72 protein-coding genes and 4 tRNA genes (2 of these 76 running past the window's edge) are annotated in these 57,671 nt (G+C 22.3%); 39 read left to right on the top strand and 37 right to left on the bottom strand.

The features are described from left to right. Together AAHM89_RS07490 and AAHM89_RS07495 are read left to right on the top strand one after the other, a co-directional pair. On the top strand, positions 1 to 472 hold the 3' portion of the coding sequence (locus tag AAHM89_RS07490; RefSeq protein WP_342265927.1) for a DDE-type integrase/transposase/recombinase. 152 nt of this gene lie to the left of the window's left edge; the window shows 472 of its 624 coding nt (coding positions 153-624); its start codon lies beyond the left edge, outside the window; its stop codon occupies positions 470 to 472. 193 nt (positions 473 to 665) lie between these two features. Continuing rightward, positions 666 to 1,898 carry a hypothetical protein gene (locus tag AAHM89_RS07495; RefSeq protein WP_342265928.1) on the top strand — a complete coding sequence of 411 codons (1,233 nt, stop codon included), beginning with the start codon at positions 666 to 668 and terminating at the stop codon, positions 1,896 to 1,898. A gap of 90 nt (positions 1,899 to 1,988) precedes the next feature. Here the strand turns inward: AAHM89_RS07495 and AAHM89_RS07500 are convergent, their stop codons facing one another. Genes AAHM89_RS07500 through AAHM89_RS07515 form a run of 4 tightly spaced genes read right to left on the bottom strand, consistent with a single transcriptional unit; the run spans position 1,989 to position 4,371 of the window. Next, on the bottom strand, positions 1,989 to 3,149 hold the full coding sequence (locus AAHM89_RS07500; protein ID WP_342265929.1) for a hypothetical protein: 1,161 nt from the start codon (positions 3,147 to 3,149) through the stop codon (positions 1,989 to 1,991). Positions 3,150 to 3,207: 58 nt separating this feature from the next. Next, positions 3,208 to 3,396, bottom strand: a complete 189-nt coding sequence (locus AAHM89_RS07505; RefSeq protein WP_342265930.1) for a hypothetical protein — start codon at positions 3,394 to 3,396, stop codon at positions 3,208 to 3,210. After that, the gene (locus AAHM89_RS07510) at positions 3,374 to 3,976 is read right to left on the bottom strand and encodes a hypothetical protein (RefSeq protein ID WP_342265931.1); all 603 of its coding nucleotides are present in this window, start codon (positions 3,974 to 3,976) and stop codon (positions 3,374 to 3,376) included. The genes AAHM89_RS07505 and AAHM89_RS07510 overlap by 23 nt, the downstream gene beginning before the upstream one ends. Positions 3,977 to 4,011: 35 nt before the next feature. Continuing rightward, positions 4,012 to 4,371 carry a hypothetical protein gene (locus AAHM89_RS07515; protein ID WP_342265932.1) on the bottom strand — a complete coding sequence of 120 codons (360 nt, stop codon included), beginning with the start codon at positions 4,369 to 4,371 and terminating at the stop codon, positions 4,012 to 4,014. 245 nt (positions 4,372 to 4,616) lie between these two features. Between AAHM89_RS07515 and AAHM89_RS07520 the strand changes: the two genes are divergently transcribed. From AAHM89_RS07520 to AAHM89_RS07540, 5 genes are all read left to right on the top strand, one after another. After that, positions 4,617 to 4,691 (top strand) — tRNA-Asn (locus AAHM89_RS07520). Positions 4,692 to 4,715: 24 nt separating this feature from the next. Next, positions 4,716 to 4,790 (top strand) — tRNA-Glu (locus AAHM89_RS07525). Positions 4,791 to 4,846: 56 nt separating this feature from the next. Then, positions 4,847 to 4,922: transfer RNA gene (locus tag AAHM89_RS07530), tRNA-Lys, on the top strand. A gap of 4 nt (positions 4,923 to 4,926) precedes the next feature. Next, positions 4,927 to 5,011 (top strand) — tRNA-Leu (locus tag AAHM89_RS07535). A 213-nt stretch (positions 5,012 to 5,224) separates the two neighbouring features. Then, the gene (locus AAHM89_RS07540; protein ID WP_342265933.1) at positions 5,225 to 6,043 is read left to right on the top strand and encodes a Cof-type HAD-IIB family hydrolase; all 819 of its coding nucleotides are present in this window, start codon (positions 5,225 to 5,227) and stop codon (positions 6,041 to 6,043) included. A 463-nt stretch (positions 6,044 to 6,506) separates the two neighbouring features. Here the strand turns inward: AAHM89_RS07540 and AAHM89_RS07545 are convergent, their stop codons facing one another. Both AAHM89_RS07545 and AAHM89_RS07550 read right to left on the bottom strand, forming a co-directional pair. Next, positions 6,507 to 6,740 carry a hypothetical protein gene (locus AAHM89_RS07545; RefSeq protein WP_342265934.1) on the bottom strand — a complete coding sequence of 78 codons (234 nt, stop codon included), beginning with the start codon at positions 6,738 to 6,740 and terminating at the stop codon, positions 6,507 to 6,509. 61 nt (positions 6,741 to 6,801) lie between these two features. Further along, entirely contained in the window at positions 6,802 to 9,099 is a 2,298-nt protein-coding gene (locus tag AAHM89_RS07550; protein WP_342265935.1) for a cation-translocating P-type ATPase, read from the bottom strand. Positions 9,100 to 9,521: 422 nt separating this feature from the next. On the opposite strand from AAHM89_RS07550, the gene AAHM89_RS07555 reads away from it, so the two are divergent. Beyond that, on the top strand, positions 9,522 to 9,944 hold the full coding sequence (locus tag AAHM89_RS07555) for a transposase family protein (protein ID WP_339045912.1): 423 nt from the start codon (positions 9,522 to 9,524) through the stop codon (positions 9,942 to 9,944). Positions 9,945 to 9,967: 23 nt separating this feature from the next. Next, positions 9,968 to 10,375: a transposase family protein gene (locus AAHM89_RS07560; RefSeq protein WP_339045908.1), complete on the top strand. Its 408-nt coding sequence runs from the start codon at positions 9,968 to 9,970 to the stop codon at positions 10,373 to 10,375. Positions 10,376 to 10,548: 173 nt separating this feature from the next. Here AAHM89_RS07560 and AAHM89_RS07565 read toward each other — a convergent pair whose 3' ends face one another. From AAHM89_RS07565 to AAHM89_RS07575, 3 genes are all read right to left on the bottom strand, one after another. Continuing rightward, positions 10,549 to 10,836, bottom strand: a complete 288-nt coding sequence (locus tag AAHM89_RS07565) for a hypothetical protein (protein ID WP_342265936.1) — start codon at positions 10,834 to 10,836, stop codon at positions 10,549 to 10,551. 296 nt (positions 10,837 to 11,132) lie between these two features. Then, the gene (gene yihA, locus AAHM89_RS07570; protein ID WP_338959507.1) at positions 11,133 to 11,747 is read right to left on the bottom strand and encodes a ribosome biogenesis GTP-binding protein YihA/YsxC; all 615 of its coding nucleotides are present in this window, start codon (positions 11,745 to 11,747) and stop codon (positions 11,133 to 11,135) included. Positions 11,748 to 11,816: 69 nt separating this feature from the next. Beyond that, the gene (locus AAHM89_RS07575; protein WP_342265937.1) at positions 11,817 to 12,017 is read right to left on the bottom strand and encodes a hypothetical protein; all 201 of its coding nucleotides are present in this window, start codon (positions 12,015 to 12,017) and stop codon (positions 11,817 to 11,819) included. 382 nt (positions 12,018 to 12,399) lie between these two features. Between AAHM89_RS07575 and mgtA the strand changes: the two genes are divergently transcribed. From mgtA to AAHM89_RS07605, 6 genes are all read left to right on the top strand, one after another. Then, entirely contained in the window at positions 12,400 to 15,111 is a 2,712-nt protein-coding gene (gene mgtA, locus AAHM89_RS07580) for a magnesium-translocating P-type ATPase (protein ID WP_342265938.1), read from the top strand. A gap of 161 nt (positions 15,112 to 15,272) precedes the next feature. Further along, entirely contained in the window at positions 15,273 to 16,805 is a 1,533-nt protein-coding gene (locus AAHM89_RS07585; protein ID WP_342265939.1) for an ankyrin repeat domain-containing protein, read from the top strand. A gap of 40 nt (positions 16,806 to 16,845) precedes the next feature. After that, the gene (locus tag AAHM89_RS07590; RefSeq protein ID WP_342265940.1) at positions 16,846 to 16,971 is read left to right on the top strand and encodes a hypothetical protein; all 126 of its coding nucleotides are present in this window, start codon (positions 16,846 to 16,848) and stop codon (positions 16,969 to 16,971) included. Between the two features lie 37 nt (positions 16,972 to 17,008). After that, positions 17,009 to 17,269, top strand: a complete 261-nt coding sequence (locus AAHM89_RS07595) for a hypothetical protein (RefSeq protein WP_339047158.1) — start codon at positions 17,009 to 17,011, stop codon at positions 17,267 to 17,269. A 23-nt stretch (positions 17,270 to 17,292) separates the two neighbouring features. After that, positions 17,293 to 17,700 (top strand): transposase family protein, encoded by a 408-nt coding sequence (locus AAHM89_RS07600; protein WP_342265941.1) that lies wholly within the window; start codon positions 17,293 to 17,295, stop codon positions 17,698 to 17,700. Between the two features lie 196 nt (positions 17,701 to 17,896). Next, positions 17,897 to 18,259, top strand: a complete 363-nt coding sequence (locus AAHM89_RS07605; RefSeq protein WP_342265942.1) for a hypothetical protein — start codon at positions 17,897 to 17,899, stop codon at positions 18,257 to 18,259. Positions 18,260 to 18,460: 201 nt separating this feature from the next. Here the strand turns inward: AAHM89_RS07605 and AAHM89_RS07610 are convergent, their stop codons facing one another. Next, the gene (locus tag AAHM89_RS07610) at positions 18,461 to 18,868 is read right to left on the bottom strand and encodes a transposase family protein (protein WP_342265941.1); all 408 of its coding nucleotides are present in this window, start codon (positions 18,866 to 18,868) and stop codon (positions 18,461 to 18,463) included. Positions 18,869 to 18,891: 23 nt separating this feature from the next. Next, positions 18,892 to 19,296 (bottom strand): transposase family protein, encoded by a 405-nt coding sequence (locus AAHM89_RS07615; RefSeq protein ID WP_342265943.1) that lies wholly within the window; start codon positions 19,294 to 19,296, stop codon positions 18,892 to 18,894. A gap of 67 nt (positions 19,297 to 19,363) precedes the next feature. Here AAHM89_RS07615 and AAHM89_RS07620 point away from each other — a divergent pair, with 67 nt between their 5' ends. Further along, positions 19,364 to 19,921, top strand: coding sequence for a hypothetical protein (locus AAHM89_RS07620; protein WP_342265944.1), 558 nt, complete (start codon positions 19,364 to 19,366; stop codon positions 19,919 to 19,921). A gap of 339 nt (positions 19,922 to 20,260) precedes the next feature. On the opposite strand, the gene AAHM89_RS07625 is transcribed toward AAHM89_RS07620, so the two are convergent. From AAHM89_RS07625 to AAHM89_RS07635, 3 genes are all read right to left on the bottom strand, one after another. After that, entirely contained in the window at positions 20,261 to 20,503 is a 243-nt protein-coding gene (locus tag AAHM89_RS07625; RefSeq protein ID WP_342265945.1) for a hypothetical protein, read from the bottom strand. 119 nt (positions 20,504 to 20,622) lie between these two features. Next, positions 20,623 to 20,904 (bottom strand): hypothetical protein, encoded by a 282-nt coding sequence (locus AAHM89_RS07630; protein ID WP_342265946.1) that lies wholly within the window; start codon positions 20,902 to 20,904, stop codon positions 20,623 to 20,625. A gap of 151 nt (positions 20,905 to 21,055) precedes the next feature. Next, positions 21,056 to 22,762 (bottom strand): hypothetical protein, encoded by a 1,707-nt coding sequence (locus AAHM89_RS07635; protein WP_342265947.1) that lies wholly within the window; start codon positions 22,760 to 22,762, stop codon positions 21,056 to 21,058. A 64-nt stretch (positions 22,763 to 22,826) separates the two neighbouring features. Between AAHM89_RS07635 and AAHM89_RS07640 the strand changes: the two genes are divergently transcribed. From AAHM89_RS07640 to AAHM89_RS07735, 20 genes are all read left to right on the top strand, one after another. Continuing rightward, on the top strand, positions 22,827 to 23,987 hold the full coding sequence (locus AAHM89_RS07640) for an Mbov_0401 family ICE element transposase-like protein (RefSeq protein ID WP_342265948.1): 1,161 nt from the start codon (positions 22,827 to 22,829) through the stop codon (positions 23,985 to 23,987). Between the two features lie 431 nt (positions 23,988 to 24,418). Continuing rightward, positions 24,419 to 24,952, top strand: a complete 534-nt coding sequence (locus AAHM89_RS07645; RefSeq protein WP_174481534.1) for a helix-turn-helix domain-containing protein — start codon at positions 24,419 to 24,421, stop codon at positions 24,950 to 24,952. Positions 24,953 to 24,972: 20 nt separating this feature from the next. Further along, positions 24,973 to 26,025 carry a spermidine/putrescine ABC transporter ATP-binding protein gene (gene potA, locus AAHM89_RS07650; RefSeq protein WP_286640486.1) on the top strand — a complete coding sequence of 351 codons (1,053 nt, stop codon included), beginning with the start codon at positions 24,973 to 24,975 and terminating at the stop codon, positions 26,023 to 26,025. Position 26,026: 1 nt separating this feature from the next. Beyond that, complete coding sequence (locus AAHM89_RS07655; protein WP_342265949.1) at positions 26,027 to 26,197, top strand: hypothetical protein; 171 nt, start codon at positions 26,027 to 26,029, stop codon at positions 26,195 to 26,197. Positions 26,198 to 26,214: 17 nt separating this feature from the next. Continuing rightward, on the top strand, positions 26,215 to 27,132 hold the full coding sequence (potB, locus tag AAHM89_RS07660) for a spermidine/putrescine ABC transporter permease (protein WP_342265950.1): 918 nt from the start codon (positions 26,215 to 26,217) through the stop codon (positions 27,130 to 27,132). After that, positions 27,132 to 29,534 carry an extracellular solute-binding protein gene (locus tag AAHM89_RS07665; RefSeq protein WP_342265951.1) on the top strand — a complete coding sequence of 801 codons (2,403 nt, stop codon included), beginning with the start codon at positions 27,132 to 27,134 and terminating at the stop codon, positions 29,532 to 29,534. Before potB ends, AAHM89_RS07665 begins: the two co-directional genes overlap by 1 nt. A gap of 566 nt (positions 29,535 to 30,100) precedes the next feature. Next, on the top strand, positions 30,101 to 30,592 hold the full coding sequence (locus AAHM89_RS07670; protein ID WP_342265952.1) for a hypothetical protein: 492 nt from the start codon (positions 30,101 to 30,103) through the stop codon (positions 30,590 to 30,592). 134 nt (positions 30,593 to 30,726) lie between these two features. After that, the gene (locus tag AAHM89_RS07675; protein ID WP_342265953.1) at positions 30,727 to 30,885 is read left to right on the top strand and encodes a hypothetical protein; all 159 of its coding nucleotides are present in this window, start codon (positions 30,727 to 30,729) and stop codon (positions 30,883 to 30,885) included. Continuing rightward, the gene (locus tag AAHM89_RS07680) at positions 30,875 to 31,057 is read left to right on the top strand and encodes a hypothetical protein (RefSeq protein WP_342265954.1); all 183 of its coding nucleotides are present in this window, start codon (positions 30,875 to 30,877) and stop codon (positions 31,055 to 31,057) included. The genes AAHM89_RS07675 and AAHM89_RS07680 overlap by 11 nt, the downstream gene beginning before the upstream one ends. 2 nt (positions 31,058 to 31,059) lie before the next feature. Further along, the gene (locus tag AAHM89_RS07685) at positions 31,060 to 31,269 is read left to right on the top strand and encodes a hypothetical protein (protein ID WP_342265955.1); all 210 of its coding nucleotides are present in this window, start codon (positions 31,060 to 31,062) and stop codon (positions 31,267 to 31,269) included. Between the two features lie 15 nt (positions 31,270 to 31,284). After that, positions 31,285 to 31,464 carry a hypothetical protein gene (locus AAHM89_RS07690; protein WP_342265956.1) on the top strand — a complete coding sequence of 60 codons (180 nt, stop codon included), beginning with the start codon at positions 31,285 to 31,287 and terminating at the stop codon, positions 31,462 to 31,464. Continuing rightward, positions 31,464 to 32,234, top strand: a complete 771-nt coding sequence (locus AAHM89_RS07695) for an ERF family protein (protein WP_342265957.1) — start codon at positions 31,464 to 31,466, stop codon at positions 32,232 to 32,234. The genes AAHM89_RS07690 and AAHM89_RS07695 overlap by 1 nt, the downstream gene beginning before the upstream one ends. A 104-nt stretch (positions 32,235 to 32,338) precedes the next feature. Continuing rightward, the gene (locus tag AAHM89_RS07700; protein ID WP_342265958.1) at positions 32,339 to 32,506 is read left to right on the top strand and encodes a hypothetical protein; all 168 of its coding nucleotides are present in this window, start codon (positions 32,339 to 32,341) and stop codon (positions 32,504 to 32,506) included. Further along, a complete protein-coding gene (locus AAHM89_RS07705) occupies positions 32,499 to 32,777 on the top strand; it encodes a hypothetical protein (protein WP_342265959.1) in 279 nt (92 codons plus the stop codon). Before AAHM89_RS07700 ends, AAHM89_RS07705 begins: the two co-directional genes overlap by 8 nt. Before the next feature lie 2 nt (positions 32,778 to 32,779). Further along, entirely contained in the window at positions 32,780 to 33,382 is a 603-nt protein-coding gene (locus AAHM89_RS07710; protein ID WP_342265960.1) for a hypothetical protein, read from the top strand. Next, the gene (locus AAHM89_RS07715) at positions 33,382 to 33,552 is read left to right on the top strand and encodes a hypothetical protein (protein WP_342265961.1); all 171 of its coding nucleotides are present in this window, start codon (positions 33,382 to 33,384) and stop codon (positions 33,550 to 33,552) included. Before AAHM89_RS07710 ends, AAHM89_RS07715 begins: the two co-directional genes overlap by 1 nt. After that, entirely contained in the window at positions 33,552 to 33,734 is a 183-nt protein-coding gene (locus AAHM89_RS07720) for a hypothetical protein (protein WP_339047164.1), read from the top strand. Before AAHM89_RS07715 ends, AAHM89_RS07720 begins: the two co-directional genes overlap by 1 nt. A gap of 3 nt (positions 33,735 to 33,737) precedes the next feature. Then, positions 33,738 to 34,022 carry a hypothetical protein gene (locus AAHM89_RS07725; protein WP_342265962.1) on the top strand — a complete coding sequence of 95 codons (285 nt, stop codon included), beginning with the start codon at positions 33,738 to 33,740 and terminating at the stop codon, positions 34,020 to 34,022. Between the two features lie 3 nt (positions 34,023 to 34,025). Next, entirely contained in the window at positions 34,026 to 34,292 is a 267-nt protein-coding gene (locus tag AAHM89_RS07730; RefSeq protein ID WP_342265963.1) for a hypothetical protein, read from the top strand. A gap of 145 nt (positions 34,293 to 34,437) precedes the next feature. Continuing rightward, the gene (locus tag AAHM89_RS07735; protein ID WP_342265964.1) at positions 34,438 to 35,292 is read left to right on the top strand and encodes a DUF3800 domain-containing protein; all 855 of its coding nucleotides are present in this window, start codon (positions 34,438 to 34,440) and stop codon (positions 35,290 to 35,292) included. Positions 35,293 to 35,798: 506 nt separating this feature from the next. On the opposite strand, the gene AAHM89_RS07740 is transcribed toward AAHM89_RS07735, so the two are convergent. From AAHM89_RS07740 to AAHM89_RS07785, 10 genes are read right to left on the bottom strand one after another with little or no spacing between them, the layout of a single operon-like run. Further along, a complete protein-coding gene (locus AAHM89_RS07740) occupies positions 35,799 to 38,741 on the bottom strand; it encodes a hypothetical protein (protein WP_342265965.1) in 2,943 nt (980 codons plus the stop codon). Then, positions 38,671 to 40,032, bottom strand: coding sequence for a hypothetical protein (locus AAHM89_RS07745; protein ID WP_342265966.1), 1,362 nt, complete (start codon positions 40,030 to 40,032; stop codon positions 38,671 to 38,673). Before AAHM89_RS07745 ends, AAHM89_RS07740 begins: the two co-directional genes overlap by 71 nt. An 11-nt stretch (positions 40,033 to 40,043) precedes the next feature. Beyond that, positions 40,044 to 41,504: a phage terminase large subunit gene (locus AAHM89_RS07750; protein WP_342265967.1), complete on the bottom strand. Its 1,461-nt coding sequence runs from the start codon at positions 41,502 to 41,504 to the stop codon at positions 40,044 to 40,046. 4 nt (positions 41,505 to 41,508) lie between these two features. Beyond that, positions 41,509 to 43,176, bottom strand: a complete 1,668-nt coding sequence (locus tag AAHM89_RS07755) for a hypothetical protein (RefSeq protein ID WP_342265968.1) — start codon at positions 43,174 to 43,176, stop codon at positions 41,509 to 41,511. 43 nt (positions 43,177 to 43,219) lie between these two features. Then, complete coding sequence (locus tag AAHM89_RS07760) at positions 43,220 to 43,570, bottom strand: hypothetical protein (protein WP_342265969.1); 351 nt, start codon at positions 43,568 to 43,570, stop codon at positions 43,220 to 43,222. Positions 43,571 to 43,573: 3 nt separating this feature from the next. Then, a complete protein-coding gene (locus AAHM89_RS07765; RefSeq protein ID WP_342265970.1) occupies positions 43,574 to 44,053 on the bottom strand; it encodes a hypothetical protein in 480 nt (159 codons plus the stop codon). Positions 44,054 to 44,061: 8 nt separating this feature from the next. Then, entirely contained in the window at positions 44,062 to 44,973 is a 912-nt protein-coding gene (locus AAHM89_RS07770) for a hypothetical protein (RefSeq protein ID WP_342265971.1), read from the bottom strand. Continuing rightward, the gene (locus tag AAHM89_RS07775) at positions 44,973 to 45,809 is read right to left on the bottom strand and encodes a hypothetical protein (RefSeq protein WP_342265972.1); all 837 of its coding nucleotides are present in this window, start codon (positions 45,807 to 45,809) and stop codon (positions 44,973 to 44,975) included. The genes AAHM89_RS07770 and AAHM89_RS07775 overlap by 1 nt, the downstream gene beginning before the upstream one ends. Further along, complete coding sequence (locus AAHM89_RS07780) at positions 45,772 to 46,065, bottom strand: hypothetical protein (RefSeq protein ID WP_342265973.1); 294 nt, start codon at positions 46,063 to 46,065, stop codon at positions 45,772 to 45,774. Before AAHM89_RS07780 ends, AAHM89_RS07775 begins: the two co-directional genes overlap by 38 nt. 2 nt (positions 46,066 to 46,067) lie before the next feature. After that, positions 46,068 to 46,529 (bottom strand): hypothetical protein, encoded by a 462-nt coding sequence (locus AAHM89_RS07785; protein WP_342265974.1) that lies wholly within the window; start codon positions 46,527 to 46,529, stop codon positions 46,068 to 46,070. Positions 46,530 to 46,640: 111 nt separating this feature from the next. Between AAHM89_RS07785 and AAHM89_RS07790 the strand changes: the two genes are divergently transcribed. Next, positions 46,641 to 47,618, top strand: a complete 978-nt coding sequence (locus tag AAHM89_RS07790; protein WP_342265776.1) for an IS3 family transposase — start codon at positions 46,641 to 46,643, stop codon at positions 47,616 to 47,618. Here the strand turns inward: AAHM89_RS07790 and AAHM89_RS07795 are convergent. The 4 genes from AAHM89_RS07795 to AAHM89_RS07810 form a co-directional block, all read right to left on the bottom strand. Next, on the bottom strand, positions 47,615 to 48,517 hold the full coding sequence (locus AAHM89_RS07795) for a hypothetical protein (protein WP_342265975.1): 903 nt from the start codon (positions 48,515 to 48,517) through the stop codon (positions 47,615 to 47,617). The genes AAHM89_RS07790 and AAHM89_RS07795 overlap by 4 nt on opposite strands. A gap of 14 nt (positions 48,518 to 48,531) precedes the next feature. Next, positions 48,532 to 49,065 (bottom strand): hypothetical protein, encoded by a 534-nt coding sequence (locus tag AAHM89_RS07800; RefSeq protein ID WP_342265976.1) that lies wholly within the window; start codon positions 49,063 to 49,065, stop codon positions 48,532 to 48,534. Positions 49,066 to 49,212: 147 nt separating this feature from the next. Then, the gene (locus tag AAHM89_RS07805) at positions 49,213 to 49,368 is read right to left on the bottom strand and encodes a hypothetical protein (RefSeq protein WP_342265977.1); all 156 of its coding nucleotides are present in this window, start codon (positions 49,366 to 49,368) and stop codon (positions 49,213 to 49,215) included. 11 nt (positions 49,369 to 49,379) lie between these two features. Then, positions 49,380 to 49,592 carry a hypothetical protein gene (locus tag AAHM89_RS07810; protein WP_342265978.1) on the bottom strand — a complete coding sequence of 71 codons (213 nt, stop codon included), beginning with the start codon at positions 49,590 to 49,592 and terminating at the stop codon, positions 49,380 to 49,382. A gap of 97 nt (positions 49,593 to 49,689) precedes the next feature. Between AAHM89_RS07810 and AAHM89_RS07815 the strand changes: the two genes are divergently transcribed. Further along, a complete protein-coding gene (locus tag AAHM89_RS07815) occupies positions 49,690 to 50,877 on the top strand; it encodes an Mbov_0401 family ICE element transposase-like protein (RefSeq protein ID WP_342265979.1) in 1,188 nt (395 codons plus the stop codon). A 418-nt stretch (positions 50,878 to 51,295) separates the two neighbouring features. On the opposite strand, the gene AAHM89_RS07820 is transcribed toward AAHM89_RS07815, so the two are convergent. The 6 genes from AAHM89_RS07820 to AAHM89_RS07845 all read right to left on the bottom strand — a co-directional run bounded on the left by AAHM89_RS07820 (position 51,296) and on the right by AAHM89_RS07845 (position 54,233). Then, positions 51,296 to 51,553, bottom strand: coding sequence for a transposase (locus AAHM89_RS07820; RefSeq protein ID WP_339047950.1), 258 nt, complete (start codon positions 51,551 to 51,553; stop codon positions 51,296 to 51,298). Positions 51,554 to 51,576: 23 nt separating this feature from the next. Then, on the bottom strand, positions 51,577 to 51,999 hold the full coding sequence (locus AAHM89_RS07825) for a transposase family protein (RefSeq protein ID WP_339045912.1): 423 nt from the start codon (positions 51,997 to 51,999) through the stop codon (positions 51,577 to 51,579). A 126-nt stretch (positions 52,000 to 52,125) separates the two neighbouring features. Continuing rightward, on the bottom strand, positions 52,126 to 52,629 hold the full coding sequence (locus AAHM89_RS07830) for a hypothetical protein (protein WP_342265980.1): 504 nt from the start codon (positions 52,627 to 52,629) through the stop codon (positions 52,126 to 52,128). Beyond that, on the bottom strand, positions 52,622 to 53,086 hold the full coding sequence (locus AAHM89_RS07835) for a rolling circle replication-associated protein (RefSeq protein ID WP_342265981.1): 465 nt from the start codon (positions 53,084 to 53,086) through the stop codon (positions 52,622 to 52,624). Before AAHM89_RS07835 ends, AAHM89_RS07830 begins: the two co-directional genes overlap by 8 nt. A gap of 293 nt (positions 53,087 to 53,379) precedes the next feature. Further along, a complete protein-coding gene (locus AAHM89_RS07840) occupies positions 53,380 to 53,787 on the bottom strand; it encodes a transposase family protein (protein ID WP_339045908.1) in 408 nt (135 codons plus the stop codon). 23 nt (positions 53,788 to 53,810) lie between these two features. Further along, the gene (locus AAHM89_RS07845) at positions 53,811 to 54,233 is read right to left on the bottom strand and encodes a transposase family protein (protein ID WP_339045912.1); all 423 of its coding nucleotides are present in this window, start codon (positions 54,231 to 54,233) and stop codon (positions 53,811 to 53,813) included. 452 nt (positions 54,234 to 54,685) lie between these two features. Here AAHM89_RS07845 and AAHM89_RS07850 point away from each other — a divergent pair, with 452 nt between their 5' ends. Further along, a complete protein-coding gene (locus AAHM89_RS07850) occupies positions 54,686 to 55,609 on the top strand; it encodes a sulfite exporter TauE/SafE family protein (protein WP_342265982.1) in 924 nt (307 codons plus the stop codon). A gap of 44 nt (positions 55,610 to 55,653) precedes the next feature. On the opposite strand, the gene AAHM89_RS07855 is transcribed toward AAHM89_RS07850, so the two are convergent. The 3 genes in view from AAHM89_RS07855 to thyA are tightly spaced (at most 2 nt apart) and all read right to left on the bottom strand, a layout consistent with a single transcriptional unit that may run on beyond the window. Next, entirely contained in the window at positions 55,654 to 56,391 is a 738-nt protein-coding gene (locus AAHM89_RS07855) for a lysophospholipid acyltransferase family protein (RefSeq protein ID WP_342265983.1), read from the bottom strand. A gap of 2 nt (positions 56,392 to 56,393) precedes the next feature. Next, on the bottom strand, positions 56,394 to 56,885 hold the full coding sequence (locus AAHM89_RS07860; RefSeq protein WP_252320865.1) for a dihydrofolate reductase: 492 nt from the start codon (positions 56,883 to 56,885) through the stop codon (positions 56,394 to 56,396). Next, positions 56,885 to 57,671: the 3' portion of a thymidylate synthase gene (gene thyA, locus AAHM89_RS07865; protein WP_342265984.1), read on the bottom strand. The gene runs 83 nt beyond the window's last position; only the last 787 of its 870 coding nucleotides appear in the window; its start codon lies off the right edge, out of view; the stop codon is at positions 56,885 to 56,887. Before thyA ends, AAHM89_RS07860 begins: the two co-directional genes overlap by 1 nt.

Here is a 57,671-nt window from a genome sequence, read left to right on the forward strand (position 1 = left end):
ATCAATGGACACTAAACAAATAAATACTAAAGAAGGATGATTATATCTTTTTGTAATTATTGATTTTTATTCAAATAATGTTGTTAGTTATAATATTGCTCCTAATAAATCATATCAGGATTTAATTCTTCCTGCTCTTGAAAAAATCAACAAACAATTTTCTTGAAATCAAGTAAAAAATGTTATTTTACATTCAGATAACGCCAACGAATTTTATTGTCAGGATATCACAAAATGAGCAGAGGATAAACAAATAATTTTAAGCAAAAAACAACCTTATGATATTGGTGGTAATGTATTATCTGAAAACTGATTTTCTCATTTATCTCAAGAATGACTACCTAAAGGATCAAATCAATATTTATCCATCAATGAAGCTATAAATGATGTAAATCAATATGTTATGTTTTATAATTATGAAAGAATACATTCTAAATTTCTAAAACCACCAATTTTACAAATTAAAATTTAGAATTTTATATCAAAAATGGTCCAGTAATTAAGGGCCAACCACCCAAATTTATTGACTTATTTATATCCAAATTCAAACATTAACACCACAACAAATTTCAGTTTTTACAGAAAAACAAATCTCATATTTTGCAAAAGAACAAATACCATTTTTTAATGAAAAACAAATTCAAACATTAACAGAGACACAAATTTTGTCACTTACAACAGAACAAATTACTTGGCTAACAAAAGAACAAATTTCTTGATTCACCAAAAAACAAACACAAACTTTTACAAAGGAGCAAATCTCAGTATTCACAAAAGAACAAATTCAAGCATTAATACCACAACAAATTACTTATTTTATGGAGACACAAATTCCATATTTTAATGAAAAACAAATACCCTGATTTACAACTGAACAAATTCAAGCACTAACAATACAACAAATACAAACTTTTACAAAAGAACAAATTCATTGACTTATTTATCTCCAAATTCAAGCACTCACACCAACTCAAATTTCGGTTTTTACATCAAAACAAGTTTTAGCAATAGCAGAAGAACAAATACCATATTTTAATAAAAAACAAATCAAAGCATTTACACCCACACAAATTTTAACATTTACAACAAAACAAATATCTGCATTTATAGAACAACAAATTAAAGAGTTTACACCCACACAAATTACTTATTTTAATGAAAAACAAATTCAAACATTTACAAAAACACAAATACAAGCACTCACAAAAGAACAAATTAAAGAGTTTACACCCACACAAATTACTTATTTTAATGAAAAACAAATACCCTGATTTACAACTGAACAAATTCAAGCACTAACAATACAACAAATACAAACTTTTACAAAAGAACAAATTCATTGACTTATTTATCTCCAAATTCAAGCACTCACACCAACTCAAATTTCGGTTTTTACATCAAAACAAGTTTTAGCAATAGCAGAAGAACAAATACCATATTTTAATAAAAAACAAATCAAAGCATTTACACCCACACAAATTTTAACATTTACAACAAAACAAATATCTGCATTTATAGAACAACAAATTAAAGAGTTTACACCCACACAAATTACTTATTTTAATGAAAAACAAATTCAAACATTTACAAAAACACAAATACAAGCACTCACAAAAGAACAAATTAAAGAGTTTACACCCACACAAATTACTTATTTTAATGAAAAACAAATACCCTGATTTACAGATTGACAAATTCCATATTTTAATGAAAAACAAATCCAAGCATTTACACCCACACAAATTGAGTCATTTACAGAAGAACAAATTAAAAATTCACCACAACTTTTATTAAGAAAAGAAGAAATTAAAAGTTTTAATTCAAAAGAAATAAATAAATATAATTTAAATAATGAAACTTTAAGTAGTGAAATTAAGAATAATTCAAGAAAATTATAAAATTTATTTTATATAAATTCTTATTGTTTCTAATAAGATATTTTATTTTTTCTTTTATTAATTTGAACTTAAATTTTAGATTCATATTTTTTATAATATTCTAGGCAAATCAATTCTAAAAAAATTATCTAATTTTTCTCATGCAATATTACGTTGACTTTCTTCAGTATCTATTCACTGATCAAAGGCTTCGGCAAATAAATCAAGATGTGATTCTCGGCCATATTCACTTCTCACAATACCATATGCTAAAAGTTTTTGATAAATTGGATCGTTAATTTTTGTACCATTTGCTAATGATGAAATCATATAATTAGTTTCATCAGTTATTTCTCCTTTTTCTAGATTATCTTTTAATAAATAAGATGAATTAAAATAATTATTTCATCATTTTTTAGGATCATTATCTGCAAGTGAATTTATTCTTTGTTTTCCTTGAAAATTTAAACGAATAAAAGAGCCTAAAGCATGACCATATTCATGAACAATTGTTCTAATAATACTTTTTGAAGCTTTATAACCACTAACATATTGCCAATATTGAGTTCTTTTACTAAGAGAATTTGGATTTATTGCCATAACTTGAACTAATGAATAATTTTGAAATTGTGAATCATAAACATAACCAGATTTAACAAAACCAAATAAGCCATTTTTATTAATTTTAGCCACTCGATATAAAAGTTTAAGAACATTTTTTTTACCATAAATTTGTGCAAATATATTATAAAATCGAACTAATTTATCTTTTATCTCTGCTTTTTCATTAGCATTTATTGTAGATGAATTAATTAATGTATCCCAATTAACATTTGTATAAGTTTTGCCAAGATTAGTAGTATTAATTTGATTTTGTAAATCAGAAAAATCTGTAAAATTACTCTTATTATTTGCTAACAAGTTAAATTCATTAATCGATTCTTTTTTTGCCTGATATTGAATTTTTTCTTCTAAATTAGTAACAAAGTTTAGTTTTTTACTAGTTTTATTAAATCAATTTTGCGAATTTTTTAAATATCATTGTTTTAAACTGGCAGCATCTTCACCTTCAATAAAATTTATGCGATCACTTACTACTTTATTAATTCTCTTATTGATATCAGGAACAATATAATTACCAGAAATATCTTGCTCATTTTCATCAGCTAAATCATAATCATTATTAGTACAACCTCACCTACAAGCAATAACATTTATTGTTGTTGCACTAACCAAAATATAATTTAAAAAAAATCTAATTATTTTTCTCATAACTTTATCTCCTGAATCTATATTTAAATAATTAGGGATTTATATTAATTTAATTATGCTATCATGAAATATTTAACTTATAATAAGGTATTTCTGTATAACTTTCTGATATTTTTGTTGAAAAAGCAAATATTTTTGATCCTGGTTTAGGAGTTATTTTTGCAGTTTTTAATTTTTTATTAAAACTCTCAATAAGAAATTCATTATATAAAATATCTTTATACTTATCAGCATTTTTTTTTACCAAGTGTCTTTACTACAACATCATAAAATAATTTATTTTTATTATTTTCTGTATATAATCCTTCTAACTTAATGTCAATTTCTTCATCATTTTTTGGTTGTTTACCTTGGTAGTTAATAAAAACTCGATTATTTTCTGTTGGTAATGGTAAAAAGTTTGCTTTAAATGATGAATAATTCATAATATTTTCAATTGCAAAACTAAATTCAATCTTTCCTTCATTATTAAAATTGGGAAAACTTAACTCATATATTTTTAATGCTGAACTAGTTAAAGCAGATGTAATCTCATTTTCATAAAATTTTATTAATTTATTACGATTTCCCAAATATTCCATAACTGTTGCAAATCTCCCAAATTGACTTGTTGGATGTAAGAATGTGCTTTTTTCATACATATCAGTATTAAAATAAATTTTTCCAAGATTTTGTTCATAAAAAATATCCGAAAATTCTACTGGCTTATTTAAAATATCTATTTTCCCTTGAAAGTGACTATTACTTTTTGCTATTAAAGAAATATTTTTATTATCTTGATTAATTAGTACATCTAAATCATTATTAGAAAACTTAGTAACATTCATAATATTAATTGATTCTAAAATTAAATCTTTATCAACTATTCCGTTTTTTCAAAACTTTTACTATAAGGCAATGCTTTTTTAGTTATTATTTGACTAATATCATTACTTAGTCAAAGCAAATTAACCTCTTTAACTAAAAAAGGTAAATCTGTTGTATCTGGCATATAACGAATAATAGCCTTTGTCATTCCATCTAACATATCAATATCAATATTATCAGTATTCATTTTTTCTTTTCTTAATTCACTTTTCAAACTAAATGAATTAGGAATTATAGTATAAGTTTCTTTAATACTATTATTTATTTTGCTTAGATTCGTACTTAATACATTTCCAAAAGTTCCTAAAGTTGTTCCAAATGTTAAAAAACTTAATGTTGCTAATAATAACTTCATAAATTAAAACCCCTTTATATTAATAATGTAATTCTACATGATTTCTATGTTTACTTCTTTCTAATTACTTTTACCATTAATAGTATTCATTATTACAAATAATACTTAAGTTATTATTATATTTAATTTAAAAAAATGATTAATAAAGCATATACATTGCCGTAATCAAGAAAAAAATAAAAAAAACTTTATTAGTTATTGCAAATTATACTTTTCTTCAATATAATAATTAAGGTTTAGTAAATGCCCGGTTAGCTCAGCGGCAGAGCATTCGACTGTTAATCGAAGTGTCATAGGTTCAAATCCTATACTGGGCGCCATTATTCTAAACTCTTGTTTTCTACGGCTCGTTGGTGAATTGGTAAACACATAGGATTTTCATTCCTACATTACGGGTTCGATCCCCGTACGAGTCACCATTAATTAATATTTAGACTGCAAGTATTATAATTACTTGTTTTTTATTCCCCTAGATGTCTCGTTAGCTCAATTGGCAGAGCATCAGACTCTTAATCTGAGGGTTGTAGGTTCGAGGCCTATACGGGGCACCAAAATGCGGAATTGGCGAAACTGGCAGACGCACCAGATTTAGGCTCTGGCGCCGAAAGGCATGAGGGTTCAAGTCCCTTGTTCCGCACCATACATTATTTTATTAACCTTTATGTTTTTCATTAAAGGTTTTTTTCTTTTTTGAAATTTTTATTATATAAAAATTAAAATAAAATATTATATTTTAAACATAATATTTTATTTTAATTTAAGAAATTTTATTCTATGGAAATATATAGTATTTTATTATTTTATCTTTATAATATTAATAAAATAATAGAAAAAAGAAAGCAGGAAATGATTGATGGTAAAAATAATTTTTACTGATGTAGATGGTACTTTATTTGATAGTGGCAGTGCCTTAAGTGAAATTAATCTTAATGCTTGTTTAAAAACTCAAAAAAATAATATTAAAGTTGTAATTAATACAGGTAGATATGGTGAAAATGCTATTCGTGTTGGTAAAATGATTAATGCTGAAAAATATGATGGTTATATTATTGGTAATGATGGCGCTGAAATTTGATCATATACTAAACAAAAATGAATTTATTTACAACAATTAAATTCAGAAACAACAATTAAACTTTATGAATGATTAACCAAATATAATAAACAAATGATTTTACATTTTAATAGTATTGATACTTTGTATGTTAACCATGCGGCTAATAGTTGAAGTACATGAGTTGAAAATCTGCAAATTAAAATTATTAAGTTAACTAATAGTACTGATATTAAAATGCCAATTTCAAAAGTAATGGTTATTTTAGAAAAATATTGAAAGGCTAATGAAATTACAAAATTCATTAATAATTTTGAAACTAACTTTCCAGATTTAACAATTGTTCAATATCATACAAATGTTTTTTCAATTGGTAATAAAAACATTAATAAAGGTTCAGCACTACAATGATTATGTAATCATTTAAATATTGACACTAAAGATGCATTAACGATTGGTGATGGATTTAATGATTTACCAATGTTTGAAGTATCTGGTCATCCAATAGTAATGGAAAATGCTAATATTGCTTTAAAACCATATGGTAAAACTATTGCTCCAAATAATGATGAACATGGAGTTGGATATATTATTAATAATTATGTTTTTAAAAAATAAAAACTTAATATTTTTAAAAATATACTCTTATAGTTTATTAACACACTAATAATTAAAATATATTATAATAATATAAGAAAAGTGAAAGGAGAAGGAAAATATGGCAGCAAAAAAAACCTACTGTTTTTAATATTTTTATGAAAGCTACATTGCCAAAAGTTAAAGCAGAACACCCAGAATTAAAACACACTGAGGCTTTTGGAAAAGCAGCAGCATTATGAGCTAATGCTAAAGAAAATCCTAAAAACAAATAGATAGATAGATAATTCCTTAAAAGAGTCAGATTTTAAATCTGACTCTTTTAAATATAAAAAAATATTGAAATTTTAAAAAAAACACTAAAATTGCTATACAAATCAACAATGATAAAGTATAATCAAAATACTTACCTAGTAGGGTTATAGAGAAAGGTAACTTTTTTTATATTTTTGATAAACTTCATTTATTTTGACTTGTTGAAGGTTTATCAATAAATATCTTCTAAATTAATTGTTTCTCAATCATTATTTTCTCTTTCTTTTACTAATAAAGAAAGTTTGTTCTTATAATCATCAATTATCAGTTGATTAATTCTAATCAACTTTTCATCAGGGTTTGGTTCAACATTATTTTTTTCTTCTACAATACGTATCATTTCCTGTAAAATAGATATCTTTTGATCAAGCTCTGCTCTTTTTTCTTCATTTTGTCTAGCCATTTAAATTTCCCCTTTCAAAAAAATAAAGTACTTTTTTATTTATTATTAATTTATATATTATCTAATATTTATATTTTCTTCATTTAAAAATTAATGAATTTCCAACAACAGTTATATCAGAAAGAGCCATCGCAATTGCAGCCAACGGTGGAATAATAAATCCGGCAGCAACTAATGGAATAATGATAATATTATAACTAAATGCTCAAATAAAATTCATTCAAATATTATTTTTAGTTTTTTTAGTTAAAACAATAGCCTTATAAACAATACTAATATCATTATCAAGAATAGTAATATCACCAATTTTTTTAGCAATATCACTACCAGAGCCCATTGCAATTGCTAAATCAGATTGTTCTAAGGCAATAACATCATTAATACCATCACCAACAAACGCTACTTTTTTCCCTTTTGCTTGTAAATCAGCAACAATTTGTGATTTACCTTGTGGTGTAACATTAGCAAAGTATGTTTCTATCCCAACGCGATTAGCAATAGCAAGTGTTTGTGATTCATTATCACCACTAATTAAAATAACCTCAATTCCCTGCTTTTTAACTTTTTCAATTGTTAATAATGCATTTGTTTGTAATTCATCTTCTAAAATAAAAATATTAGTAACAACTTTATTAATTGCCAATGCCAATACTTTCTGGCTAGGAGTAACTGTTTCAAAATCAAATGTTTTTAGAAATGGACTAAATGGCATTTTTGCTTTTTGTAAATTTTCAAGTGATGAAATTTGTAATTCTTCAGTTTGATATTTTGCTTTAATACCAAAACCAATTTGTTCTTTAACTTCGGTAATTGTCAATGATTGTCCAACATTATTAGTATTAGCATACAAAGAAAAAGCTAAAGCCAAAGGATGTGTTGAATGTTTTTCCATAGCAATTGCCTTATTAACATGTTTTTCTTGACCATAAATTTTAGTAATAACCAAATTACCAGTAGTTAATGTTCCTGTTTTATCAAAACAAATGGTATCAATCTTAGTAATTTTTTCAAAAGCACTAGCCTTATTATAAATGATCCCTATTTTTGCTGCTTTATTAATTCCAACAGCAACTGCTAATGGTGTTGCAATCCCTAATGCACAAGGACAAGCAATTATTAAAGTTGCAATTGCAATTTCTAATGATTCTTGCACACCATTACCTACTGCAAAATAACGAATAAGAAAAACTAAAATGGCAATTAAAATAACAGTTGGTGTAAATCACCCAGAAATTTTATCAGCCAATTTTTGTAATTTTGGTTTCTGAGATTGTGCATCTTCAACTGCCTTAATAATACTTGCTAATACTGTATCTTTACCAATTTTAGTTGCTTTCATTCTAAAACTATCACCAACATTATTAGTTCCACCAATTAAATTTTGATTAACTTGTTTCGTAATAACTTGCGATTCACCAGTTAACATTGATTCATTAATAAATGCTTCTTCACTAATTAATTGACCATCAGTAGGAATATTTTCACCTTTTCGAATAATTAAAATATCATTTAATTGTACATCTTCAATATTAATAAAAGTTTCTGTTTTGGTATTATAATCATATTTTAAGATTGATTTTGGCTTTAATGACATTAAACTTTCTAAGCCACTAGTAGCCCTTTTCTGTGCAACAGCACTAATTAAATCACCAAGTAAAACAATCATAATAATTGAAGCACTAACTTCAAAATATAAGTGTTCGGTTTTATTAATTATCATTAAATAAATAGAAAAAATAAATGCCGTTGTTGTTCCTAGTGCTACTAAAGTATGCATACCGGGTCATTTTTGTTTAATTAATTCTCGATAAATACCAATATAAAATTTACGACCAAAATAAAATTGAATTGGAAGTGCTAGTGCAAGTTGGACATAAGGATTACGTAAACTATCAAAAAATGAAGTATTAGGTATCATAATTAATAATAATGGTAGTAACAATATTCAACCAATAATAAGTTCAATTAAATCACGTAATTTAACATTATGTTGATGATTATGATGTTGTTCTGACATATGAGATTGATGTTGTTCACTACTATGACTATGACTACTATGATCATCTGTAATATCTTTCATATCAACTTGGTGACTCGTTTTTATATCTTTAATCTTAGTTTCAAACTTACAAATTTCATATCCTAAATGATGCATTGCTTTTTTAATTTTTTTTTCATTTCAAAACTTAGGATCATAACTAAATTGTGCTTTTTTAGTAGCAAAATTGATACTAACAGTGATACCATCTTCTTTGGTAAAATGTCTTTCGATGACACTAGCACAATAGGTACATGAAACATCTGACAGTACTGCTCTACTAATAACAAAATTATCATTTATATCACTTGTATTATTCATATTAACTTCATCTCCTCAAATTTTAATATTTTAATCTTTTTTATTATTTTTTAACACACAATATATACAAAAATAAATTATACACATTTTAATGTTAAAAAATATTAAAAACACTAAATCCCCAATCATGTTATTGGGGATTTATTACCTTAAAAAGTAATATACTTATATTATAACATAGACTATCTTAAATCTAAAAATTAATTATAAACTGGCCATTTTCTTTGATTCTATTTTTACTTCAATTTGTGAATCTATATTATTTATAGCAGTTTTTTTATCTGCAAACTTATCATTGTCAACTTCAATTTGTCTTCTTTAGACATATTCCGTAATTATTTTTTTGAAAAATCAAGTAATAATTTTAAAATTTATTTTATAATTTTGTTATTAACAATAAATTTAGAAAAGTGTTGATAAAAATGATTTTTGAAAATTTAAAAAAATTAAAAAATGAAGAATTTTACAGATATTTTGGTATAAAACGTTTTCATTTTAATGAAATGTTAGAAAAATTAATTGAAATAGAAAAATTAGAAAAAAATAAAGGTCGAAAAAATAAACTTTCAGTAGAAGAAAGATTAATGATGACTTTATTATACTGAAAAGAATATTATACTTTTTTTCAAATGAGTATTAAATCTAAAATGAGCCCATCAAGTTGTTTTCGAAATATTACTTGAGTAGAAAATAAACTTAGTAACCACAAAGATTACCAATTTTTAAAAGAAAGATATAAATTAAAAATTGATAAAAAACAAGAAAATTCAAATGAATTTCAATTTTATTTAATTGATTCAACTGAGATTGAAATTGAAAGACCAACTAAAAAAAACTACAGTTAGAATATTTTTCTGGTAAAAGTTGAATGTATTCTATAAAATTTCAAATTGTATATGATTTTTTTAATAAAAAAATTGTTGATATTTTTGCTGATAATGGTAAAGTGCATGATTTTCAAATATTAAAAAATTCAAATCTTGAATTTTCAGAAAAAACAATAATTATTGGTGATTTAGGATATCAAGGTATACAAAATATTTATAAAAATACAATAATACCAATTAAAAGAACTAAAAATAAAAAATTAACTAAACAAGAAAGAAAATACAATAAGATTGTATCTAAAATTAGAATTAAAGTTGAACATGTCTTTGCTTGATTGAAAAGATTCAAAATTTTAGTAAATAAATGTAGAAAATCTAAATTTAGACTTATGTACTTAAGATTTAACTTACTTTGTGAAATTTTTAATAAAATAAAACCATTAAAATAAAAAAAATATTAAAAATATTTTTTTAAAATTTAAATTTTTATCGAGTTAATATAAAAATATTATTAACAATTTTTTGTTTAAAATGTAAACTCATTTTTTAAACTATTTTTTCAAAAAATATTTATTTCTATATTCAATAACACTAAATAGTTTTAAAACAATTTTATTGACAATTAATTAAATTTAATTACGGAATATGTCTTTTGTTTTTCATCAAATTTTTTTTCTGCATCTATGCCAAAAGTAATAGCACCAATACCAGCACCAACAGGAATACAAACAGGTAATATTACAGCATTGGCAATCCCACCAACAGCACCAACAGCAGCAGTTATCATATCAGTTTCTAATTGTTCTTCAGAACGGTCACTAACACCACCCGCAACAGTAGCAGTAACTAAAGCGCTTATTTGAGCAATAGGATTAATATACAAAGCACCAACAGCAGCACCTTTAGTCACTTTTATAATTTTTGCGGTTGTTTGGTATTTTGTTTTAAATTTTTTTCATTTTGTACGTTTTTGTTCTACATTTTCTTCTGATTTTGCTTCAAGATAATAATGAGTTAAAAACTTATATTAAGTTTAATTATTATTATATTCTTTTCTATACTGAATATTGATATTTTTAATAATTGCAAACTATCATATACAATTTATAGATATACTGGTTTATAATCAATATAAATAAATAATAGATAAGAATATATACATATTAAACAACTTTTATCTTTTTTATAACAAGAAATATTATACTATTAAGTTTCTACTTCAACTTCATCAGTATTAACATCATCTGTTAATTTACTAATTACTAAATCAATTCCTTGTTTACTAATACTAGAAAATAAAATAATAGGAGTATTAGTGCTAAGTTTTAAAGTTGATAATATTAATTTTTTATTTTTTACTAATTGACTATTCTTCACTTTATCAACTTTAGTAGCAATTAAATGAATTTTTAAATGATAATGTTGTAAATATTCCAACATATCAATATCATCTTTACTGGGTGCATGTCTTAAATCTAATAATAAAAAAACTGCTTTTAAATTTTTTCGTGACTGAAAATATTCATCCATCATTGTCGCAAATTGGATTTTTTTTTCATTTGATACTTTAGCAAAACCATAGCCAGGAACATCAACAAAGCGACAAATATTATTATTAATTGTAAAAAAATTTAGCATTTGTGTTTTACCAGGTGTTTGTGAAACTCTAGCTAACTTACCATTATTACAAATTGTATTTAAAAATGTTGATTTACCAACATTACTGCGACCAACAAAACAAAATTCAGGAATTTCATCCTGCGGCCATTGTTCTTCTTTAATAGCACTAGTTAAAAATTGTGCTTGCTTAATTCGTTCCATTTTTTACCTCTTATTCAAAAATATATTATAGTCAATAGTTAAAATTTAAACTAATTATTATTTATTATTTTAATTTTTATTAATATTAATAAAATTAGTAAAATGAATATTATCTAATGGTCATATACCAAAACGAAAAAATAATGCAGCCAAAATGATACCACCAACAATAATACAAATAGCTAGTCATTTTATAATTTTAAATAATAACATAAAACTAATAATAGCAATAGCTATTATAATAATACCAACTATTACAAATGTATTCATGTTTACCTCCTATTATTTTAATTATTAAAGTAACACGTAACATTAATTAATAATAACATAAAATAAATTTGAATATTTTATAGTAATCATCTTTTTCCTAAAATTATATAAATTAAAAAAAGTTATCTTTTTAAAGAAAAACATGTTAAAATGTCAAAGGATAAAGGAGAGTGATATCATGACTGACAGCGATTCCATTTATAATAATAAAAACAATACTAATTTAAAAATTAGTAATTTTAAAAGTGTACTTTTAAATAAAGATTCAGTCAAATATTCTCCTAGTATTTTTACTAAAAAAATATTTTTTTAGCGTGTTAATAAATTTCTAAATCCTTATTTAAAAGTCTTAAAATAAGAAAAATAAGGAGGTAAAGAAATTATGAAGATTTTTTTAAACAAAATTTATTTTAAATTACAATTTAGTTTTAAAAAACCATTAGTTTACACAAATGGTGATTATATTAAACAAATTGCACAATTTAACCAAAAACAATTACTAAAAAATTTAGATTTACATAATTTTGGTCTTAAAACAGACCAAATTGAAATAAGAAGAAAAAAATATGGTATTAATACTTTAAAAAATACAAAATTTAATTGAATTTTAGAATTTTTAAAAGCATATTTTGGACCATTCAATATAATTTTAGCAATTATTACTATCTATAATTTATTCTCATATTTTACAACAAATGATACTTCAATTTATTCATTGGTTGCCGCTATTATTGTTGGAACTATGATTTTATTAAGCGGAACCCTAATTTACATTCAATCAATACGAGCTTTTTTTATTACTAAACATTTAACAATTTTGGTCAAAAATACAACTACTGTTATTCGTAATATAAACATTAATCAAATTACTAAAGAAAACTCAATTAAAATAATTAAACAAGCACAAGAAATAAATGTTAATGAATTGTTACCCGGTGATTTAATTTATTTATCAGCTGGTGATTTAATTCCTGCTGATTTAAAAATTTTATTAAGCAACGATTTATTTATTAATCAATCATCATTAACAGGAGAATCACTACCTACTGAAAAACACGCTATTAACGATCCTACATATCAAAACTTATTTGATTTACAAAATATTTGTTTTATGGGAACAAGTGTTGTTTCTGGAAGTGCAATTGCTATTGTTATAGCAACAGCTACTAACACTTACTTCGCTACTATTGCTGATACAATAAATAAACAACGTCCATTAAGCAGTTTTTCCAAAGGAATTAAACGCGTTACTTTAATGTTAATTTGCTTTATGCTAGTAATGGTACCCATTGTGTTAATTATCAATGGCCTTTTAAAAAACGATTGACCTACAGCATTTATTTTTTCAATTTCGGTTGCTGTTGGTTTGACTCCTGAAATGCTACCAATGATTGTTACCTCTAATCTAGCACGGGGTGCTAGTAAAATGAGTAAACAAAAAGTAGTTGTTAAACAACTAGCTGCTATTCAAAATTTAGGTGCAATTGATATTTTATGTACTGATAAAACAGGAACTTTAACTAATGATAATATTGAAGTAGTCAACCATATAACATTGGACAATAAAACAAATAATGATTTAATTAAGTTTATTTATTTAAATAGTTATTTTCAAACAGGAATAAAAAATCCAATGGATAATTCAATACTTGAATTTGGAGAAAAAAATAAATTAAAAAATATAAATAATTATTATCAAAAAATTGATGAAATTCCTTTTGATTTTAATCGTCGTAAATTAACAGTTGTTTTAGAAGATAAATTAAATAATAAAAAATTAATTTGTAAAGGTGCAATTGAAGAAGTTATTAATACATGTAATCGTATAGTTTATCAAGATAAAGTAATACCATTAAATTCTGATTTAATGAAAATGATTAATAAAAAAATAACAAAATTAAATGAACAAGGATTACGTGTCTTAGGTGTCTCATATGAAGATACAAATCTTACTAATAATAAATATAATGAAACAAACGAAAAAAATTTAATTTTTCTTGGTTTTGTAACTTTTCTTGATACACCAAAACCTACAGCAACAAAAATGATCAAATTGCTAAAAACACATGGTGTTGATCTTAAAATATTAACTGGTGATAATGAATTAGTAACAAGAGCAATTTGTAATCGTGTTAATCTAGAAATTAAAGGATTAATTTCTGGTGAACAATTAACTGGCCTAACTGAATATGAATTAAAAAGAATTGTTGAAAATAATAATATTTTTGTTAAACTAAACCCATTACAAAAAGCAAAGATTATTCAAACTTTAAAAAGTAATGATCACGTTGTTGGTTTTATGGGTGATGGTATTAATGATGCTTTAGTATTAAGAAATGCTGATGTTGGAATTTCTGTTGATAATGCTACTGATATTGCAAAAGAAGCATCAGATATCATTTTATTAGAAAAATCATTATTAGTTTTAGAAAAAGGGATTATTGAAGGTCGTCGCATTTTTGGTAATATTTTAAAATATATTAAAATTACGATTGCTTCTAACTTTGGTAATGTCTTTAGTGTGCTAGTAGCATCAGCATGATTTGCTTTTGCACCAATGTCACCAGTACAATTATTATTTCAAAATTTATTATATGATATTTCACAATTTACTATTGCCTTTGATCGTGTTGATCCATCATTTTTATTAAAACCACAACGCTGAAATCCAAAAGGAATGTTACCATTTGCTTTTATTAATGGACCTATAAGTAGCATTTTTGATATCTCTACTTTTGCAATTTTAGGATTTGGATTTGGTGTCTTTGCTAATGCTTCTGCAGAAAATATTAATATGTTCAACTCAGGATGATTTATTGAAGGTTTATTAACGCAAACATTAATAGTACAAATGTTTAGAACTGAAAAAATTCCTTTTATTCAAAGTCGTGGTACTTGACCAGTAAATATAATGGCAATTGTTATTTGTACCATTGGATTAAGTTTACCTTATACTTACATTGGTCATCAAATGAATATGGTAGGACCATCGCCAGTCTATATTCCAATTGTTTTAGGAATAATCATGACTTATTGTGTGCTAAGTCAATTAATAAAAATGGGATATATTAAAGTATTTAAAAAATGATTATAACAGCTAATTAATCTTAAAGTTTGCAATTTTAAATAGCAATTATCTATATTTACTATAGAAATAAAACTTATGCTATAATTTTTTAAAACTTAATATAAGTTTTTAACCTATTTATTTTAGTTTTAAAATAAATAGGTTTTTTAATTTGATAGGAGAAAAAAATGTCTAATTTAAAAGAAATATCTAAATTAAATACAACTATAAATATTAATAAAAATGAAAAATTAATTAAAGCCGCTAAACATGATGATTTGGAATTGACCCAAACTTTATTAAAAAATAACGCTGATGTTAATTATGTAGATGAACATCGTAATAGTCCATTAACAATAGCTGCTGAACATGGTAATTTAAAAATTGTTCAAACTTTATTAAAAAATAACGCTAATATTAACCATATAAATGATTTTGGTGATGATGCTTTAAGAATGGCTGCTAAAAATGGACACACAGAAGTAGTTAACACTTTATTAGCAACAAATAGTAAGATTATTAATCACAAAAATTGAATTAGTAATACTGCTCTAATATCAGCAGCACAAAATGGGCATGTAAATACAATTAAAACTTTATTAAAAAATGGTGTTTATATTAATGATACAAATATATTTGGTGATACTGCTCTAATATGAGCTACTGAAAACGGACACACAGAAACAGTTAAAGTTTTAATAACAAAAGATAATGACATTAATAATCATGTAAACAACCTTGGTGACTCTGCTTTAAAAATAGCCGCCAGAAAAGGTTATTTGGAAATAGTTAAAATTTTACTAGCATATGGTGCTAACATTAATAATGTAGATAAAAACAAAAATAGTGCTTTAATATGAGCAGCCAAAGAAGGACACCTAGATGTAGTTAACACTTTAATAAAAAATGAAATTGACCTTAATCATACAAATGACTTTAATGATAGTGCTCTAATATGAGCAGCTGAAAATGGTTATACAAAAATTGTTAACACTTTACTAGCACATGGTGCTAATATTAATCATAAAGATACAAATGATGATACTGCTCTAATATGTGCCGCCAGAAACGGACACACAGAAATAGTTGATGCTTTATTAACAAAAAATAGTGATATTATTAATTATATAAATGACTTTGGTGATACTGCTTTAACAATATCCACCGAAAATCGACACATAGCAATAATTAATAATTTATTAAAACATAATGCTGATGTTAATTATATAGACAAAAATAAAAACACGTTTTTAATATTAGCTATTGAAAACGGACACACAAAAATAGTTAACAATTTCCTAAAAACAAAAAATGTTGATATTAATCACATAGATGCTAATGGTGATAGTGCTTTAATAATAGCAACCAGAAACGGATACACAGAAATAGTTGATACTTTAATTAAAATAAACTCTGATGTAATTCTACATAGAACTAAATTTAATAATACTGCTTTAATAATAGCTGCTAAAAATGGACACTTAGATATAGTTAAAATTTTAATCAAAAATGATATTAACATTAATCGTGAAAATAATATTGGTGAAAATGCCTTAATATGAGCTGCCAGAAACGGACACACAAAAATAGTTGATACTTTATTAACAAAAAATAGTGATATTATTAATCATATAACTAAATTTGGTAATAATGTTCTAAAGACATATTCCGTAATTAAATTTTTTAAAAGTCAATTAATAATTTTAAAATTTATTTTATAATTTTGTTATTAACAATAAATTTAGAAAAGTGTTGATAAAAATGATTTTTGAAAATTTAAAAAAATTAAAAAATGAAGAATTTTACAGATATTTTGGTATAAAACGTTTTCATTTTAATGAAATGTTAGAAAAATTAATTGAAATAGAAAAAATTAGAAAAAAATAAAGGTCGAAAAAATAAACTTTCAGTAGAAGAAAGATTAATGATGACTTTATTATACTGAAAAGAATATTATACTTTTTTTCAAATGAGTATTAAATCTAAAATGAGCCCATCAAGTTGTTTTCGAAATATTACTTGAGTAGAAAATAAACTTAGTAACCACAAAGATTACCAATTTTTAAAAGAAAGATATAAATTAAAAATTGATAAAAAACAAGAAAATTCAAATGAATTTCAATTTTATTTAATTGATTCAACTGAGATTGAAATTGAAAGACCAACTAAAAAAAACTACAGTTAGAATATTTTTCTGGTAAAAGTTGAATGTATTCTATAAAATTTCAAATTGTATATGATTTTTTTAATAAAAAAATTGTTGATATTTTTGCTGATAATGGTAAAGTGCATGATTTTCAAATATTAAAAAATTCAAATCTTGAATTTTCAGAAAAAACAATAATTATTGGTGATTTAGGATATCAAGGTATACAAAATATTTATAAAAATACAATAATACCAATTAAAAGAACTAAAAATAAAAAATTAACTAAACAAGAAAGAAAATACAATAAGATTGTATCTAAAATTAGAATTAAAGTTGAACATGTCTTTGCTTGATTGAAAAGATTCAAAATTTTAGTAAATAAATGTAGAAAATCTAAATTTAGACTTATGTACTTAAGATTTAACTTACTTTGTGAAATTTTTAATAAAATAAAATCATTAAAATAAAAAAAATATTAAAAATATTTTTTTAAAATTTAAATTTTTATCGAGTTAATATAAAAATATTATTAACATTTTTTTGTTTAAAATGTAAACTCATTTTTTAAACTATTTTTTCAAAAAATATTTATTTCTATATTCAATAACACTAAATAGTTTTAAAACAATTTTATTGACAATTAATTAAATTTAATTACGGAATATGTCCAGTGAACAAATATTACCTTGAAATTTAGCAAAACAATTTATTGGACAAGAAAAATCAGTTTTAGATTTAATTGCTATTAGTGGTGGTAAAGAAACAAGAAAAGAAAAAATTAAAAATGCAAGAGTTACACACGCTTGATTAGGTTTTGAATCTGGTACTTTTTGAAATGGTCAGTGACCATTAAAAAAGAAAAAAGAATTAAAAGATAAAGAAGTTTGAACTTTTCCTGGTGAAAGTGGTTTTTTTGACTTCGTGGCTACATATGATAAATTTGATGATATTGAAATTGAAATTAAAGATTCACCAAAAATTGATAGTTTACAACGACTATTATTAGATATGCTAAGTTATACATAAGACATATTCCGTAATTAAATTTAATTAATTGTCAATAAAATTGTTTTAAAACTATTTAGTGTTATTGAATATAGAAATAAATATTTTTTGAAAAAATAGTTTAAAAAATGAGTTTACATTTTAAACAAAAAAATGTTAATAATATTTTTATATTAACTCGATAAAAATTTAAATTTTAAAAAAATATTTTTAATATTTTTTTTATTTTAATGATTTTATTTTATTAAAAATTTCACAAAGTAAGTTAAATCTTAAGTACATAAGTCTAAATTTAGATTTTCTACATTTATTTACTAAAATTTTGAATCTTTTCAATCAAGCAAAGACATGTTCAACTTTAATTCTAATTTTAGATACAATCTTATTGTATTTTCTTTCTTGTTTAGTTAATTTTTTATTTTTAGTTCTTTTAATTGGTATTATTGTATTTTTATAAATATTTTGTATACCTTGATATCCTAAATCACCAATAATTATTGTTTTTTCTGAAAATTCAAGATTTGAATTTTTTAATATTTGAAAATCATGCACTTTACCATTATCAGCAAAAATATCAACAATTTTTTTATTAAAAAAATCATATACAATTTGAAATTTTATAGAATACATTCAACTTTTACCAGAAAAATATTCTAACTGTAGTTTTTTTTAGTTGGTCTTTCAATTTCAATCTCAGTTGAATCAATTAAATAAAATTGAAATTCATTTGAATTTTCTTGTTTTTTATCAATTTTTAATTTATATCTTTCTTTTAAAAATTGGTAATCTTTGTGGTTACTAAGTTTATTTTCTACTCAAGTAATATTTCGAAAACAACTTGATGGGCTCATTTTAGATTTAATACTCATTTGAAAAAAAGTATAATATTCTTTTCAGTATAATAAAGTCATCATTAATCTTTCTTCTACTGAAAGTTTATTTTTTCGACCTTTATTTTTTTCTAATTTTTCTAACATTTCATTAAAATGAAAACGTTTTATACCAAAATATCTGTAAAATTCTTCATTTTTTAATTTTTTTAAATTTTCAAAAATCATTTTTATCAACACTTTTCTAAATTTATTGTTAATAACAAAATTATAAAATAAATTTTAAAATTATTAATTGACTTTTAAAAAATTTAATTACGGAATATGTCTATATAACTATAATAGAAATTTTGAAGGTGCTACATATAATGATAAAAATGGTAAACCATTAAATGATATTGCTAAATTACGTGCAAAATTTGAAGGACAAAAACCTGATGAAGTAATTACGAATTTATTTAAACAATGAGAATTAGATTATCCAAATTATGTAAATTTACCACAAATGCAAATATTTAAGCAAGTATTTATAATGTTATCAAAATATATTTATTCATCATTAGCAATTAATAAAGGTTTAAATGATGATAATAAAATTCTGTTACCCTATTATTTTGAATTAAAATCGAGTCCAATACATCCTAATGAAAATAAAATTTGAAAATATAAAGATGTAAAAGTTATATTAAAATCTGAATATTTTGATTTTACAGATATTAATAATATTAAATTCAAAAATAATGATATTAGTCAAAATAAATTATTTAAACTAGATGATAATCAATTTAACTGATTATCTATAACTAATGAATTAGAAAGTAATAATATTCCATCATTAATCCCAGCAGATTAAACATTAGCAAATGGTGAATATGGTAAGTATTTTACAAGAGCAATTATTAGTAATAATAAAATTGAAAATGCTTTAAATTTATATGGTTCAAATAAATCAGAATTATTTTCTAAACTGGAATTTTATAAAGAAATTTTAAAAATTGATAATAATAGTGAATTTGAATTACAAATAGAAAATCCTATTAATAACTTAAATAGGATTGAAATTAGTGGAATATTTGGTGTTGGTAATTATGACTTAATTTTAATAACTGATAAACAAGAAATAAGTTTAAATAATATTAATTTATTTGATAAATATAATGAAAATATTTCTTATATAAATCTAGAAATTTAATTATTTAATAAAATATCCATCAGGATATCTACCATCTCATTTTATATCTGTGCTATAGTATCAATTTTGATAAGATGTATCAAATTGTCTAGTTTTTGGTTTATCTGCAAAATATAACTCAAATTTATAATCTTCTTTTAAGGTATCATTAGGATTAGTTGTTCAAATAGTTTGAATACCCATTATAGGTTCTTTATGTGAATTTAAATAATATTTAAGTCCACTAAGATTATAGGTAAGCACCCCCCATGATTAATCCTATTGTTCCAGTTGTAGCACCAGTTAGTGCTAATGCTAATGTTATTTTACTTAAATTTGTTTTTATTCATGCTTTCATTTTAATTTTTCTCCTTTTTTAAATTTTATAAAATTGTACATGATGGGCAACATTTTTTTCCATATTGTATTTCAATAAATTGTTCTGAATTTATACTATTTATATCAAAATCACTCGTAGTAAGTATTTTTTCTAAATCTTGTTGAAATTTTAAAATTTCTTCATCAATAGAATTAATTTTCATTAATGTAGTTTCTCTATTAATATTAAAATTTTCATTAAATGGATTCATACTATGTTTTAATAATTTTTTATTTTCTTCTAATTCATTTATTTTATTTTGAATATCTTTAATTTGTTCATTCATGTTTAATTTACTCCTTTTTTCCTTGATTTTACTTTTAAATTGTACTATTTTTGATTATTTTTACAAGTATGATTTTAAACGAAAAATAACTACTAAATTAAAGGTGTTTATTTTGTGATACCTATACTATTAATTGTATTGAAATTGTTTATTATATAGCAAATGTGAAGATGCTTTTTTTCACAGTAGCGTTATTTTTACCCCTAATTACATTTTTATATGGATACAGTGCATAAAACAAAGCATCATATGGATCTTGATACATATTCTTGTCTGGAATGTTAGTTTTTGTTTCATCATAACGTAATTCTTCTAAACATTGAGTAGTTTTTGGTAAATCATCTTTATTAGCATAAAAGTTTCCATAACTCATAATATTTCTCATTCAAACTACTCTATTAGTTAATCCTGCTTCTTGATTTAAATTTGAAGCATGTTTAATAGCAGTTTGTGTTATTAAAATAGTATTATGTTCATCTATTAATTTTTGATTTAATCAATCCATTGCTGTTCGTGCTTTATCATCATAAAAATAAATCGCTTGTTCAAAATTTTCAAAATTATCCATTAATCCTAAAATTTCATTAACATAAGCATTAATTTTTTCATTTTCATTTATAAAATCATTTGGAGTAACTACTAATTCACAAATAATATAAGCATCATAATAACCACTATTATTATATTCTTTAAATCCAACTACCATAAATACAGTATGGTCTTTATGTCCAGTTGCTCAATCAACACCAACACTATAAAAATCAAATTTATACATATCTTTTTCTTGATTATAAAATTGTTTTAAATCATATGGTTGTCAATATTTTACTGTTTTTTGAAATGGAAAAATTGTTGCATCACTATCTAAAAATTCAAAACCATAAAAAACAGTATTAAATTCATCAGGATTACTTTTTTCCATTTCTAATAATTTTCTTTGTTGAATTTCAGGTAATTTTTTTCAAAATGGTTGAATAGTAAATCTTAAAATAAATAATCCTAAACCACTAAACATGTCTTTATTTTCATAATAAACTTTGCCAATTTTTTTAAGATTTTTCGTTATTTCATCATTTAATGGCAAAAATGGAGTACAGTATTTTAAATAAAATGGATGATATTTATCATAAGGATTGCATGTAAAAGTCATAAAAAAGTTTTTATAAAAATAACGAGTAATCTTTTTTTCAAAAGTAGGGCTATATATATTTTTATCAATAAAAGTTCAATTTCATTCTTTAATTGGTTCATTTGAGACTTTAATACGATTACTTCTAAACATAGAGTTTTGTAAACGTTCATATCGATATGTTAATTGTTTTTCAGTTAATGTTTCTTTTTCTTCTGCCATGATTATTTCATCTGTTCTTGAACCTAAAAAACTTGAACCACCTGCTTCTTTTCCAAAAATTTTATTACCATTAGCATAACCAATAAAGTCAATTTGTTGATTATTAGGAAAAATAATACAACCACCATCCTTAGTTATTTTTCATTTAATTCCATGTGGATTATTAGGTAATAAATTAATATTATATGTATCTAATAAAACTTGACAAACATTCATTAAAGCACCAATTGTAGTTTCACTATGAGTATTTTCATATCTTCTTACTTCTTGAACACTACTATCACTAAAATTACAACATATAAACAAATCAAATGCTAAACAGTTTCAAGTTTTTCTTGTTCCACGTGCAGTTGGTATAAAACGATAAAAACAATTAGTAGTAAAATATTCTGATCATTCATCACCAACAAATTGTTTAAAAATATCTCAACTAAAACCATAATTATTATCACTAAAATTAAGATTATATTTTTTATTCAGTTGTGCATAACTACTAATAAAAGCCATATTTTACTCCTTATTAACATATATAAGTTAAAATTAAATTATTAAAAAGAAAGGAAAATTAAAAATGATAAAATTACCATTCCCTAATCATTTTGATTGAGAAAAACATGATTTTAATCAAGATGAATTAAGTTTAAAACAAACAGAAGAATTATTTGCAAAAATAGATGATTATTTATGAAGTATATGTGATAAATCTGAATATAAATCATATAGATTTAGAAAAAGAAAATTAAAAGCAAAAAAAGGTTTATTAAATTATAAACGACGTATTTGTACACATTATAACCCAAAAACACAAAAAAAGGAATTTTTTTCATTGTTAGATAATTATCTTGGTGTTAAAAAATATAGTAAACTTGCACCTAATGTTATTAAACAAATTTTAAAATATTTTGCTGATGATAAAAAATATCGTGATGTTTGTGATACTTTTATTGAAGATTTAATAAGTAATAGTACAGTTTGTAGAACATATCAAAAATTTGAATTACCAAAAGCTAATATCCCTAAAATAGTACTACAACCAAATCAAACTTTATATATAAATATTGATGATGGACATAGAAAATTTAAGTTTAATGAAAAGCATAATACTAAAAATTGTAAAAAATGTTCTATGAGATTATTAGTATTTTGTACTGGTAAAAAGAAAAATGGAAAATTAATTAATAAAAGAGCTGTATGTAAAATAAGAGTATCAAAAACAGAAATTGGTGCAGAAAAAACAGCTAAATTTATTCAAAAATATGGTAATTTATATTTCGAAAATTTTGACCAAGCAAATTTAATAGTTTGTGGAGATAGTGCAAAATGAATTAGAAAAACTGCTACAATTTTAAATGCTAAATTTATTTTAGATAAATTTCATGCTTTTCATGTTTTATTTCTTGGAATAATGGCAGGAAGAAAAAAAGATAAAATTGCTAAATTACACTATGAAAATGCAATAAGTTTATTTTCCAAAGGTGAATATTATGAATTAATTGATTTTTTACAATCATTAACTTTACAATATAAAAAATTAAAAGTTGGTTATTTTATTAATGCCAAAGATGGTGTATTAAATCAAGAATTAGTTGAAAATATTGGTTGTTTTACTGAAACTAATATTAAACAAATTTTAAAGCATATGATTGGTGATAGAACCTATAACATTGATATGTATACAAAAATGGTTAATTTTAAATGCTATCAAATAAATACTGCCATACAGTTATTATAAAATAAAATTAAAATTTTAAAAAACCAAAAATAAAATAAAACTTATTAAAGTAAACTTTAATAAGAATTTTTGAGTTATAAAAATAAGTATTATTGTTGACTAATATTTTTCAAGTGTTAAGATTAACATACAATTGCATATTGAAGTCAAAATTATTCTCGTCTAACTTTATAATTTTAAGACAAATTTGAATATTATTGACAACATCGGTACGCTCCCAAATAAAGTAATAAATTTTATTTTAATTTTATAGTAGAAAAATGAAAAAAATATTCTTTTTATTACACATTTTTATACTAATAATTTTATATTTATTTTATTTTTAATAAATAAAATAAATAATTGTTTTTTTTAAAAAATATTATATAATTTTATTTGTATTATTTAACTTAAAGTTTAGTATAAATAAACAAAAGGAGAAAATAATCAATATGAAAATTGGAAGAAAGTTAAAAACTTTAAGATTGAAACACAATTTAACTATGGAAGAGTTAGGGAAACGTTGTGATTTATCAAAGGGATTTATTAGTCAGTTAGAGCATGATGTTTCTTCACCTAGTATTGAAACACTAAAAAGTATTTTAGACATTTTTGATTGTCCATTATCAACCTTTTTTGCTGGTGAAGTAAAAGAAAAAATAGTTTTTAAATCACAAGATGTTACTGTTAGTGACGAAGAAGATTATCAAATAAAATGAATTATTCCTAATGCTCAAAAATTAACATTAGAACCAGTAATTTTAACTTTAAAACCATTTGGTAATTCAAATAAAATTCCGCCATTTCAAGGTCAGATCTTTGGATATGTATTAAGTGGAACAGTTTTTGTTCATTATGGTGCAACTAGAGTAAAAGCAGTAGCTAATGAAGCATTTTATATTAAAGGTAATGAAAAACATTATTTAGAAAATCCTAATAATTCAATTGCAACTATTTTATGAGTTTCAAATCCACCAATTTTTTAAACCATTTAAAGGAGGAAATTATGAGTGTAAATATTTTAGAATTACGTAATATTACCAAAGAATATGATGGTAAAGTTGTTTTAAAAGGAATTAGTTTAAATATTCATGAAGGTGAATTTCTTACCATTCTTGGTCCTAGTGGTTGTGGTAAAACAACATTATTAAGGATTATTGCTGGTTTTGAACAACCAAACAATGGTCAATTATTGTTTAAAGGTAAGGATTTAACTAAAATTCCAATTCATAAAAGAGAAATAAATACTATTTTTCAAAATTATGCTTTATTTCCACATTTAAATGTTTTTGATAATATTGCTTATGGTTTAAAGTTAAGAAAAATTGATCGTGAAAAAATCAAAAAAGAAGTTAAAAAAGCTTTAGATTTGGTTAAATTAAATGGTATGGAAGATAAAGATGTTAATGATTTATCTGGTGGTCAAAAACAAAGAGTAGCAGTAGCTAGAGCATTAGTTCTTAATCCTAAAATTTTATTATTAGATGAACCTTTTGCTGCTTTGGATTTGAAATTACGTCAACAAATGCAAGTAGAATTAAAAAAAATTCAAGAAGAAATTAATATTACTTTTATCTTTATTACTCATGATCAAGAAGAAGCATTTATTATGTCAGATCGGGTAGTTGTTTTAAATCAAGGTCAAATTCAACAAATTGGGACACCACAAGATATTTACAATGAGCCTGAAAATAAATGAACATCACAGTTTGTTGGTAGCTCGAATGTTATTGAAAATGGTGTATTTGTTAATGATTATTGTGTTCGTTTTGATGGTAAAAAATTTGCATGCTCTGATACTGGTTTTGGTGAACAAGAACGTAATATTGATATTGTTATTCGACCAGAAGATATTGATTTAGTTAATGCAGGTAGTGGTTTTTTTGATGGAACTATTAAAACTATTGCTTTTAAAGGATTATTATGAGAAATTGAAATTATTGCTAATAAACGCAAATGGATAGTTCATACTACTGATAATTTTGAAGTAGGTAACCGTGTTGGTTTAAAATGAAATGTTGAAGATATTCATGTTATGTGAAAGGAAATTGAAGAGTAAAATGAAAAATTTGTTTAAACGTAATATTAAAACACAAATTTTAAAATCACAAGATATGTTAGTTAATAATTCAAATCCAGAAAAAATTATTGATAATCAAAATAAAAAAAAAAGTATAGATTTAAAAAATGGTTTAAACTTAAAAAAAATAATGTTTCTTTACAAGAAGTAACAAAAAATAAATCGAAAATGAAACGAGTAAAAAAGAAAAAAGCATTGTTATGTTGAAAAAAAACAAACCAAAAAATAAGTTTTATTAAAAATAAAATCAAAGATAAATCAGTAAATTTTGGTTTTAAATCATGAGTTACGCTTGCTTATCCATATTTATTGGTGATGGTAATTTTAATTGTATTGCCATTATTAATTGTAATTTTATATTCAATTATTAAAGCAACTAATAATGCTTGAATATTTCGTTTTACATTTAGTAATTTTAATGATTTTTTTAAAGAAAATAGTTATGTTATGGTTTTATTACGTTCAATTGGTTATTCATTTGTTGCCACTTTAATTGCTGTTATTTTTGGTTATCCCATTGCTTATATTATGGCTTTTATGTCAACAAAAATTGCTTCAAAAAATATTTGAGTTTTAGTTACTTTACCAATTTGAATTAACATTTTATTACGTACAATTGGATTACAAATTATTTTTAGTATTTTAGGTCCTAATGTTTTATTAGGAACTCCAATTGGTATTATTTTAGCAATGGTTTATATGTTTATGTCTTTCGTTATTTTACCAATTTATAATTCTTTAGAAAAAACAGATCGCAATTTATTAGAAGCGAGTCAAGATTTAGGAGCTTCTAAGATGAAAACATTTTGAAAAGTTACCTTTCGTTTTTCAGTGCCTGGTATTGTTTCTGGTTTTACTTTAATGATGTTAAGTGCTATGACTTCACTAGTAGTAGTTAAATATATTGGTGAAGGAAAAACTATTTTAATTGCAAATATTATTGAATCATATTTTTATCGTGGTGCTAATTTTGCTTATGGTGCTGCTATTTCTGTTATTTTAGGTATTATTGTTTTAATTATTATTTTTACTTTAAAAGCGATTGGTAGTTGAGCTACTGGTAAAAAAATAGGAGGTATTAATTAATGAGATCTTTTTTAAAAAATAGTTATTTAGCTATTATCTTTTTATTATTTTATACTCCAATTTTAGTTTTAATGATATTCTCTTTTAATGGTGGCGATTCAGTTCGTAGTTGAAATTCTTGATCATTGCAACCTTATTACGATTTATTTCAACAAAGTGAACTTTGAGAATCGGTTAGTGTAACATTAATTGTTGCTTTTATTTCTACTTTTGTTGCTGTTATTATTGGTACGTTTGCTGCTTTGGGTTTAAGTAAAACAAAAAAAATAACACGTAATATTACTTTAGGGATTACTAATATTCCTTTAGTTAATGCTGATATTGTTACTGCTGTTTCTTTAATGTTATTATTTATGGCATTTGGTTTTAGTTTTGGTCTTGGAACATTAATTTTCGCTCATATTTCTTTTAATATTCCTTATGTTATTATTACTGTTTTACCAAAAATTAGATCAATAAATATGTCACAATTAGAAGCAAGTCAAGATTTAGGTGCGACACCTTGATATACGTTACGCAAAATTGTATTACCAACAATTAAACCAGCAATTATTGCTGGAGCAGCTATTGCGTTTGCTATGAGTTTTGATGATTTTTTAATTTCTTATTTTACTGGCGGTAATACTTCTAACGTTTCAACTTTTATTTATTCTTTAAAACGAATTAAGCCTTATATTAATGCTTTTTCAACAATAATTATTTTATTAATTGCAGTACTTATTATTTCTTGAAATACTTATGTTCTTTGCAAAAAACAAATTAAACAACGTAATGAAAAAATTGATAAAGGTATTTATCATGATAAAAAAATTATTAAAACTGAGAAGTTGTTAACTAAATATTATTTACAATTAAATGGTTTTAACTATAAAAAGGTTAAGAGTAAAGGTAGAAAACGTAAATCATTATATAGTGATGGTAATTTTGAAATTATAACTGAGCAAGATATTATTAAAATTCAGGATTATATTAAAAATCACCCGAAACTTATTAATCAAATTTCTAAACTTGAAGCAAAACTTGAGATGGAATCAATTTGAATTGAACATATAAAGAATAAGATTAAAAAAAAGAAAGAGTTAAAAGAAGAACGCTCAAAATCAAGAAGAGAGAAATATCGTTTTTTACTATGACCGTGAAAATTAATTATGATTAGTATCATCTTATTATCAAGTTTTATTAGTTTGGGTGCTTTCTACATTTATACTAATGTTTATGATTTATCAATTGCTAATTGAGGCGAATATATGAATCCCAATATTTTAAAAGAATTCGAAAATAAATATCAAGTTAAAATAAAATATTCAACTTTTGATGATAATGAATCATTGTATGCTAAATTGTATACTACTAGTTATGATGTAATGGTTCCTAGTGATTATATGGTGGCTAAATTAGCAAGTGAAGATAGACTTTTTCCAATTGCATCAAAAAATTCTGTAGGTGATATTGAGTATGATAGTAGAATTGATTTTAATCCCAAAGAAGATATTAATCATGATTTATATGAATTAATGAATAATTATCGAGTTGAAAATAGTGATGGAATTTTAAATGAATTTGGTTTAAATAGTTATAGTATTCCTTATTTTTGAGGTGATGTTGTATTAGTAATTAATACTACTAATACAAATAATCTTAGTGATCTTGGTATTAAAGCTGATGGTTCAAATGTTCAATGAAGTGTTTTAACAAATGCTGCAAAATTAGGTAAACGTATCGTTTTAAATGATGATATGCATAACTTATTTATGACTGCGTTTACTGATTTACACTATAAAAATAAATGAGGAGAAAATAACGGTTCAGGTCAATATAATCAAGTAGGAAATGAATTTAGTGATAATATTAATGCTCATAGTCCAATTGAAATTAAAGATGCAAGTGACTGGTTAGAACCAGTTATCAAAAATAAAAATACAAAATTATTAAATGATGATATTGTTGATGAAATTAGTAATGAAAATAAGTGGGATGTAGCAATGATGTATAACGGTGATTTATTATCTGCAATTGCTGATAATCCTGATTCTTATAATGGTAAGTACCTTGTTGTTAGACCATATATGGGGACTAATGTTTGAAATGATGATATGGTAATTAGTAAAGATTCTCCTCATAAAGATTTAGCTTTTAAATTTATTAATTATATAATGCAAAAACAAACACAAGTTGATTTAAGTAGTGAATTTGGTTATACCTCACCTTTACAAGCAGCCATGGATGAAGTTAGTACTAATTTTTCAACAGAAATTTGAAAGCATGTATATATTCCAAAAAATGGCCAATTACCCGATCCATTAGATCCAAGTAAGCATCATGAAGGATATTTTAACGGTTTATATACTCGTAGTTTTGACCCACAAATGCAAACTGCTTATAATAGATTATTAGCACGTTAATAAAATAAATTGGACATATTCCGTAATTAAATTTAATTAATTGTCAATAAAATTGTTTTAAAACTATTTAGTGTTATTGAGGACGTATTGCAACCTTAGTTAGATTTAATAAAAATATAAATGAGAGATAAAACTCTCATTTTTTAATTGTTAAATAAAAAAACTTTAAAACTCTCGTAGATATTCTAATTGTGAGTACTAAATGTAAATACTACTACATGAGTATAAAAGAGTAATTTATTTATTTTTATTGAATTGTTATTGTATGAAATTGAAATTAAATTTGTATAGAAATGCAATAACCATAAACCCTGTTCTTTAATTATTAATAAATTATTACACATAAGGGGGGTTATATATTACATACATACCTCATCAATAATATCATAACATAAATAAATTAATTATTAAATATAATTTTTTATTTACGTATATGTGCTTCACTCATCAAGAGTGAAAGCACAATATATTACGTATACGTATTAATAAAAATATATATATAAGCCTTTTATCACTGTAGGTGATAAGGCTTATACGTAAAAATACGTATTAGAAAGGAATATTATATGCCAAATATTAGTTTAGATTTAAAAACTAAAATACAAGAATCAACTAATGGTGGAATATTATTAGAAATTGGTGAATATGAAACATGATTTCCTAAACAATATACTAGTATTGACGAAAATAATAAAAAAATAGCATTAAAAATATTTGAAAATTTTGATTATAAATTAGGTAAAAATTCAATTACAGAAAATATGAAAAGTATTAAAGGTAGTGAAGTTTTAAAATATATAAAAAATATTCCAGATATTACTACAAATGAAAATGAATTAATATCTTGTGAATTTTATGAACAATATAATGGTTATTATATTTTTACAAATGATAAAAATCAAGAATGTTTTAAATATAACATTACATGAGAACAAGATATGAAAAGTTTTAAAATAAATAATCCATATAATGATAATGATTTAGCAATAAATTATATTGTTACACCAATGAAAGATATAAATACTCATAATGAAAAAATATTTTATTTAAAGTATTAAAGGAAATTAATATGTTATTAAATGTTGAAAAAATAGAATTAATAAAAAAATTATGTAATGAAAAATTACTTAAAAATAAAAAAAATATTGAAATACAAGAAATATTAAAAATTATAGAAAGAGAGTAATTAATTATGTTGAATTTAAAAGAAGATAAAAGAATATATTTAAAATATGAAGAAATTGAAAAAATATTTGGTTCATGTGATATATGTAATAAAAATTCATCATTTGCAAATAGAACTTGTAATAAATGTTTTTATAAATTAATAGGTGAAAAAAATGAAATGTAATATACATAATGAAAAATATATATGATTTTCTGAATTAGAAAAAACATATTATTGTAATAAATGTATTGATGAAATGATTGAAGAAGATATGTATTTAACATCAAATAATTGAGATTACTTATATGAATATTATATTAATGAATTACAATTAGAAAATTTTAAAGGAGTGTAAATATGAATAGATTAGAATTACAAAATGCAAGAAAATTAATAGAAAAATTTGAAGAATTACAAGAAGAATTTAATAGTAAATATGAAAATAGTTTAGATGTTAGAATTGATGATGATTATGAATTAAACATTAGTAATGATTATTTTACATATGAAGATGTAAATAAATTAGAACAAGCAATTATTGATTATAAAAGAATTTTTAAAGGTTAAAGGAGATAAATAAATATGGTAGCAGCAGCACTTAAAAAACATGAAGATAAATTATTAATTAAAAATTTAAAAATTCGTCTTACTAAAAATGATCATTATGAATTAAAAACATATTGTTATGAAAGAAATATAACTATGAATGATTTTGTAAGGGATTTAATAAAAAATGCAATAAATAGAAAGAGTGATAAATAATGAATAATTTATATAAAAAAATACTTAAATTACAATTAGAAATTGGTAGTACACCTAAAAATGGTTTTAATACTCATGGTAATTATAAATATTGATTATTAAGTGATATTTTTAATAAATTAAAAGGACTATGTAGAGAACTAAATATACTTATTTTACATTCAGATAATTCAGAAAATATGAATATAAATAAAATAGAAAATATTAAAGAATTTATGGATAAAAATAATAATAAAATACAAAATGTAACAAAAGAAATAGAAGTTTCATATCAAAAAAAATATTCAATTATTGATTTAGATAATATAGAATTTAGAGAAGATTTTAATATTTTTGCTTGTGCTAAAAATACAGATATAGCAAAAGCAAAAGGTAGTGCAGAAACTTATGCTTATAGATATTTTTTAATGAATTTACTTTTATTAAGTGAAGATGAACTTGACCCAGATAATGATAATGTTAATTTAATTCAAAATAATAAACAACAAAATAATTATATTAATAATAATGTAAAAATACAAAATGAAAAATGAGAACCAAGTGAAAAACAATTAGATTATTTTGAAAAATATATGATTACAAATACAGTTTTATTTGATGAATGTATAAGAGAAGATATGGAAAGATTAAATCCAAATAATAATAAAGATTTTTTAATATTAATGGGTGAAAATTATTTAAAAACTTTATTTGATAAATTTAAAGAAATTCGTGAAAGATTTAAAAATTTAAAAAATAATAATAAAAGTGAATATAGAAATTATGAATAAATGTAAATATTGTAATAAAAGAATTTGATTAACTAATTATTGATGTATGAATTGTTTAAAAATATTAGTTATAAATTTAAATAAAAAAAAGGAGAAAAAATAATATGAATAAAGAAAAATTAATTAGTTGACTAAATATAATTTTAGATAGTGATATAGAACAATATAATAAAGAAAAAGACATATATTATTTAAATAAATTAAGAGGTTCAATTGATTTTATTAAAATTTTAATTAATAAAATAAAATGTGGAGAGTTTGATAATGAATAAAGAAAATTACTATATATTTACATATAAAGAATGTCAATTATTAGAAGAGAAATATAAATTAGATTTTCCTTATTATGTTGGTAATAAATTAAGAAGTGAATGTGATGAGTGTAAAAGTATTACTGATAATGATGTATTAGATTGAATTAATGAAGAAATGGCAAAAGTTGAAAATTTATTAAAAAAATATAAAAATAAAAAAATGTTAAAAGGTTATTATTTAGGATTAGAAAAAGCAAAATCTTATTTTGTTTGTAGAGAGGGACAATAATAATGAATAATTATTTACTTTCAATTGACCCAAGTATTAAAAATACTGGATTTACATTATGAGAAAAACAATGATATCAAAATGATATTAAATCTTATCCTACTTATTTTAGATGAAAACCAATATTAATTAAAAGTTATAGTTTTAAAAAATATAGTACTGGAGTTGAAATTAGTAAATCAGATTATATTTATAATAATAACTTTAATTATTTAATACTTAATCAAATAGAAAAAGAATTAGATTTTCAATTAGGAAGTAAAAATTCAAAATCCAACTTTAATCTAATTATAGAACGTGGTACTTTTCATAGTAAAAATGGTATTGGTTATGAAACACAAGAACATTTAAGAGGTTTTATTGCTGGTCAATTTAATAAATTAATAACAAAAGATATGTTAATAAGTCCAAGTGAATGAAAGAAATGATATAAAGAAAATTATAAAAATATAGAAATAAATTATAATAATTGAAAAAAAGAATATTCTTTAATATTAGTTAAAGATTTAATTACTTTTAATAATTGAAATATAACAATATCAAATCATGATGAAGCAGATAGTTTATTAATTGGTTGATATTATTTAAATAAGGAGAATAAATAATGTTTATGAATTTTAAATTAAAAAAAATAACAAAAATTAATAAATTATTAGATGAAAGAGCTTCTTTTTTACATATGTATTTACTTTATAGTAATGAACAAATAAAAAAAGATGTAACTATTATTTATTTAAATAATTATTTAAATAAATTAAATAAGGAAGTAAAATAATGCAAAAACAAAAACAAGAAAAAGTATTACTTAAATGTATTGTTAAAGATTGTAATAGTAAAGTATTAGTTACTTTAAAAATTGGAAATATAGAAGATAGTGCTGTTCAATTTTTTAATATGTGTTATTTTCATAAAAAACAATTTAAAAATAAAATAAAAGAAATTAAAAATAAGGAGTAAATAATGAATTTATGAGACTTTTTAAAATATAGTGATAAATATAATGTTTTTAAAATATTTACTGAAGATAAAGAAATATATTTTTCATGAAATGGTGGAAATAGTGAATTAGATGATGACCGTACTTTATTAGGTTATGAATTAGCAGACTGAAAAGTATTATCATATAAGTTAGACCCAGATAGTTTAGAAATTGAAGTATTTGTTGCACCAGATAATCAATTAATGCAAAATTATAATCATTTTCCAAAAACAAAAGAAGAAAGATTAAATTATAATAAGGAGTAAATAATGATAATGATAAATTGTACAATAGATGAATTTTTAAATAAATGAAAAAAAGAAAAACATTATGATGTAAGTGTTGGTCATTTTTCAGGTGAAGGAGATTTTACTTTAAATTTTAAAGATTTGCATATTGACAAAAATAATATTGAAGAATTTGAAGAATTATTAAATGATTATAATATTAATAGAAAAATTTGAGAAAAAATAGAAAAATGTAAACAATGTCATCATCATAATTCTCAAATAGAAATTAATGATGATGATGAATAAAATAATTAAATAATCTATATTTAATATAGAAAATATGATATAATTAATAAAGAGAAATTACTCATTCCTAAATAATTTCTCTTTTTTATTTTTTTTGATTTATAATATTATTAACAAATAAAAAAATGGGAATGAGTTTTTATTTATGAGTAATAATAATATAAATGAATATTGATTATATTTAGATGATAGTGGTAAATTTCTTAATAAAAGCGATAAACATGTAATTTATGGTGGTATTATTTTTAATAATAAAAATAAAAGAAATAATTTTATTAAAAGTTTTATTGAAGCAAAAAAGAAAGTAACAAAAAAATCTGAAATAAAAGGAGATGATATTGCTAAAAAATATATTAAATTTAAAAAAAGTCCTTATAAAAAAGCAGATATAGAAAATTTAATTAGTAAATACAAAATAATAGATAATTTATTTTGCGTTTGAACATGCAAAAAAGATTTAATTTTACCAACTTCAGATGAAGAACATGCAAAATTAAAAAATAATGAATTAATTGCTTTATTAATAAAAAAATTAATTGAAAATAAAACTATATTACCTAATTCAAATATAAATTTATATATTGATGATATTTATACACAACCTATTCAAGAAATAGATGCAATTAATTTAAAATCATATCTAAATAAAAATTATTCAAAAAATGGAATAATTAGATTTTTAAGAACAAAAAATATAATCATTAATAAAGTAAAATACTTAGATTCTAAAATATATAATTGTATACAGGCATGTGATATTATTGCAAATTTTTGTAATAAATATTTAAATAAACATAAAGACGCAAAACAATTATTAAATATATTTGAAAATTTTGAATTTAATATAATTGCTTGTAAGTTTCCGGTAATTATATATAATAATAGTATATTAGATATAAAATGCTGTTGGTCAGAGTCTAGTCAGGTAAATACTACTGGAAATAAAGTTGCTGGTGTGTTCTTAGAGAGCAGGCAAGCTGCCCAACAAGATAAGGAATAATTTTTATTCCTTTTTCTTTTTATATAAAAAAAGTTACCTTAATTGGTAACTTTTTAATTAGATTGTGAAATATTATTTTGGTTAGATTTGCTTTTAAATTTAAAAATAGATTTTAATTTTGGAAATTTTCGAATTAACTTTAAAATTATTGGAATAAAATAAAAATATAATAACTCAATACATGCAAAAATAATAAATATATAATAAACATTTTTTAAATTCATACTACTATTAAAAAATAAAAAAAGTAATGGACTTATAAATAAAAAACTTAAGGTGGTATATATATATATATATATATAGTTTTTTAAATTTTTATTATCACAAAAACGAATGAATAACTTATATGGTACAAACATTAGAAATAAAAATGTCAAAGATATGGCAATTGAAATTGTGTAAGGAGAATTTATAAAATCACCTCATCATGGTCAAAATTCATTACGATTTAAAAAATACATGTTTATTCACTTCCTAGAACTTAATTATATTTTAATTTTACCAAATTATCTTGCATTTAAAACTATTTTATTAATATTAGATTTAAGATTTGATATATATCTATATGTTCAACTTTTATCTGGTTCTCTTTGTGCAGAATTGGTATATTCTATTTTACCTAAATTGCCTTGTAAATAAATAATTCAATTTAATTTTTCTGAGTTATTAATTATACTAAATGCTATAGGATAATCATTATTTATTTTTTGTTCATAAGAATTATAAGACTTTTTAATTTTTAAATCAAATTCGTAATTACAGAAAGAATATGAATTAAAAATATTATAATTGTTAATACTTTTATAATAAGCATTTGCAAAATAATCATTAACTTCATTAGGAGCAATTGTACCAAACTTACTAAAAAATTCAGATTCTGGAAAACTGTTTTTATTTATTTTTAAATCTTTTAAATCAATAGTTATACTTGTATTTTTTACTTCTTTTGATGGTTTAAAAGTTTCGTTATTAATATCAATGATATTTAAATCAGAACTTTTTGAATTTGCTATTGTTTCAAATTTATAGCTATAATGTATTGTTATGCTTTTGTAAAATCTTTTTAAATCATTAAATGTATTAATTAATAATGTAGGGTCTAATAATGAATTTAAATCTATTTCATATTTATCAAATTTACTTATATTTTTTTCTTCTCATTCTTTTATATTATTAAATCCTTTTTTTATTAATGATACATCGTTTGCTGTCATTTCTATTTTTAAATCTGGAATAATAATAATTGATTTTGCTATATTTTGTGGACTTGGTGGTAATATTTTTGCTGGATATGAAAATGTAGTTTCTTCACTTTCTTCATATTCATCATGATTTAATTTATATAAAGTAGTTCAATTAAAAGCATTACCAGTTAAATAACCCATATTATTATAACGAAATTGAGCAACTGATATTTCATTATAATCACCTTGATAAGTAAAAGGATTATCACTATAAAATGTATGTCTTTCTTCACCTTGATGTAATGATTGAGTTACAATTGTATCAATAATATAAGCATAATTTGAACCATCAATAATTCCATTACTTGTTGGATTTCATTGACAATCTTTATCTTCATTTGTAAAAGGACTTGCTATATCTAAAAACTCAGTATCTTCTGCTAATATATAAACTTTATTATTTTTCTTTTGTGATAAATCAACTGTACTTATTTGTTCTTTTGTAGTTAATTTCTTACCAGTAGTAGGGTCTCATGGATATACTGATACCCTATCACTTAATTTCATTGTCATAGCAGTTGTTGAAACATGTGAACCTAACATTTTACCTAATGCAAACTCACTTGAATTACTAAATACATTTAAAGGTATAAATCAATCTTTATCATTATTACCAGTAATTGAACTTAAATTACTTGTAAAAAATGCACTCATAAAACCATTAAAAAATGGCATATTTTTATATTGTTGAGAATTTTGAGTAATAATAAATCCTACTGGAATACCTAATGTTAAAGCATTTAATAATTTACCTACTAATGGTATTGAACTTAAAGCAAATGGTAATCATTGTACACTATCATAAGGCATTTGAATTAATGAACTAAATACTACACTATTAAAATTTAATATTGCTGACATATATTTTTGACTTATTTTTTTATAATCAACAGTTGGTGAACCAATAACTAATCCAGTATCTGGGTCTTTATATTTAAAATTACTTGACATATCAACATTATATTCACCTTGTAAATTATTTATATTTCATTCACTATCTCAAAAGAATTTTGCTTTACCAATAGCATCACCATTACTATTTATTGCTAATTGTTTATTACATGTTAATATACCTTGAAAATCTTTTTGAGCTAACATATCAAATTTTCTAGCTTCTAAAAATTTTTGTCATGTATCATAATGAGTAAATCCAGTTGGTTTTGCGTCCATAATATTATAAAATGTAGTTTCTGGATGACTACTTGTTGTTATTTTATCATTTATACCAGCAAGTAAACCACCATTATTTTTAATATCAGTTGTAGATTTTTCATTATTACCAGCAATAAATAATCTTCTAGAAGCAAATACTTTACTTTCAAATATTTCTTCATTATTTTGTTGAATAGGTTCTTGACCTTGAATTATTGGTCTTCCATAATAATAACAACTTGTTAATAATTCTAATCCATAACTTTGTCTATGACTATAACGTACACCAATATCTTTCATTAAAGTACGATTTAAAGTTACTTTTCCTTGTTGAATAGTAGGGAAAGCATAACCACTACCCGGACTTGCATACTGTACAAAATCAAGTGTATTTTGACCACTACTTATTACTCTATCATTTAAACTACTAAAAGTTAATACTTGCATACTAAATGCACCATTATAAGGACTATAATAATTTGTTACATTTGAAATATATAATAATTGTCTATCTTGATTTTTACCACTATTACCACCAATATTTTCATTTTCATCATTAAATACAACAAAAAATTGTAAATAATCATCAATTGTAATATGTTCTTCAAACATTACTAAAGTATATTGTCTTTTTGTTTGTACTGTTTTAAATATTTGATTATTTGGTAAATTACTAAAATCAACACCACTTGTATCATCAATTAAATAAGCATTTCAATAATCTCCAATTTTATATTGTTTTGTATAAAATTCATCTTGACCATTAACTTTATGTATTTCTTCATTAATTTTACCTTTATTTTTTTGATATATTTTTGTACTATTTTTTCAAATACATACAACTGGAGTAGTACCAGTTAATATTAATTCATATTGACCAAAATCACTAATTTTACTATTAATTGGTTTATAACCAGTTTCAGTTAAAGGAATTGCTCCATTATTAATAACAAATGGAAATATTTTTCAAAAACTACATCTTTTAATTAGCAATTGTTGTCTTTTTAATTGAAGATGTAGATGTTTCATTAATTGAATTTGTTGATGTATCATTTTGATTATCTCCTAATAATTTTATTTCTTCTTTATCTTCTTCTATTATTTCTTTATAATGTTTTTTTGCTTGTTGTTTTGTTACTTCATCTAATTCAGCAATAGCTTGTGTATATGACATTGTTCTATCTGCTAATCTTTGACTAATCATTTCTTGTTTTAATAATTGGTCAGTCATAGCAATAGGTAAAAATTTAAATGAATAAGGTCTATCTCCAATACCATCTCATAATTTTTCATGAATTAATAACATATCAAAAAATCTATAAAAATAATATGAATAATGACTTATTTTAGTTTCTGTAGTTTCCATATCATTTTTATTATTAAATAATGATTTAGTTTTATTTTCATAATTTACACCAGAAAATTCATTATAATCATAACCTGCACCATTTCATATATCTTTACCTAAATCATCTTTATCTAAAATATAATTACTTGCTTTAAAATTACCTTGTATAACTTCCATACCACCAGCACCAGATTTATTATAGCCAGCAGTACCAACATTAACTACAATATTTTTTTTAGGATTATCAATAATTTTTCCATGTTCAATCATATTTTTAACAGTTTCATTATCAAATGCACCAAATAAAGTTGTAACATTTAAATCTCTATCAACATTTCTTTGAGTATAAGATTTATGATAATATTCAATTAAATTTCAAACTGGATAAGTATCTGGATATGCATTTAAAGTTGTTGAATTACCATAAAAATTAACCATTGGTAAATTTGTTATTTCTAATATTGGTAAATAATTTCAAGGATTTTTAATTTCATAACTATATTTTGGTGTTAATTCTGGTTTTAATTTTGTATGTGCTGTTCCTAAAATAATTTCTTTTTCATTTTTATTATCATTTTTATAAGTTTCAAATCTTATTTTTCCATTTTCAGCAATTACTCAAGTTAATGTTGCACTATCTGCTTGTTCATTTATAAAAAAGAATTCTGCACATTGTTCTTCTTCATTATATTTAGCAACTCTACCAGCAAATGAATTAGGTAATACTTTTAAACTTGTACTATTATCTTTATAAATAATAGGCATTATATATACTTTTCCAAGTAAACTTTCTTGAATTCCAAATTTATATAATTTTTCAAATCATTTATCACTAATAATTTTATTAGTAAAATATTTTAAAATTTCATCTTTTTCACTATCAAATAATAAACCTTTACCTAATCATAATTTAGTTGATTTTTGAGCAATTCTCATAGGAATATCACTATATCATTCTCTTCTATTACAAGAAAGATATTCTAATGGATTATTCATTTTTATCACTCCTAAAATTTATTTTTATTAATTAATAATTCATTATTAATATTATTAATTAATCATTTCATTTTATGCATTGAAGCATACATTCTTGCGTCTCAACAATTATCATATAAATCAAGCATTTGTGGTTCATTATTTGAATTTTCTAATTTAGATTTTGCTAATCATTGCATTTTTGATAATTCTTCATGTGTATTAGGACATCTTTTTCAATTAATACTTAATATACCTTTAATCATACAAATAGTATCTCAATCAATTCTATCTCTTAAATACATTGTAGTTTTATCTACTGGAGTAAAATGTAATCAATTAATTCGTCTTTTTTCTACTTCTTTTTTTAAAATATCAATAACTGCTAATCCACCACTACCATAATCAACATAACAAGTAAAACCAAATTTCATTGCTTGAAATTTAATACTTTCATCTAAATAATAATCAATAATATTATTTGCTAATTCATATGTATTTTTAAATTGCATTATTGCATTACTATGATAAAATTCACTTTCTTGATGTATTCTTCTAGTTTTTTCATTTTCACCAATAAAACATAAAACAGCAACAGTAGGATGTGCTTGTGAACTTGTAGCAAAACCTAAATCTAAACCACCAACTATTTCATTAACATTAAAATCTAATTCAGTTTTAAGTTTATCTAAATATCTTGCAAATATAGAACCAGTTAAAACACTAGGTACACCATAATATCAACTTTGTGCTTTAATAGGGTCTAATTCTTTTAATTCTTCTAAATCATTAATTTTATCTTGTTTTAAATTATGTTCATTTAATTTTCAATTTGAATAATGAAATAATTTAAACATTTGATTTTCTTCTATTGATTTAATTTGTTCATTATTTTCTTTCATTAAATCTAAATTAAAAGGTACACGTTTATTCATATATTCAATAAAATATTGATAAATATTATCTGGATTACAACTTCTTATTTTAATAGTTTTTTTAGCATTACCTAATGCAAAAGTAATTGCTTGAAATTCTGCTTGACTAAATTCATTTGCTTCTTCACATCATTCAATTGCTAAATCAAAACCTTTTATTTCACTTCTAGAAAGCCCTTTAAGTGGTATTCTATCATTACTATTACTATATACACCCATAACTCTAATAAATGATTTACTACCTTTAAAACGAAAATCTGCTTGTTTATTTGGATATTTTAAAGTAAAATCTTTATAATCAAAACCAATATTAATTAATGCTTCATCAATTTCTTTTGTTAATTCATTAATATCTTTATTTAATTTTCTAAAACAATATATAGCAATTGATTTATTAACTTTAATTGAAATAGCAATTAATATTGCTAATTCTTCTGCAATACTATATGTTTTACTTGAATAACGACTTCCACTTAAATTATATTCACTATGAGTAAAATCACTTTTATTTAATAATCAATAACTAATTTCATGTAAATAAGTAAATTCTTTATTCATAATATTATTCCTGTAATTCTTCTAATTTTAAAAGTTGACCATATCTTGTAGGGTCACTAACAATAGCAATGGTATCATTTTGCATTTGTAAAGAAATTATTATTCTATCATTAACTTTATCTCAATATAATGTTTGAACATCAGTATTCAATTCACCGTATAAAAATTCTTTAGACATAAAAGCAAATTTCTTATTACTTGATTGACTTTCAAAATTATAATAAATTTTATATTTAGTATTTGATTTAAAAGTATATTTAATATGATTTATATTAACTTTTGTTCCTACTTCTTTTCATTGTGGAATATTTGGAGTTGGTGTTGGAGTATTTGGTAATTCAATATTAATCTCATTATTTTTTAATTCATTTATTTTTAAAGTATGACTTGTAATTTTTATAGGTTGAATAATATCTACTTTAACTGTATTTTGTAATTCTTCTAATGAAAAAATATTTGCATATTTTTCATTTCCACCTTCTAAAATTAATTGTCATTTATTAATATCTAATAATTGTAAATATAAAATACCTTTTTCATTATTAATTAAACCTTTTGTAAGAAATATTTTACTTCCATGTATTCCACCTAAATAATTACCTGTTTTAAATTCTACTGTTATTCTTGTATTTACTTGATGAAATGGTGGAGATTCCCATGTAATAATTACTCTATAAAGAGTATTAAAAGCAAGATTAAAATCACCATATTTACGATTATTTATACTTTTACCTATTACTTTTCAATTTTCTTTAACTTGTTTTTTATTTATTTCATTAATAGCACCAACAATAGTTTTATTAGTAGTTTCTAATCTATCATATCTATTATTAAGTAATAATGAAATAGCAAGAGAACTATTTGAAACATCATTTATTCATAATTGGTCTCTATCATCTTTATATGTAAAATATCCTTTCATAAAAACAGATTTTTTATAATAATCAGATAAATCTATTTTACCACCAGTAGCACTAATAACTTTCTTTTCTTGACCTTCTTTACCATCAACTAATTTCATAGTATCATTACTAAAATATTTAGTAAATAATTCAATTGTTGTTAAATTATCAAATGATTTAATACCAGTAGTATCAATTCATAATTGAGTTCCAATTAAATATTTAGGATTTTTAGGATATATTTTTACTCTTGTATCATTTGTTTTTAAATTTATTAATTCTAAATATCTTGTAAAAGGACTATCTTCACCATAATTACTATAAAAATTACTAAAAAAATCATTTCTTTTAGGTAAAACATCTAAATTAAAACCAGTAATATTTGGATATTCTTTAATTTTTCTTAAACAATTAAATACTTCTGGAACAATAAAATAAGGGTCAGTAGGATTAGTTTCACTATAAGTCATACCACCTTGACTAATACTTGATTGACCACGAATATAATTACTATCTTTTGTTAATAAAAATCTAACATAATATGCAGTTGCAGTTTGTATTTCATCAGTAAATTCTGTTAATGTAGTTTCTGGTCATTTTTTTGAAATAGAATGTCCACTTAAATAATCAATATTATTACTTGCAACTGAAATAGCAAATCAAATTTCATTATCTGGTGTTGTAGTATCATCAAATTCTAATTTATTAAAACCTTTTCAATTTTTAAATTCTTCAATTGTTATAAACATTAATGGTTCTTTAATAGCCATAATAATTTACTCCTTAATGTAAAATAAAGGGTATTTAAACCCTTTAAATTTTAAATTTAGTTACTTTTTTCTTATCTTTTTCTGATAATTCTTTTTTAGAAGCTCTTTGACTAATAATAGTATTTTTAAATACTTCTTGCTTTTCTTCATCATTATTAAAACTATCTAAAGATTTAGCAATTGATGTAGTTTCTAATTGTAATTGAGAATTTATTTGTTTAATATTTGCTTTAATAAATTCTAATTCTTTATTATTTTTTAATTCTTTTGCTAAATTTGATTGTTTTGATTTTTTAATAAATTTTGATAAAAATAATAAAACAATAGTTACAATTACTCCACTAGCAACTGCTCCACTTAATACTGCTGATATTACTGTTGTAGATAAATTCATTTTTTATTCCACCTTTTCTTTTTTTATTTTTCTTATTTCTTTTTCTATTTTTGGTAAATATCAAATAATAATTAATATTAAAATTGGTATTATTTTAATTATTAAATTTAATATAAATTTAATTCTTGATGGTGCTTTATTTGGTAAATGATGTAAACCAAATCCACCAATACTAGGTACAATTGTTAATCATATTGCATTACCTCAATTATGTTTTCAATCTACATGTTCCATACCTAATTTTGTAAATGATAATCATTTAGGTAATATTATTATTTGTGGTAATGTACTTCATAAAGTAATAATTAAAGATATTAATATAAATGATAATAAATTAATTGAATCTAATTGTTTTTTTCTTAATTTTTGAATATCATTTAATAAACTAAAATCATATATTTTTCTATCTTTAATATAATCTCTTCTACCACGAGTAAAAGGAATTAAATAACTTGTTTTTCACTCTGGTTTTTGAATTTCCATTTAACCACCTACTTTCATGTTTTATAAAAATTAGAATTTCTTTTAATTTTTATATATTTTCTTGTATGTAAAGAATTTTTTAATAATTGTTTTCTTTCATATCTTCATTGTGTACTTCCAATTTCATTTTTAGATAAATTTTTATATTCTTTTAATTTAAAAAAACCTTTTTCTAATCTATTAATAAAATGCATAGTTTTTTGAACATTAATATTATTTGGATAAATTACACTAGTATCTTGTGAACCATAATATTTACCTTTTTTTGATAATTCACTTTTAACATATTTTCTTAATTGACTTGGTAATCATTTTCTATTTCAAAATTTTCAAAATATTGTTCCAGCACCAGAACCATTTTTACCTTTTGCTTGTGTCATTAATATTCATATTTCTTGTGGAAATGTTGGATAAGTATATGGACCATATCATATTTGTCTTTTATCATTATCACTTTGAAATAATGTTGTTAAAGTTCCAATTTTTAAATTTTTATTATCAACAATAAATCTTCCTTTTTTAAATCATGAACTTGATAATACTTCTCATGCATTATTTGGTATTTCTTCTTCATTTTCTTTAAATAAATTATTAAATTTATTAACATAATTTTTAACTGTTCTAATTTCTGTTGGCATAATATAATTTTTAAAACTATTTATTGGATTTTTAAATTTATTAATTTCATTTTGTAATATAGATAATTCACTTGGTTTTAATATACTTGTTAATTTTTTAAGTATATTTGGATTAAAAACACTATATGGTTGATGTATTTCTTTTTCACTAATATTTTCACTATCAAATACTGCTTTTAATGATTGATTTTTATAATAAGTTTTTAAAGCATTTATTAATGCTAATTTAATATCATTACTTGCTAATGCATAATATATTCATTCAATAATTAAAGGTAACATTATAAACTCATGTGATTATAATCTCAATTTAATGAAACATTATCATGATTTAATGGTACTTCACTCATATTATCACTACCATATTGACTAGTTGTTTCACTATTAATAGTAAATCTATTATCATTTATTAATCTTGCAGTTTCATCATTAAATGATGTTTCTTGCATTTCTTGAATATGATTTGTAGTTTCCATAGGTAGTAAATTATGGATTATTTCACTTGCACCAGCAATAATAGTAGGTACTGCATAAGCATTATTAAAATCATTATTAATACCCATTGCAACACCACTTGAAATTAAACATCCACCAGTAGCCATATTACAAATCTTTCTTATTGTTTCAAATTTATTAGGTATTAATTCTAGAATTCCATTAATAAGATTTGATATACCATAAGCATTTAAACTAATATATGTATCTCAATCCATTAAATGATTATCAGTAGTATTTGGATTACTAAATAATAAATCTGGTGGAAATGGGTCAATAGTAGTAGTTGTTATTGGACTTTCAGTTGGATTAGGATTAATGGAAGAATTAGTAAACTTACTATAATTTGCTAATCCAATTGTTCCTAAACCTAATAAGATTTTTTTAGAACTATTAATTAATTTAGTTTTAGTATTTGGTCTTTGATTTAAATTTCAAATATCTAAACCTAATTTTTTACCAAATAATAAACTATTAATTGAACCTAATAATGGACTATCTATTACTTGACCATAATAAGCACTTGTACCTATCATTGCACAAATTGGACTTATACCAGTTCTTATTAATTTAGTTAAAGTATAGTTACTCAATTGTGTAGTCTCAGAATGTTGTTGTGGCATATTTATTTTCTCCTTTTGATAATTGATTAGTTTTTTTAATTTGAATTCTAACTGTTCCTTGACAATTTATATTATTACCAACACATATTGCAAAATTATCATGTACATCACTTACTATAAAATAATCATTTCTTAATTTAGGATATTCATCTAATAAAATTGCTCTAATATCATTACTAGTAGTTAAATCTTCTGGTTTTGGTGAATAAATAATAATATGTGCTTTTTCATTAAAATATTTATAAATATATTCCATAATTATTTTTTAGTAAATTCTAAATTTACTACTCCATAATAATCACTATTATTACCAGTCATAGTTGCACTTGTTGATTTAATATCAAATTTTGCTTTACCTTTTTCATAACCATTATTACCAGCATTTATTATTGCATTTTCTAATTCATCATTAGTAGGTTTATCACCAGCCATAGTAATTTTTCCTAAATTTCTATAATAAATAACATCTTCTAAATTTAATTTATTAATATCATCATATAAAGTTGATTGATAAGTTGCATTTTCATTTTTAGGATTAGTTAAAAAATCTTTTGCTCTTGCTTCTTTTATTTCTTCAATTGTAGGCATAGTTGGTCTAATTAAATACATTAAATTTGGTCTAATAGCACTAGGTAATGCAAATAAACATTTACCAATAATTTTAATATTATCTGTATCATTATCTAATTTTTGTCTTATTTTAGTAAATGAAATTGGCATACGCCACTTAGCCCTTTTTACTAGACCATTAATTTAAAAAACCTGAATGTATTCTAAAAACAATTGTGTTATATAATTAACACTAATTTTAACCTGAAAGGATTTTTATTAATGGATAAAATTAAACAAATAGCATTAGTAATTAACAAATTAAATATCAAAGAAAAAATTAAAATTATTGATGATTGTAAAAATCAATATTCAATTAGAAACCTATGTCAATATCTTCAATTAAACAGATCAACATATTACTTTTTAAAAAATAAACAAAAACCTATTAAAAAAGAAGAAAATCATATTATTAAATGCAATCATAAATATCAAAAAATATGCCAACTTTTAATCGAATTTCATTCTACAAGAAAAGGCAGAATTTATGGATATTTAAGAATTTTTTCAGCTTTTAAAGAGTGATTAAAACAAGAAAAAAATATCATTTTAAATATAGAATTATCAATAAAACAAATGCGAAAAATTATGAAAGAACACAATATTCAAGGATTAAAACAAACTAAAAATAACTATCCTAAAAACAAAAAAAATCCAAATAAGTGAATACCTACAATGGATAAAGTAAACAAAGATTATAAAAGTACAACCTCTTCAAATCAAATTTGATCAATGGACACTAAACAAATAAATACTAAAGAAGGATGATTATATCTTTTTGTAATTATTGATTTTTATTCAAATAATGTTGTTAGTTATAATATTGCTCCTAATAAATCATATCAGGATTTAATTCTTCCTGCTCTTGAAAAAATCAACAAACAATTTTCTTGAAATCAAGTAAAAAATGTTATTTTACATTCAGATAACGCCAACGAATTTTATTGTCAGGATATCACAAAATGAGCAGAGGATAAACAAATAATTTTAAGCAAAAAACAACCTTATGATATTGGTGGTAATGTATTATCTGAAAACTGATTTTCTCATTTATCTCAAGAATGACTACCTAAAGGATCAAATCAATATTTATCCATCAATGAAGCTATAAATGATGTAAATCAATATGTTATGTTTTATAATTATGAAAGAATACATTCTAAATTTCTAAAACCACCAATTTTACAAATTAAAATTTAGAATTTTATATCAAAAATGGTCCAGTAATTAAGGGCCAACCACCTACCTCACATATATCTATTAACTACAAAACCATGTGTATTTTTTAAACTATAATCTTTTTCTAAATGCATTGCTTTTTCAGTATCATGAATAAATTCTTGTTCTAAATAAAAACTTTCTCAAAATTCCATACCAGCAATTAAACTTGTATATCTTCTACCATATGCTAATGTATCTGCTGAAATTTGACTATAATTTAAAACAGTAAATGCTTTTGATAAACCTAAATTACTATCAATTCCAGTTGCTCCCATTAAATCTTCTCTATTAGTTCCTACAGTAATATAATTAACTAATTTAATTAATTTATTATTTCTTGCTCAAATTTTATAATAAGCTTCTTTTGCTTGTTCTGCATTCATATTAATTAAATCTAAAGGTAAGACTAATGATTTAGCAATAGCATAATCTTGAATACCATTTAAAAATATTAATTCTAAATTTTCACCTAAATTTCTCATAAATGAAGCTGTTCAATTTGAAACAATTTGTACTGCAATATCTTTTGGTGATTTCATAAATCTTTCAATATCAAATTCTGGAATTTCAAAATCAATTGTTAAATATTTATTAATTTCTAATTTAGTTGTATAAACATCACCTTTTTGTCTTTTAGTACCATTTTTTCAATCTCATGTTGATCCTCATAATACACGAACTGTAGCTCTATAAATTGCTATAGCAACTCCAGCCATTTCACCAATTTGAGTAGCACTACAAGTTCCACGCATAAACATTGTTGATTTTTCACTTGTTAATTCACCACGTACTTGTGCTTCAAGTACACTTAAAATAGCATTTTCAGTAGGATTATTACCTTTAATAAAAAATGCTTCAGGTATTTTTATAGCTCCCATAATAAAACTTCTTTCTATTTACTAATAGATTGAAAAACTTCATTTCTAGTAATTTCAACTAAATCTTCTAATTCTTTTTGATTAGTCATTCCTTGTGTTGTTGCTTTATTTTTTAAATCTTGAGCAATTTTAAAATGGTCTAATGAATTATTATGTAATTTTAAAATTAAATCAGTAGGATTAATTGAATTATCTTGTTGTTTATTTTCTTGTTTAATAGGTTCTGATTTATCAATTAAAAAATCTTTATAATCTTCATTTATTTTATTAAATGCTTCTTGTTTAGATAAAGATTTATAATTATCAGTATTCATTAAATTTTTAATTAAATTTACTTTTTTAGTATCTTTAATATTTGAAAATAATTGTTGCTCTTCAAAACTATTAATTTTATTTTCATATTCTTTTATTTTAGTTTCATATTCACTTAATTTAGGTTCAATATCTTTTTTACTTTCAGCATATACTACATTTCTATGTTGTTTTAGTAAATTTTTAACATCATCTAAACTATAATTCTCTTTTTCATCAAAAGTAAAATCACTCATACTTTTAATCTCCCTTTATTAATTTTTAATAATTCACTTGGTTAATAGGTCACTTTTATATATGTTAATTTAACATATTCACTTTATTAAATTATATCATTTTTATCCTTTAAAATAAAGAAAAAAACCTATATTTATTATAGGTTTTTAATCATTATTTTCTATTTTTCTAGGTTCACAAATATTAATAATTATATTACTTTTTGAGTTATTATCTTCTTCATTAATATCATATTCATTCGGATAACTAACTTGTCAATGTTTATAAATTATTTCTGGTTTTACTAATGATTTTTCTAACATATGAGTTGAAATTATCGCTCTTGCATTATCATAATCTTTAATAAATTTTTACGTCATGGATTGCTTCTACGTCGGCAATCATAAACAAATTTTCTATCAATTCCAAGTGCATTATTTAATCCTTGTGGAGTTAATATAACCTTTTTAGTTCTTAAATAATTATCAATTTGAGTTTTATAATTAACACTTAATTTTTCACCATATTTTTTTTCTTTTTCTGGCATATTTATCACCTATATTCAATATTTATATACTAATTATAACATTTTAAGCAAAGTATATTACAACACTGAACAATTAATAATTGTTATACTGAAAATTATGTATTTAGAAAGGAATAATATTATGATTTTACTTCCTGAACAATTTCCTCATAATCAGTTTAAAATTAGTCATGAAAAACAAATGTTATTAGATTATAAAAATAATTTAATTAATTATGATAAATATTGACATAAAAATGAATATGATAAAAATAAATATAAATATGTTAAAACTGCTAAAAGAACTTTTACATCAATGTATGGAATAGTAAAAGATTTTTATAGAAAAGTATATCAACATAAAATTACTGGTGAATATTTATATCCATTAGATACATATATTAATATTGATAAAAATAAAAAATTTACTAATCAAGTAACAAAATCAATAATTTATGAAGCAGATTTAAATAATATTACATATCCTATAATTAAACATAATTTAAAAATAAGTATATCATTATCAACTATTTGTAGAAGAGTAAAAAAAACTAATATATTTGTTCAAGAATTACCACAAGAAAAAATAAAAATATTACCAACTGATTATATTTATATTCAATCAGATGAATCATATAATAATTTAATTGATAATAATAAAAAAAGAAAATTTAGACATAGAACAGTAAGTATAAGTACAGGTTTTGATTTAAATAAATCTACTGATAATAGACATGTTTTAGAAAATAAATATATTTTTGTTTTGTCAACTAGAAAAGGTCAAAGAATTACTAAAAAAGAATTTGGTAAATCTATAATAACTAATTTAGATAATATTTTTATTGGTTATACTAATGAAAATTTAAAATTAACTGGTGATGGTGCTACTTATCTTAAATCTACTGCTAATTATTTAAAAATTGATTATGCTGTAGATAAATGACATCCATTACAAAAATTAAAACAAGTATTTATTGTAGGAAAAGGTAAAAGAACAAAAGAAAATAATAAAAAATTAAATTATGCATATTATAAATTATTTTTAAATGGTTGTTATTATAAATTATTAGATTATTTAAAAGAAAATAATGCTGATGAAAAAATATATGAATATTTTAAAAATAATAAAAAAGGTATTGAAAATCAAAATGCTATTTGAAATATTGGTTGTAGTGCTGAAAGTGATGTTTATCATTTAATAAAATCTATATCTAATAATAATGCAAAAATTTATTCAAAAGAAGCATTTTTTAATTTATTAAAATTAAAACAAGCAAGAATTAATAAATTAAAAGTATTTGTTTAAATTTATAAAATTTAATAAATCTAAACCTAAATAGTTAGGAATTTTTATTTTATAAAAGTTAATAAAATCTATAATAAGACTTGACATTTACCCTATTTAGGGTTATAATATTTATAACAATTAATAATTTATTTTATCTTTTATTTAAAGAAAATTAAATTATAACTAGACTTGAAATACGCCCTGTTATTGAATATAGAAATAAATATTTTTTGAAAAAATAGTTTAAAAAATGAGTTTACATTTTAAACAAAAAATTGTTAATAATATTTTTATATTAACTCGATAAAAATTTAAATTTTAAAAAAATATTTTTAATATTTTTTTTATTTTAATGGTTTTATTTTATTAAAAATTTCACAAAGTAAGTTAAATCTTAAGTACATAAGTCTAAATTTAGATTTTCTACATTTATTTACTAAAATTTTGAATCTTTTCAATCAAGCAAAGACATGTTCAACTTTAATTCTAATTTTAGATACAATCTTATTGTATTTTTATAAATATTTTGTATACCTTGATATCCTAAATCACCAATAATTATTGTTTTTTCTGAAAATTCAAGATTTGAATTTTTTAATATTTGAAAATCATGCACTTTACCATTATCAGCAAAAATATCAACAATTTTTTTATTAAAAAAATCATATACAATTTGAAATTTTATAGAATACATTCAACTTTTACCAGAAAAATATTCTAACTGTAGTTTTTTTTAGTTGGTCTTTCAATTTCAATCTCAGTTGAATCAATTAAATAAAATTGAAATTCATTTGAATTTTCTTGTTTTTTATCAATTTTTAATTTATATCTTTCTTTTAAAAATTGGTAATCTTTGTGGTTACTAAGTTTATTTTCTACTCAAGTAATATTTCGAAAACAACTTGATGGGCTCATTTTAGATTTAATACTCATTTGAAAAAAAGTATAATATTCTTTTCAGTATAATAAAGTCATCATTAATCTTTCTTCTACTGAAAGTTTATTTTTTCGACCTTTATTTTTTTCTAATTTTTCTATTTCAATTAATTTTTCTAACATTTCATTAAAATGAAAACGTTTTATACCAAAATATCTGTAAAATTCTTCATTTTTTAATTTTTTTAAATTTTCAAAAATCATTTTTATCAACACTTTTCTAAATTTATTGTTAATAACAAAATTATAAAATAAATTTTAAAAAATTTAATTACGGAATATGTCTATTATATATATACAAGTAAAAATATAGAAAAAATAGTTTTTTTTCTAATGTAAAACTTTTTTCCTAAAATCTATTTTTTCAACTTTATTACCAAAAACTTTATCAACCCAAGTCAAAACATCTTTATCTTTTTGAATTAAATAACCTATTTCACTAGTCCGTAAATAATGCTTATGTGATAAAGCACTTAAATATACATATTTTTCATAATCTTCATACTCCTTAAAATAATCATTAACAACAGTACTTTCAATAATACCACCAATCATAACAGTATCACCATTACTATCTCTTTGAGTTTTAAAATAAAATACATTTGTAGCATTAAAACTTGCTTTAATGATATCTCCAATTGTCAATTTCTTAATACCACGAACTACAATAGGATTTTTACAATTACGACTAAAAGCATATGCTTTTATACCTACATCCTCTTGATTTAAAGATTTAGCATCGTCTAATGATTTTGTAACATATTTACCTAAATATTTAATAACAAACTCATTTGTACCTTTACGAACAACTCTTAAATCAATACCCTTAGGCATTTCCAGCATGTGGTCATCAATCACGTATCATATTATAAGGTATCTTTCTATTAAAAATTATATGAAAATGAACTGCTCCACGGTCTTGATATTCATAAACATACATATATTTTAATTCACACATATATTTAGCACGCTTAGGGTCATTTCATCATTTCTTTAATTTAAGAAAAAATAAACGAATATCTTTTTTTGATTGTTTAACATCTTGGATATTTTCAGCATAAGTTAAAGTAACAAAACTTAACATATTACTATTATAAAAATTATGTAATGCTTTTTGAATTAAATTAGTTTTAGTACGAACAGTACTATTTCTCAATTTTTGCTTATTACCAACATAACATTTACCTTTTTTATTTCCAATATTATTTAAAAAAGAAATAGGTAAAACTACATTCTTAACATAACAAGCATAAAAAATCTTCTTAACATAAAAATCTTGTTGAATATCCATATATAAAACTCCGATGAAACACTACTTTAAAGTAGCAAATTTTATATTTTAATAACAAACAAATCTTAACATAAAAAATTATAAAAACAAAGGACATATTCCGTAATTAAATTTAATTAATTGTCAATAAAATTGTTTTAAAACTATTTAGTGTTATTGAATATAGAAATAAATATTTTTTGAAAAAATAGTTTAAAAAATGAGTTTACATTTTAAACAAAAAATTGTTAATAATATTTTTATATTAACTCGATAAAAATTTAAATTTTAAAAAAATATTTTTAATATTTTTTTTATTTTAATGGTTTTATTTTATTAAAAATTTCACAAAGTAAGTTAAATCTTAAGTACATAAGTCTAAATTTAGATTTTCTACATTTATTTACTAAAATTTTGAATCTTTTCAATCAAGCAAAGACATGTTCAACTTTAATTCTAATTTTAGATACAATCTTATTGTATTTTCTTTCTTGTTTAGTTAATTTTTTATTTTTAGTTCTTTTAATTGGTATTATTGTATTTTTATAAATATTTTGTATACCTTGATATCCTAAATCACCAATAATTATTGTTTTTTCTGAAAATTCAAGATTTGAATTTTTTAATATTTGAAAATCATGCACTTTACCATTATCAGCAAAAATATCAACAATTTTTTTATTAAAAAAATCATATACAATTTGAAATTTTATAGAATACATTCAACTTTTACCAGAAAAATATTCTAACTGTAGTTTTTTTTAGTTGGTCTTTCAATTTCAATCTCAGTTGAATCAATTAAATAAAATTGAAATTCATTTGAATTTTCTTGTTTTTTATCAATTTTTAATTTATATCTTTCTTTTAAAAATTGGTAATCTTTGTGGTTACTAAGTTTATTTTCTACTCAAGTAATATTTCGAAAACAACTTGATGGGCTCATTTTAGATTTAATACTCATTTGAAAAAAAGTATAATATTCTTTTCAGTATAATAAAGTCATCATTAATCTTTCTTCTACTGAAAGTTTATTTTTTCGACCTTTATTTTTTTCTAATTTTTCTATTTCAATTAATTTTTCTAACATTTCATTAAAATGAAAACGTTTTATACCAAAATATCTGTAAAATTCTTCATTTTTTAATTTTTTTAAATTTTCAAAAATCATTTTTATCAACACTTTTCTAAATTTATTGTTAATAACAAAATTATAAAATAAATTTTAAAATTATCAATTGACTTTTAAAAAATTTAATTACGGAATATGTCTAAACAATAAAACAAAAACGTTACTTAACAAAGTGTTAAAAAATAATAAATAATTTTAAACTATTTCCAATCATTAAAAATATAATTTTAGTAAAAAATAGAAATATAAAAATTAAAAAATAATAATATTTTTTTGTATTTTTTCATGATAAAATTCTAAATAACACAAAAATAAAATTAAAAGAAAAAGGAACAAAACTATGAATAAAAAACAATATACTATAGTTTATTAATAATTCCTATTTCTTTATTTGTATTATTACTTACTTTATTTTTAACAAATATTTGAAAACCCTCAATTGTTGCTATTATTTTTATTACTATTTTGTTAATAATAGTAGCAATTTTTACATGATATCTTATAAAAATAGTTATTCACAATTTGATAAAGAACATATCCATAATTTTGAAGATAATTTTAAACAACGATTTTGAAAACTAGGAATAATTGGTTTTATTGCTGATTTTTGTGACACAATTGGTATTGGTTCATTTGCAGTAAGTATTATTTTATTAAAATTAACAAAACAGGTACGTAATGATAAAAAAATTTTAGGAATTATGAATGTTGGTCATAGTATTCCTACTTGAATTAAAGCAATTATTTTTATTGCTTTAATTCAAGTAGCATGACCAACACTAGTTTCATTAATTTCTGCTGCAACATTAGGTGCCTATTTAGGCGCCATTATCGCAAATAAAATTAAACTTAGTTGATCACAACTATTTATTGGTGTTCTATTATTTATTGTTTCAATTATCATGCTTTTAGGTCAAAAACAAATTGGAATTATGCCAACAGCGGGTAATAATAATAGTCTTGATATTTGATGAAAATATTTGGTTGGTATTAGTATATTCTTTATCCTTGGTGCTTTCATGGCATTAGGCATTGGTATTTATGCTCCAGCAATGGCAACTACTTATTTATTAGGTCTTAACGCTGAATGTGCTTTTCCAATTATGATGGGATCTGCAGCTTTTTTAATGCCAGTTGCTGGTACACGTTTTATTAAAGATAAAAACTATGAAATTAAACCACCAATTGCTTTCACACTAGGTGGATCAATTGGTGTTATTTGTGCTTACTTAAGTGTATTTTTATTATTACAAAATGGTCTTGGCTTAAATAAAGAACAATTTATTAATATCCTACTATGATTAATTATCGTAATAATTTGATATACATCTTCTTCACTAATAATTACATCAGTAAAAAATTTACGTAATTATAAAAAACAAAAATCACATCAGAAATTAATTATTGACTCTTAAACATAATAAAAGGTTGTTAACTAACAACCTTTTATTATTACTACTTAAATTTTATTATTGCTAAAATCATCAATTCCTTTTTTAATAATATTAAATACTTGCTTTGATAATACATCAGTAGATAATTTAATAAATTCACTTGGTTCAATTGCCTTATGAAAAATAAGATGAATATCTTTTTTGCCTTTATATTTTCGATCAAAAATTTGATAAGAATTAATAATAGTAACAGGAATAATTGGTACATAAGATTGATATGCCATATTAAAAGCACCTGCTTTAAATTCTTGCATTTCTTGTTGATGACTTCTTGTTCCTTCTGGAAAAATCATCATTGTACGCGGAATTCTAATTAATTCCTTTGCTTCTTGAAAAGTTGTAATGGCTGTGCGTGGATTATTACGATCAATAAATAAAACATCAATTAAAAAAATAAATCTTCGTGCCAAATGGCTTTTTTTTAATTCTTCTTTTGCAATAAAACCTAAAGGTGCATATAAACTATAATCATTTACCGATAATACTAATAATGGATCAAAATTTGATTGATGATTGGCAACCATTACACAACCTTTTCTTTTTGGTCAATTTTCAATGTTATGAACGGTTAATTTAATATTATATAATCATTTAATATAACGCACACGTTTTTTCAATCAAATATATTGTTTTGCTTCAGAAACTAAACTTGGGTCTTTTAATACCTTTCTTGTCATTGAACCTGATTTACTATAAGTTTGTAATAAATAAGGTCAAGTTAAAATTGCTTTTCAAATGTTCATTATTATTTTTTTTCCTTTCTTTGATACACATTCGCTACAAATTCTGCAAATTCTGTTGTTTTGATTAATTTAAAATCAGAAAAATTACTAACAGGAAATAAAAGATCACCATTATATAAATTTTTAATGACTGAAACATATAAATAATCAGCATAATCTCATGCCTGCTTATAAATTTCAGCACCACCAATAATACAAATATCTCTTTTTTTATTACCTTGATATTGTTTTAAATATGAAATAATATCATTTGTGAAAGTAATATTATTATCATTTAGAAATTGTTGATAACGTTCTTGATGATTAGTAACAACTATATTGTAACGATTTTTTAGTGGTTTGCCAATACTTTCAAAAGTTTTTGAACCCATTAATACATTTTTATTTAAAGTAATGCTCTGAAAATATTGCATTTCTTCTTTAATTTTTCAGGGCAATTTATTATTAAAACCAATTACCTTTTCTTTGGTCATTGCTCAAACTAAAATTACCATTATACTGCAACCTGACCTCTAATCAACGGATATGGATCATATTGTTCTAATTTAAAATCTTCAAATTTAAAATTAAATAAATTAGTAATATTTTTATTAATAACTAAAATTGGCAATGATTTTGGTTTTCTAGTTAATTGTTCATTAATTTGTGAAAAATGATTACTATAAATATGAGCATCACCTAAAGTATGAATAAATTCTCCTAATTGATAGCCACATATTTGTGCTAACATTATTGTTAATAATGCATAAGAAGCAATATTAAAAGGAACTCCTAAAAAAATATCTGCACTACGTTGATATAATTGACAAGATAATTTTTTATCATCAGAAACGTAAAATTGAATTAAAGTATGACATGGTGGTAGTGCCATATTCTTAATTTCTGCAGGATTTCATGCTGATAAAATGTGTCTTCGTGAAAAAGGATTGTTTTTTAAATTTTCTATTAACTCCTGCAATTGATCAACACCATTAAAATTACGTCATTGTCTACCATAAACAGGTCCTAAATCACCAAATTCAAGAGCAAATTGATGATCAGTTTTAATTTTTTCAACAAATTCTTCTAAAGTTTCATTTTGATATTTTTTACTTTCCATAAATTTCTTATAAGGTCACTCATTTCAAATTCTAACATTATTTTTAACTAAATATTCAATATTAGTATCACCAGCAATAAATCATAATAACTCATGAACAATAGAAGCAAAATGAACTTTTTTTGTAGTTAATATGGGAAAACCTTTTTGTAAATCAAAACGCATTTGATAACCAAAAGTA

It is taken from the genome of Spiroplasma endosymbiont of Villa modesta (assembly GCF_964030925.1).
Classification (GTDB): domain Bacteria; phylum Bacillota_I; class Bacilli_A; order Mycoplasmatales; family VBWQ01; genus Spiroplasma_E.